Below are 54,553 nucleotides of genomic sequence, written 5' to 3'. Positions count from 1 at the left end.
CGCGCTTTCCGGCGATTCGCGAGCCGAAGAAGCAGGACATCTGCTACGCCACGCAGAATCGCCAGGACGCCGTCAAGTTCATGGCGCCGCAGTGCGATGTCGTGATCGTGGTGGGGAGCCCGAACAGCTCCAATTCGAACCGGCTGCGCGAAGTGGCCGAGAAGCGCGGCATTCCCGCCTATATGGTGGATGCCCCCGAGCAGATCGACCCCCAGTGGCTCGTCGGCAAACGCCGGATCGGTCTGACGGCTGGAGCGTCGGCTCCCGAGGCGCTCGCGCAGGAAATCATTCGCCGTCTGCACGAACTTGGTGCGCGCAACGTGCGTGCACTCGAAGGCATCGAGGAGAACATTGCGTTCCCCTTGCCGCGTGGACTCGGCCAGCCGGCCTGAAGCTTCCCGCTCCCTGCAAAAACGCGCCCATCCGGCGCGTTTTTTTATGCCCGCGACGGACGCAGGGCGTCATTAATAAGGGTCATATTGCCAGAAAAGCGAGGTTAACCTCACATTGGCCGGGTGTTCTTATTAGTGTTTTCGCTAGAGTGGGGCATCGAATTGCGTGGTATGACCCCAGATGTATGAGGTAATTGACACGCTTTCGACACGCATGCACCGCGTCGGGGCAGCATTTTTATGCTCTCCCTTAAATACCGTTCATTTGAACCAATGCCCGCCTGACAAGGCATTGCGGCCATTATTCGCAACACATGATGCGAAACCCGCGGATTTTTGGTGCAACTGGTGCACGAAAATGCGGCGCAACCTACGGTGCAACCCGATACAGGCTGTTATCTAAAAATATGGTTGCAATGCAGGAAAACCCTGCCGGTTCAACAATATTGCCCGTCGCATAATTGGCGTTACAATGCGCGCGTTCTGAAGGCTGGACATCGTTGAGAAGGCCATCAGGCAAGCATTTCGGAAGGCGCAGGAGACCTGATTAATGCAATTCAAGTCTGCTTTTTCCGCGTCATCGATTAATGCGGTTGCGCTACGCAACACGTGGCACAGCCGCAATGTCGAGACGGGTATGAGCGCAACATCGATCATTCCTGGCATGCAGATTGCTTTTGCATGCTCCGGCGTTGTCATGCCGGTTCGCCGCCTGGATGCGATGGATCTCGCAGGTGAGATCCTGAAGCGCGTGGGCGGCCGGGGAGAGGGAGTCATGACGTTTGACGCATTCGCGTTTGCGGGCCGCGAGGCTCGCCGTGAATACGCCAACGTGAATATGACGCGTAGTTGATTGAACCCGACGGCACCGAACCATCCGACGGTGCCGTTTTTGCATCCGCTTTTGGCGAGCCTGCCGCTGCAACACAGCGGCAACGCGAACCAGGGCGGCCAACCGTTACCGGTTTTTACTTCAATACCCGAAAGTGTCGTTGTGGTTCCGTAAAACATCGCCCACCGGCCGATGACGAGCGCGAATCCGGTTGCACGGGCTAAGGAGCATTAAATGGATATTTTCATCCAGCAGATCCTGAATGGGCTGGTGCTTGGCAGCATTTACGCCATCATCGCTCTGGGCTACACCATGGTGTACGGGATTCTGGGCATCATTAACTTCGCGCACGGCGACGTGCTCATGGTGGGCGCCATGGTCGCGCTCTCCGCGATCAATGTGCTCCACAATCACTTCCCGGGCCTCGGGAACATCCCCACGCTGTGCATCGCCCTGGCCGTCGCCGCGGTCGTGTGTGCGGGCGTCGGGTACACGATCGAAAAGGTCGCGTACCGGCCGCTGCGCCGGGCGCCGCGCCTCGCACCGCTGATCACCGCGATCGGTGTGTCGATCCTGCTGCAGACGCTCGCCATGATCATCTGGGGCCGTAACCCGCTCGCGTTCCCCCAGCTCATCTCGACCGACCCGATCAACGTCATCAAGCCGACTGAAACCGGCGTGGGCGCCGTGATCTCGATGACGGAAATCGTCATCATCGTGGTCGCGTTCCTCGTGATGGCGGGTCTGTTGCTCCTCGTGCACAAGACCAAGCTCGGCCGCGCCATGCGCGCGATCGCCGAGAACCCGAACAATGCCTCGCTGATGGGCGTGAACCCGAACTTCGTGATCTCGGCCACGTTCATGATCGGCTCGGCGCTCGCGGCCCTCGCCGGCGTGATGATCGCCTCGGAATACGGCAACGCGCACTTCTACATGGGTTTTATCCCCGGCATGAAGGCCTTCACGGCGGCTGTGCTGGGCGGTATCGGCAACCTCGGCGGCGCGATGGTCGGCGGCGTGGTGCTCGGTCTGATCGAGCAGCTCGGCGCAGGCTACATCGGCAACCTGACCGGCGGGGTGTTCGGCAGTAACTATCAGGATGTCTTCGCATTCATCGTGCTGATCGTCGTGCTCGTGTTCCGTCCGTCGGGGCTGCTGGGCGAACGTGTCGCGGACCGCGCATAAGAGGGAGTAGCACAACATGACTTCAATTCAACCGATCGAGCCGTCGACGACGCTCATCCCCGAAAAGAACACGACGAAGACCCTCGCGGTGGGTATCGTGACGGCCATCGTCGTGGCCGCGCTGCCCTTCGTGGTCGGCGCCACGGGTGGCAACTACTGGGTGCGCGTGCTCGACTTCGCGATGCTGTACGTGATGCTCGCGCTGGGCCTGAACGTGGTGGTGGGCTTCGCCGGCCTGCTGGACCTGGGCTATATCGCGTTCTACGCGGTGGGCGCCTACACGGCCGCGCTGCTGACTTCACCGCACCTCGCGAATCAGTTCGCCTGGATCGCGAACATGTTCCCGGGCGGGATGCATACGCCGTACTGGATCGTGATTCCGTGCGCGATGGCGCTCGCCGCGCTCTTCGGCGTGCTGCTCGGCGCGCCGACACTGCGTCTGCGTGGCGACTACCTCGCCATCGTGACCCTGGGCTTCGGGGAAATCGTTCGTATCTTCATGAACAACCTCGACCGTCCGGTGAACATCACCAACGGGCCGCAGGGTATCACTGGCGTCGCGCCGCTGCAGGTCATGGGCTTCAACCTCGCGCAGCCGCATGAGATCCTCGGCTTCACCTTCACGTCGGTGTACATGTACTACTACGTGTTCGTGATCTGTGCGCTGCTCGTGATCTGGGTGTGTACGCGTCTGCAGCACTCGCGTATCGGCCGTGCATGGGCCGCGATCCGCGAAGACGAAATCGCCGCCAAGGCCATGGGCATCAACACCCGTAACGTCAAGCTGCTCGCGTTCGCGATGGGCGCGTCGTTCGGCGGTCTTTCGGGCGCGATGTTCGGTGCGTTCCAGGGCTTCGTGTCGCCGGAATCGTTCACGTTCTGGGAATCGGTCGTCGTGCTCGCCTGCGTGGTGCTGGGCGGCATGGGCCACATCCCAGGCGTGATTCTCGGCGCCGTGCTGCTCGCCATTTTCCCCGAGTTCCTGCGCTCGACCATGGGCCCGCTCCAGCACATGCTGTTCGGCCACGAAATCGTCGATACGGAAGTCATCCGCCAGTTGCTCTACGGCCTCGCCATGGTCGTCATCATGCTGTATCGCTCGGAAGGCCTGTGGCCCGCGGCGAAGCACGAGGACAAGATCGCCAAGATCGCCAAGCGCGCCAGCAAGAAGCCGATTCGCGCATAACGGGGAGAACAGACTATGAGCAACAAATCCATCCGCCTGTCCGTGAAGGGCGTGAACAAGCGCTTCGGCGGCCTGCAGGCGCTGTCCGACGTCGGCCTGCAGATCGAGGAAGGCACGATCTACGGCCTGATCGGTCCGAACGGCGCCGGCAAGACCACGTTCTTCAACGTGATCACCGGTCTCTACACGCCTGATTCGGGCGAGTTCAAGCTCGACGGCACGGCTTATACGCCGACCGCCGTCTATCAGGTGGCGCAGGCCGGCATCGCGCGTACGTTCCAGAACATTCGCCTGTTCGGCGGCATGACCGCGCTCGAAAACGTGATGGTCGGCCGCCACGTGCGGACGAAGCACGGGCTGCTCGGCGCGGTGTTCCAGACGCCGTCGGAGCGTCAGGAAGAGCGCGAGATCAAGGAACGCGCGATCGAACTGCTCGAATACGTGGGCATCGCGCAGTACGCCGACTACACGTCGCGCAATCTCTCGTACGGCCACCAGCGCCGTCTGGAAATCGCGCGCGCGCTCGCGACCGATCCGAAGCTGCTCGCGCTCGACGAGCCGGCGGCCGGCATGAACGCGACCGAGAAGGTCGAACTCACGCGCCTGCTCGACAAGATCCGCGCCGATGGCAAGACCATCCTGCTGATCGAGCACGACGTGAAACTGGTGATGGGCCTGTGCAACCGGATGACAGTGCTCGACTATGGCAAGGTGATCTCCGAAGGGCTGCCGCAAGACGTGCAGAAGGACCCGAAGGTGATCGAGGCATATCTGGGTGCGGGGGTTCACTGATGTCGACATCGGTTCTGAAAATCAAGGGTCTGCAGGTCAACTACGGCGGGATCCAGGCGGTCAAGGGCGTGGACATGGAAGTTCGCCAGGGCGAACTCGTCACGCTGATCGGCGCGAACGGCGCGGGCAAGACCACGACCATGAAGGCGATCACGGGCCTGAAGCCGTACTCGGCGGGCGACATCGAGTACATGGGCCAGTCGATCAAGGGCGTGCCGGCGTACGAGCTGCTCAAGCGCGGCCTCGCGATGGTGCCGGAAGGCCGCGGCATCTTCGCGCGCATGTCGATTCTCGAAAACATGCAGATGGGCGCGTACCTGCGCAGCGACAACGACGGCATCCAGAAGGACGTCGATCGTATGTTCGGCTTCTTCCCGCGCCTGAAGGAACGCGCCACGCAGCTCGCGGGCACGCTCTCGGGCGGCGAGCAGCAGATGCTGGCCATGGCGCGCGCGATCATCAGCAAGCCGAAGCTTCTGTTGCTCGATGAGCCGTCGATGGGTCTCTCGCCGATCATGGTCGAGAAGATCTTCGAGGTGGTGCGCACGATCTCGTCGGAAGGCATCACGGTGCTGCTCGTCGAGCAGAACGCGCGCCTCGCGCTGCAGGCGGCGAACCGCGGTTACGTGATGGACTCGGGCCTCGTGACGATGGAAGGCGAAGCCAAGCAGATGCTCGACGATCCGAAGGTGCGCGCCGCGTACCTGGGCGAGTAAGCTGCACGGCGTTGCGGTCCTCGCGGCCACATAAAACAAAAGCCGCATGGGTGGGTCACCCATGCGGCTTTTTTCATGCCATCGACGAATCAGGCTCAGGCGAGCGCTTCGGACTCCTGCACGGCAAGCCGCTTGCCGAGACTCACTACGGCGTCGGCGCGATAGCCGAGCCGCTCGTAGAACGCGAGCACCTCGGCCTTGTCGGTGAGCACCTGAAGGTTGAGTTTCAGGCAGCCCATCGCGGCGAGCGCATCTTCCGCGTGACGCACGAGCCGCGTGCCGAGACCGTGACGCCGCGCTTCGGGCGCGACGGCGACCGAATAGAGCCAGCCGCGATGCCCGTCGTAACCGGCCATCGCCGTGCCGACGAGTGCGCCGTCAACGTCGCCGTCGCTGCGAATCGCGACGAAGAAAAGCTCCGGCTGCGTGCCGAGCTTGTTCGCGATCGACAGCCGCGGATTGCGGTGCGGCCGGCTCGTGTCGTTGTACTCGGGAAACGCCTGCAGCCAAAGCGCGATCACCGCTTCCGTATCGGCTTCGCTGAACACGCGGATCGTGATGGACATCGCCCGTGCTCCGTCCGATTACAGCGAGTCGAGAATCGTGCGCAGCATCGCCATCATCTGGTCGATTTCCTGCGTCGTCACGTTCAGCGCCGGCATGAAGCGCAGCAGGTTCGGACGCGCGGCGTTGAGCAGCAGGCCATCGGGTTGCATGAGGCGCGCCTTCTCGACAATCTCCGGGCCGATGTCCTTGCCGAGCAGCAGCGCGCGCAGCAAGCCTTCGCCGCGCTCGCCCTGGAAGCCGCGTTCGGCCGAAAGTTCGAGCAGCTTTTCACGCAGATATTCGCCGCGCGCGCGCACGCCTTCGAGGAAGCCGGGCGCAACCAGTTGCGAGATCACCGAATAGCCCACGGCCGTCATCAGCGGGTTGCCGTTGTACGTGCCGCCCTGGTCGCCCGCTTCGAACACGGCGATTTCCTTCTTCGAGAGCAGCGCCGCGAGCGGCACGCCGCCGCCGATGCCCTTGCCGAGCGTCATGATGTCCGGCTCGATGCCCGAAAGTTCGTAGGCGAAGAGGGTGCCGGCACGACCGCAGCCGCTTTGCACTTCGTCGACGATCAGCAGGATGCCGTGCTTTTTCGTGAGCGCGCGCAGTTGCTGCATGAATTCGCGCGTGGCGGGAATGACGCCGCCTTCGCCCTGGATCGGCTCGAGCATCACGGCGACGGTCTTCGCGTTGATGAGCTTTTCAACCGAGGCGATATCGTTCAGGTCCGCCTTCGGGAAGCCCGGCACTTGCGGCGCGTAGATCGTGTCCCAGCCCGGCTTGCCGCTCGCCGACATCGTCGCGATCGTGCGGCCGTGGAAGCTGTGGTCGAACGTGATGATCTCGTAGGCGCCGTCGCGATGCTTCTTGCCCCACTTGCGCGCAAGCTTGATCGCGCCTTCGTTGGCTTCGGCGCCGCTGTTGGCGAAGAACACCTTGTCGAAGCAGCTGTGCTCGGTGAGCAGGCCCGCGAGCTTCGCCATCGGCTCGTTGTAGAAGGCTGGCGACGGGTTGATGAGCAGGCGCGACTGCTTTTCCAGCGCCTCGATCATGCCTTCGTTGCAGTGCCCGAGGCTGTTGACGGCCCAGCCCTGGATGAAGTCCAGGTATCGCTTGCCTTCGTTGTCGTAGAGCCACGACCCCTTGCCATGCGTGAAAACGATTTCGGGCCGGTTGGTGATGTACATCAGCGACTCGATCGGGTACTCGGAATAATTCATGGCAACGGGCTCCGCGTTGGGGCTGCTAAAGGGTTGAGAACGGGGTTGCAAACGGGGTTGCAAACGATACGGCGGAAAAACAAAAAGCCACGGACTGGCCGTGGCTTTCGTGATTCGAACTTGCTGTGCGTTGCGAAGTGCAACGCGCGTCCGCGAGTAGCCAGGCCCTAAAGATGGGGCGAGCGGCGACGTCGGAGGGCGGACAGGATGCAGTTCATGGGCGCAAGAATACGACAAGCCGAACGGCGATGTAAACCGTCAATGTGCCGATTTTGTCCAATCGGCCGAAGAATTTTTCGTGACGGCCAGCTTTGCCGGTCGATACGGGTCATTGCATTGTGCACGCAACGACCCGCCCCAACAACGCTCAGACGGCGTTCGCGAGGTCTGCGGCGCTCGTGAACGAGTCCGCGTAGAACTCGTCTTCGGGCAGACCGTGATGTTGCGTAAAGTCGCGCTGCGCCGACTCGACCATCACCGGTGCGCCGCACGCATAGACCTGATAGCCCGAAAGGTCCGGCAGATCCTCGATCACGGCGCGGTGCACGAAGCCCGTGCGGCCGGTCCAGTTGTCGTCGGCGGCGGGCTCGGAGAGCACCGGCACGAAGCGGAAGTTCGGGATGTCCTTCGCCCATTGACCGGCGAGATCCATCAGGTACAGGTCCTTCTTCTGGCGCGCGCCCCAGTAGAGCGTCATCGGGCGGTTCAGGTTCTTGTGGACCGCGTGCTCGACAATCGCCTTGAGCGGCGCGAAGCCGGTGCCCGAAGCGAGCAGCACGATGGGCTTGTCGGACTCCTCGCGCAGGAAGAAGGTGCCGAGCGGTGCTTCGAAGCGCAGGATGTCGCGCTCCTTCATCTGCGAGAAAACGTGGTCGGTGAACTTGCCGCCGGGCATGTGGCGGATGTGCAGCTCGATCGGGCCTTCCTCGTGCGGCGCGCTCGCCATGGAGTAGCTGCGGCGCGTGCCGTCCTTGAGGATGAATTCGAGGTACTGGCCGGCGAGATACTGCAGACGCTCGTTGGCGGGCAGCTGCAGCTTGAGGACGACTACGTCGTCGGCCTTGCGTTCGATGGCGGCGATGCGGGTAGGCAGCTTGCGCACCTGCACGTCGCCCACGCCCGCCACTTCGCGGATATCGATTTCGAGGTCGGTTTGCGCCGTCGCACAGCAGAAGAGGGCCATGCCGCGCGTCCTTTCGTCATTGGACAGCGCCGAAGCCGCGTGAGCGCGCTGCTCCACTTCGCCGTGGCAGACCGTGCCCTTGCACGAGCCGCACGCGCCGTTCTTGCAGCCATACGGCAGGCCGATGCCCTGGCGCAGGGCCGCGTTGAGAATGGGTTCGTCGGGCTCGACCTGGAATTGCCGGCCGCTTTGCTTGAGCGTTACGTTGAAAGCCATATTCAGGGAAGCGTAAGTCTGTATCCGAGGGTTGATTCCGGGTGCGGGCCAGTTCCGGACTTTTCCGGCTAGTGTCCGCGTTTGCTTGCCGGCCTTCGCCGCGAGGCCCGGGCCGCTAAAATGGTTCCACCATGATTGCCACACGAACCTTGCGCCGTGCGCGCATCCTGATTGTCGGTTGCGGCGACGTCGGCCTGCGCTGCGTCACCCAGTTGCGCGAGCGGCCAGACCGCGCGCGCGTTTTTGCGCTCACGCGCCGATCCGAGCGCGCAGACGCGGTACGGGCCGCGGGCGCAACGCCGGTGCGCGGCGACCTCGATTTCCGCACGAGCCTCACGCGGATCGCGGGCCTGGCTGGCACCGTCCTGCACCTGGCGCCGCCGCAAAAAACCGGCGACGACGACCTGCGCACGCGCCGCCTGCTCGCAGCACTCGCGGCGCGCCGCCGTGCGAGGGCGCGGCCTGTGCTGGCGGGTGTGGCGCCGCGCGCATTGCGGCCCCCATTACGTGCTCTCGTGGGCCGCATGCGCCGCAGCGCTTTCGACCCTGCCACAGGCGCGGGAGCATCCGTTATTGTACCCGAGCGCATCCGGCGGTTTTCTCGTCCCCGGCGCCAGCGCCTCGAACGCACGAAGCTCGTATACGCAAGCACGACGGGCGTGTACGGCGATTGCGGTGGCGCGCGCATCGACGAAACTCGCACGGTGCAGCCAGCTAACGCCCGCGCCAAACGCCGGGTATCGGCCGAACGGCAACTGCGGCGCGCAACGGCGCGCGGCGGTGCGCTGAGCGCCACGATCGCGCGCATTCCCGGCATTTACGCAGCGAACCGCCTCCCGCTCGCACGCCTCGCGAAGCGCACGCCGGCGCTCGTCGCGAGCGACGACGTCTATACGAGCCACATCCACGCGGACGATCTTGCGGCGATTCTCCTGCGCCTCGCGACACATGGCCGCCCGGGGCGCACGATCCACGCGACGGACGACAGCGAACTGAAGATGGGCGAGTATTTCGACCGCGTAGCCGATGCCTTCGGCCTTGCGCGCGCACCACGCGTGAGTCGCGCGCAGGCCGAGCGCGAACTCGAGCCCGTCTTGCTGTCGTTCATGCGCGAGTCGCGCCGGCTCGCCAATACGCGTCTGAAGCGCGAACTGGGCGTGCGTTTGCGTTATCCGGATGTCGATGCTTTCTTGCGCACGCTGCCGCCGCACCCGTGACTTCGGGCGGGCGGCGCGGCGCAAAGCGTGCCGTTCACGTGATGGCCGGCAGCGCTTCGAGCAGGAGGAAGCACATTAGCGCTCCGATGAGCGCCCCGATGAGGTTCGGATGGTACTGATGTCGCATATGCATCGACGCGAGCAGGCCCCCAATCAGAACCGCCCCAAGCGCCATGAAGGCCATCAACACGAGTGAGATTTCGAATGAGCCGTTGATGATCATGATGCCCCTCCTTGCAACTTGTAATCGTTCTACAAACGAGTATAGGGCGGAAGCTCGGCAAGGACATGCTGCGGCGCGGCGATAACGGTGCCAGTGTGCAAGCATCGGTGCGTCAGCACACTGAGCGGCGGGCGTTCGCGCCGCCCGGTGGTGGTTTACCCCTTGTTGCGCAACGCGTCGAGCGCGTCGTCGTCGAGCCATTGCCAGGCGCCGGGAGCCAGTCCGGCGGGCAGGGAAAAGCCGCCGATGCGCTCGCGGTGCAACGCCTCGACGCGGTTGCCGGCCGCCGCCACCATCCGTTTGACCTGGTGATATTTGCCTTCGAGCACGGTTAGCTCCAGCTCGTGGTCCGCCCGTGCGCTGGCCGCGACGGCGGCGCTCGGCTGGCGCTCGCCGTGCAGCAGCACGCCTTCGCGCAGGGCGTGCAGCTGGGTTTCGTCGAGCGGGTGGCGTGTCGTCGCCACGTAGAGCTTCGGCACCTTGCGCTTGGGTGACGTGAAGGCGTGCACGAACTGGCCATCGTCGGAAAGCAGCAGGAGGCCGGTCGTATCTTGATCGAGGCGGCCGACGCATTGCACGTTGCGCTCGGCGAACTGTGGCGGCAGCAGATGAAACACGCTCAGGTGATGCTGCGGATCGCGCGAGCACTCATAGCCCGCGGGCTTGTTGAGCGCGATGTACGCGCGCTCGTGAAACGGCCACGGCGTGCCGTCCACGCTGAAGACGAGGCCCGCCGTGTCGAACGTGGCGAGCGGGTTGGTGCACGGCTCGCCCGCGACGGCGACCCGCGCGTCGGCGATGAGCGTGCGGCATTGGCGGCGTGAGCCGAAACCTTGGGTGAAGAGAATGCTTTCGAGATTCATGACGGACGGCGAACAGCGTAGAGCGGGGTATTTTATCCGTCGCGACGTGCAGCGCGCCCCCGCGCGATCCAGGCACGCCCTGCCAATTTGCCGCGCACGGCTTGACCACGTATTTCGGGCGGATGGCGTAACGTAGCGCGAGGTATTGGCAGGCCCGGCCCGGTTGCCGGGCCTGGACGCCTACGTATTTGACCCCCCAAGTATCTTCTCGTGCAGCGCCCGGCCTTGGTGCGCGCGCTGCGCGTTACGGCTCACGTGGAGAACACCATGGCGAAGACGATAGCGGATCATCTGGCAAAAACGCTCGAGGCGGTTGGCGTCGAGCGCATCTGGGGCGTGACGGGCGACAGCCTGAACGGGTTGTCGGCGAGTCTGCGCAAGCTAGGCACGATCCGCTGGATGCATACGCGGCACGAAGAAGTCGCTGCTTTCGCGGCGGGCGCCGAGGCCGCGGCAACCGGCCGGCTCGCCGTGTGCGCGGGCAGTTGCGGGCCCGGCAACCTGCATCTCATCAACGGTCTTTATGACTGCCATCGCAACCGTTCGCCGGTGCTCGCGATTGCGGCGCACATTCCGTCGACGGAAATCGGCCTCGGCTATTTCCAGGAAACGCACCCGACCGAACTCTTCCGCGAGTGCAGCCATTACGTGGAACTCGTGACGAACGCATCGCAGTTCCCGCGCGTGCTCGACACCGCGCTGCGCACGGCGATCGACCAGAAGGGCGTCGCCGTGATCGTGCTGCCCGGCGACGTGGCGCTTCTGGATGCGTCCGACGAGGAGCCGGCTTGGGCCCAGGCGGCGCGTCCGGCGACCTTGCCTTCGTCGGCGGATATCGACCGGCTCGCCGAATTGCTCAATCGCTCCGAAGCGGTGACGCTGCTATGCGGAAGCGGCTGCAAGGGATCACACGACGAAGTGGTGGCCTTCGCAGACGCGCTCGGCGCACCGACGGTGCATGCGCTGCGCGGCAAGCAGTATGTCGAATGGGATAACCCATACGATGTGGGGATGACCGGGCTGATCGGCTTCAGCTCGGGCTACCACGCGATGATGTCGTGCGACACGCTCGTTATGCTCGGCACCGACTTCCCGTATCGCAACTTCTATCCGCAGCACGCGAACATCGTGCAGATCGACCGCGACGCGGCCGCGCTCGGCAAGCGCGCGCCGCTCACACTCGGACTCGTCGGCGACGTGCGCGAAACGCTGCGCGCGCTCACGCCGAAGCTCACGCGCAAGACCGACCGTCGCTTTATCGATCGCGCGCGCGAGCACTACGCGAGCGCGCGCAAGGGGCTCGACGAACTCGCGCGCCCGGCTGCCGCGGGCAAGCCGCTGCATCCGCAGTACGTGGTGTCGCGGCTCGATGCGCTCGCCGAGGACGATGCGATCTTCGCGGTCGACGTGGGCACGCCCACGCTCTGGGCCGCGCGCTACCTGACGATGAACGGCCGGCGCCGTCTGCATGGCTCGTTCAATCACGGCTCGATGGCGAACGCCATGCCGCAGGCGCTCGGCGCGCAGGCGGCGCACGCCGGACGCCAGGTGGTCTCGCTCTCCGGCGACGGCGGTCTTTCGATGCTGCTCGGCGACATTCTCACGGCGCGCCAGCTCGATTTGCCGATCAAGATCGTTATCCTGAATAATGGCTCGCTCGGTTTCGTCGCCATGGAGATGAAGGCTGGCGGCTACGTGGAGACGGGCACCGATCTGGTCGCGACCAACTTTGCGGATATTGCGAAAGGCGCGGGGCTCTTCAGTGTGCGCGTGGAGACGTCCGAAGCGCTCGATGAGGCGTTGCGCGCGGCCTTCTCGCACGCAGGACCGGCGCTCGTCGACGTGGTGACGACGAAGCATGAACTGGCCATGCCGCCGAAGCTGCAGTGGGCGCAGGCGAAGGGGTTCAGTCTCTACATGCTGCGCGCGGTGCTGAGCGGGCGCGGAGACGAGGTGGTGGAGCTGGCGCAGACGAATTTGCGCTGAGGCTCGTGCGGCAGACCTGCGTCAGTCAGTGATCGAGACGCAGGTGCTGTCCTCGGGGTGGGTGATAAATTCATCGACCCGGCCAGCGCGCACGTCGAGCAGCAACCGGTCCAGCACTTCGAGCCTGGCGGATCGGTCGTTGCCCGATTTGATCAGCGTCGCTGCGGTGCGTCCAGAGACGGACTCGTGGGCCTCGATGAGGATGCGTATGGCTTCCTCTCGTGTCATGAAAATGCGGTCCATCGTGCTCTCCCGGCGTGCTATCTCAATAACACCGATAACGATAGCAGCGGGGTGCGGCGAGACACGCGGCATCTGCGAGACGCTTGATCTTCGTCCAATAACAGGCGTGTCGTATTCGAGCGGGCAAGAAAAAACCCGCGAAGCCGTGAGCTTTCGCGGGTTTCTGGATTCCGGCGGCAAGTGCTGAAACCTGCCGGAAAGTATTCTGGTGCCTCGGGCCGGAATCGAACCGGCACTCCTTTCGGAACCGGATTTTGAGTCCGGCGCGTCTACCAATTTCACCACCGAGGCGTGTGCTTGCGTGCTGCGAGCAACCGAGCGCACACGTGCATGCGCTCGAAGTAGCCTTAGATTATGACGCAAATTGTCCGCCCGGGCAACTACACGGCGGCCGCAAGCCCTCAAATCGTCCGCGAGAACCGTTCGGGCTGTTGTGCGCCAAGATAGCGGTCGAACACCATCGCAATATTGCGCACGAGCATGCGCCCAGCGGGCAGTACCTCGAGCCGGTTGGCGCTGCGCGCGACGAGACCGTCGCGCTCGAACTCGCGCAGCCGTTCGAGCTCGGTCGCAAAGGTCGCCGGAAACCGTACACCGTAGGCAGCCTCGAACTCGTCGTAACGCAGTTCGAGATTGCACATGAGTTCCGTAATGATGTCGCGGCGCAGACGGTCGTCGGCAGTGAGGCGCACGCCTTTCGCGGTCGCGAGCTTGCCCGCGTCGATGGCCGCGCCGTAGCCGATCAGGTCCTTCGCGTTCTGCGCGTAGACGTCGCCAACCTTGCCGATCGCCGAAGCGCCAAAGCCGATCAGGTCGCAGTCGGCGCGCGTGCTGTAACCCTGGAAATTGCGATGCAGCGTGCGTTGCGCCTGGGCGCGCGCGAGCTCGTCGGTGGGCAGCGCAAAATGATCCATGCCGATGTAGACGTAGCCTGCCTCGGTGAGCTGCTCGATCACGAGCCTCAACAACGCCATGCGCTCGGCGGGCGAGGGCAAGGTGGCTTCATCCATCTGACGCTGCATCTTGAACAAATGCGGCATGTGCGCGTAGCCGAACACCGAGATGCGATCGGGCGCGAGCAGCAGCATCGTCTCGAGCGTGCGGCCGAATGTTTTGACGTTCTGGTGCGGCAGGCCGTAGATCAGATCGACGCTGATCGATTCGAACCCGTTCGCGCGCGCGGCGTTCATGACGTCGACCGTCAGCTCGAGCGGCTGGATGCGGTTGACCGCCTTCTGCACAACCGGATCGAAGTCCTGAACACCGAGGCTCAGCCGGTTGAAGCCGAGCGAACGCAGATGCGCTACGGTCTGCGCCGTGGCTTCGCGTGGGTCGATCTCGATCGAGTATTCGCCCGCGTCGTCGGGCTGCAGTGCGAAGTGCTCGCGCGTGGCGGCCATGAGCGCGCTCATTTCGTCCAGCGAGAGGAAGGTGGGCGTGCCGCCGCCCCAATGCAGCTGCGAAACCGGGCGCTTCGTGTCGAAGAGGGCGGCCAGCAGCTCCAGCTCGCGGATCATCTGCGCGAGATACGGTTTCGCGCGGCCGCGGTTCTTCGTGATGACCTTGTTGCAACCGCAATAGAAGCAGACGGTGTCGCAAAACGGGACGTGGAAGTACAGCGAGAGGTCGGTATCGCTTGCGCCCGGATCGGCAGCCGCACGGCGGTAGTCGGCGGGATCGAAGTCGTCGCGGAACTGCAGGGCGGTGGGGTAGGACGTGTAGCGCGGGCCGTTGGCGCCGTATTTGGCAAGCAGGTCGGGGCGAAAGAGCAGGTCTGCGTCGCTCATGCAAAGCTCACTTGGAAGGGCGGCGCACGGGTGGGCAGCGTCCGGCGCCGCGGAACGCCGCGCACAGGTGGCCTGTCCTTTGTCCTACAGCGCCAGATTGACAAAGTGTACGAGCGGGTAGGAAGAAGCGATTGTGTAAAAAGGTCGCATGCGGGCGATGGCACAATGCGTCTGGTCCGTCGCGGCATGGTGTCGTAGTCTCCAGCGCCTCGGAAACAATTTGTCAGAGTTCCAGGAAGCCGAAGTGAGTACCGTTTTTTCCGCTGATGTCTCAGTGCATGCATGCCGCCCCGGTTGCGGCGCGTGCTGCATCGCGCCGTCCATTACGAGCCCGATTCCAGGCATGCCCGCAGGCAAGCCGGCCGGCGTGCGCTGCGTTCAACTCGGCGACGACCTGCGCTGCATGATCTTCGGCTCGCCATTGCGCCCGGCATGCTGCTCGGGCCTGCAGCCGCAGCCCGAGATGTGCGGAGCATCGCGCGAGGAGGCCATCGTCTGGCTCACGCGTCTCGAGGCGCAAACCCAACCGCAATCGCAGACGCCGGCCACGCGCTGAACCGGCGCAAACTGCGGCGGCCAGCCGTGATGCGCCAGAATGACGGCGCATCAAACCCGGCCAAACAAGGAGATTTCGCATGGTCCACACCGCAACGCGCGTTTCCCGGCGCGCCTTCCTGTTCACAGCCTGCGCTGCGGCGGGAACGGCGATGTCGCTCGGCGCGTGTGCGACGGGGATTTTCCCGTTCATTCCCGATCACTACACGTTTTCGCAACAGCAGGTGCAGGACGCGGTGCAGCGCAAGTTTCCTTATCACCGCTCGATGCAGCAGATTTTCGATGTCTCGCTCACGAACCCCGTGGTCACGCTGCAGCCCGATCGCAACCGCGTGGCCGTACGGCTCGATGCGCACCTCGAAAGCCCGTTGATGCAGCAGCCCGTGAGCGGCGCGTTCACGGTGTCGAGCGAACTCGCCTACGACAGCGCGAGCCGCGCCGTGGTGCTGCGCTCGCCTTCGGTCGATGGCGTCGACATGACAGGCAACGCCGCCGCCTACGCGTCGCAGGTGAGCGCGGTCGCCGCGCTCGTCGCCACGCAGTTGCTCAACAACTATCCGGTCTACACGTTCAAGCCAGACCAGCTCCAGTTTGCCGGCGTCAACTACGAACCCGGTACAATCACCATCCTTACAAACGGCATACGCGTGCAGATCGTCGAGAAGTAAGCAGACGGAACACGGGCACACGCGGCCGTCGTCGGTCGCGTGGCGCGGCGTGCGCCGTCCCGACGCTCAAAAAGAGGGATAAAAGGGATGGACTGGATTTTGACCTGCAAGGCGTTGATTCTTGGCATCGTCGAGGGGCTGACGGAATTTCTGCCCGTTTCGAGTACCGGGCATCTTATTGTCGTCGGCAGCTTGCTCAACTTCGAAGGCGACTATGCGAAGACCTTCTACGTGGTGATCCAGTTCGGCGCGATCCTCGCCGTGTGCTGGGAGTTCCGGCGCAAGATCGGCGAGGTTGTCGTAGGGCTGCCTTCGCGGCCCGATGCGCGGCGCTTCACGCTCAACGTGATCGTCGCCACCATTCCGGCAGTCGTGCTCGGTCTGATGTTCGAGAAGGCGATCAAGTCGGTTCTCTTTGCGCCGGTGCCGGTCGCGTTCGCGCTCGTGGGCGGCGGCCTTGTCATCCTGTGGGTCGAAAATCGCCTGCGCGGTCCGAAGGGACTGCCGGTCGCGGCGCAACACAGCGCGCGCGTGAACTCGATTGACGAGATCACGCCGCTCGACGCGTTCAAGGTGGGTTGCGCGCAATGTTTCGCGCTGATTCCGGGCATGTCGCGCTCGGGCTCGACCATCATCGGCGCGATGCTGTTCGGCCTCGAGCGGCGCGTTGCGACCGAGTTCTCGTTCTTCCTTGCGATTCCCGTGATCTTCGGCGCAACCGTGTATGAGCTATACAAGAGCTGGCACGAGCTTTCCGCGGACTGGCTCGGGCTCTTCGGCGTTGGCTTCGTCGCCGCATTCGTGAGTGCGTTCGCATGTGTGCGCTGGCTGCTGCGCTTCGTCGCGTCGCACGACTTCACCGCTTTCGCCTGGTACCGCATCGCTTTCGGTCTTGTGATCCTGCTGTTCGGCTATGGCGGCGGCCTCGGCTGGGACGACTAAAAACACAACGGGCGCCGCGTGATATCGCGGCGCCCGTCGTTTTACTGCAGGGTTCCTGGTTTCAGTCCGCGCGGCGGCGGAACACGAGATCCCACACGCCGTGGCCGAGCCGCAGACCGCGGCGTTCGAACTTCGTCACCGGTCGGTAGTCGGGGCGCGGCGCGTAGTCGGCGGCCGTGTTCTCGAGAGCGGGTTCCGCGCTGAGTACTTCGAGCATCTGCTCGGCGTAGTTCTGCCAGTCGGTTGCGCAATGCAGGTACGCACCCGGCTTCATGCGCGAGACGAGGTGCGCGACGAACTTCGGCTGAATCAGGCGGCGCTTGTGGTGGCGCGCCTTGTGCCACGGATCGGGGAAGAAGATGTGCACGCCGTCGAGGCTCGCCGGCGCGATCATGTGCTCGAGCACTTCCACGGCGTCGTGCTGGATGATGCGGATGTTCTCCAGATTCTGCTCGCCGATCAGCTTCAGCAACGCTCCCACGCCAGGTTCATGGACTTCGACGCCGAGGAAGTCGTCCTCCGGGCGCAATGCGGCGATTTCCGCCGTGCTCGCGCCCATCCCGAAGCCGATCTCCAGGATGCGCGGCGCGTGCCGCTCGAACACGGCGTCCCAGTCGGCGGCTTCCGGCGCGTAGGGCACGACGAAGCGCGGGCCGAGTTCGTCCATCGCACGACGCTGGCCGGTCGAGACGCGGCCGGCGCGAGTCACGAAGCTGCGGATGCGGCGGTGGTGCAGCGCGTCGCCGGCGGGCGACCCGGATTGCTCGTTCGTGTCGGAGGCGGCGTCTTGTGCGTCTGACGGTGTGCTGTCGGCACGGGCGGCGTCGTTGGGTTCGTGATTCATCTTCGCGGGTGGGTGTGAGAGCGGCGGATCTCGCGGCTGTCGATAATCGGGGCAGGCTTGGTGCTGGCCATTTCGCGGGCTATTCAGGGCAGCATATTGCCCGGCGCGAGGCGCTACGGTGTGGCCTGATGCCTTGTGGGCCGCTTTTGCGTTCGCCGGAACCGGCGGCGGCCATCGGCCCGGCGGGGCGGGCGCGGCGCACTTGAAGCGCAGCGGCTCCAAAGCCGTCGCGCATTATATCAGCGCGCTCGCACGGGTCCGGCGGCTGGCGGGCGGCGGCGGGGTGGCTGCTCCTCGCAGCGGCACCTCAAGCGGCCGAAACGACGACCCGCATGCGCGTGGGTTCGTTCAGCTCGAACGCATTCACACGCCCGGCGCGCACGTCGAACAGGAGGCGCATGAGGTCGGCGGCGGTGGCGCGCAGGCGCTCGGCTTCGGCTAATGGGCGTTCGTCGGCGTCGGCGAGAAGGGATTGGCGCGAGCGCACGATCAGGGCGATCGCGCTCGGCCGGGACATGAAAAATTGATCCATCGGAGGGCTGATGCGCCATAGGGCGCGCAGCGAGTCGTTATGCGGCAGTCGAGCGAAATGCGTGGCGGCTGACCTGCTCGCGGCGCGTGCGGGAGGACCCGAGGAGCGCCAAAGTGCATAGTGCAACGGAGGAATTCAGGTCGTGCCCGGCATGTGCCGGTCGGGCGGGCAAGGCGTCCCGGGAGGGGCGCAGTTCGAAAGCCCTGGCCTCGAAGAGAGGTCGGCAAGCCGACGTGGAGCGGGCGATGGGAATCGAACCCACGTCATCAGCTTGGGAAGCTGAGGTAATGGCCATTATACGACGCCCGCAGAGCGCGCCATTTTACGCGGTTTTGGCCGCTTTGCGCAACGCTGCGGTCAAACGACGCGGCGCGCTGGGCGCGCCGCCGGTGCACTGGCGTGTGCGTGGATACGTCCCCGGACGCCGCTCAGATACCAAACAGCGTGAGCGAAACAGCTGCGCGCGTGACCACCATCAGCAGCACCTGCACGATCACGAAGAGCAGAATCGGCGAGAGGTCGAGGCCGCCCAGGTTCGGCAGGATACGGCGCAGCGGGTTGAGGAACGGCGCCGTCAGCTGGAACAGCACCGGCATCGCCGCCGAGCGCGGATTGAGCCACGAGAGCAGCGCCATCAGGATCGTCAGCCAGATCAGCAGGTTCAGCGCCCACTTCACCAGCGTGAGCACGGCAACGATGAGAAGCGTCGGCAACAGAGCTAGCGGGTCCACGCCCGCGATCCAGACCATGAGCAGCACGTAGGCAATGGCCGAGATCAGCGCGGCGACCACGCTTGCCCAGTCGATGCCGCGCACGCCGGGGATCACGTGCCGCAGCGGCAGCACCAGCCAGTTGGTGACCTGCTGGATCGCGTGGGTCACGGGGTTGTACGGCGGCACACGCACGTACTGGAGCCAGGCGCGCAGCAGCAGGGCGGCGCCGAACAGCGTGAAGACCGTATTGAGCAGAAAGCGGGCGATATCGCCGAACATCGGTGTTGTTTCCTTCTTGTGTTGGGTGGCGGCGCACCTGGCGTGTGGCGGCCGATGAAAGGTCCAGTCGAAGTCCGCTCGTCCCAGCAGGCCGAGCGGAGCACGTCAGACGGACACCTTGACCTCGCTGATCAGAATGGTGCCATTTCCGCCGTCGGTGTAGTTGGGAATGTCGTCGAGGAGGGTGTCGGCATTCGGCTGAAATGCCGCGTAGAACGCGTCCATCGTCTCGAACAGAAAGTGTCCAGCCGCGACGTACGGCGGCGGCGTGCCCGGCGGCCCCGCATTGATGCCGATGTCGACCGACCAGCCCTTGAGCGATTCGCCAAAGAGCTTCGCCGCGAGCGGCATGTGGTGCGTGCAGTAGTACCCGGTGTCGAAACGCCCGTTCTCGCGATACGGATAGAGGATGCTGACCTTGATCATTGTGCGTTCTCGTCGGTGAGTCCCAAAGGCGCGCGTTGCGTGCGGTTGCGATGCGCGCGCCGTCGCCACATTACCACGGCTCACGCCTCGCCAGTATGGGCGAACGATGCAGCCGCACGGGTTTGGCACGCAGCTGCCGGTGCGGTTTCCGGCGTGCGCGCCGCACAGAATGGCTGCACTCGCAGCAGGCTTTTCTGCGAACAGATACAGTGTTTCCGACAGACCACGTCAGACAAGGGCCTTACGACCCGAGTGTTGCGCCGCAGCCGCGCGGTGCGAGAAATGTTCGCTTTCGTACCGAGCACGTGCCGACCGAGCGACTACAAATGACACTGACGGGCGCGACGTCACTACTGGTCGCTTCACGCGGCACGGTTTCTGCTGATGGCTGGCGGGCGCGCCTGTGCGCAGCACCCGAGCCCAGCACGGGGAAGCCGCAACGAACAGTGCGCGGCGCGTATACGGCGCCCGTGAGGCTATCTCGCAACACTGCCATTGTTGTCGCGGAATCTAAGCACAATACTTTTTATCGTTTCGGTTTCGTTGTTGCAGTCGTGCAATTGGGTTTGTTCCTGTCGGTAGTCCGATTCGGGGAGTCCACCATGAGCATCTTCGCTTACCGAAAGCATCTGCGGTTTCTCACGCCATTTCAGCGTCGCCGCTGGTGGGATCAGAAGAAGCGCCTGACGCCGCGCGTTCGCATCAGCGGCGCCTATGTGCCGCCGAACGTCACGCGCGAGTTCACCTACGTGAAGGTCGGATAGCGGAGAGTGTGTTGCAGTGCGGCGGCGATGTGCGCGCCGCCGGCAAGTCGGACGAGATGCCCGGTTCCAGGACCGGGCATCGTCGTTTACAGTCTCGCCGCGCGCAGGCGGCTGCAGTTCGAAGGTCGGCAGCCCAACCAATTTGTAATCAAACATTACCGGGAGACTCGCCTCCCGACGCCCTCTCGCAGGTAACAATGACAGCGCCCTCGTTTTTGTAACGAATGGCGTCGTGATCGGGCGCATGTGCGGCGATTTTTCGCGGCAGCCGCGCCCACTGGGCTTGACGCGCGATTAAGCGCCCCCCAAGTAGCATTGCAATTCGAAACAAATGGCTACCAATGCCGGCCGCCGTTTTCGATACATTGAATGCGTGGGCAGTGCCCGTAATATGCGCGTCGCCGCTGGCGGCCGCCAGGAGAAGAGAAGTGAAAAAGACCGTATCGTTCATCGTTGCCGCCGCGCTGGGTGTGGGGTTCGTCAGCGCGGCCCAGGCGCACGTCTCGGTGGGTATCGGCATTGGCATTCCGGTGGCCCCGGTTTATCCCGTCTATGCTGCGCCGGTCTACGCACCGCCGCCCCCGCCCGTGGTCTATGCGCCGCCGCCGGTGGTGTACGCTCCGCCGCCTGCTGTCGTCGTGGGCGGCTACTACGGCCGTCCGTACTGGCATCACGGCTACTACCGCGGCGGCGGCTATTACGGCCATGGGTACTACGGCCACGGCGGCTACTACCGTCGTTGAGCGTGACGGGCGGGGCACGCCGCCCGGCCGCAAGTTTGACGAACAGCGCAACGCCGGCTCACGCCGCGTTGCGCTGTTTGTTTTTTGGCGTTCGCGTTCGCCGCCTGCACGGCGCGCGTGACGCGGATTACGTCGCGCCCGCGCCCTGCAGGATCAGGTCGCGATAGCCGTGCACGATCACGCTGTACGAGAAGTACGCGAACAGCAGCGCCGAAAGCACGTGACAGGCGCGCAGCAGGCCGGTGCCGGCCCGTTTGCGGCCGTGACTGGCCAGTCCGCAAAGGAACAAGGTCCAGCCGAGCCCGCCCGCAAAAAAGCCCAGCAGAAAGAGTGAGGCAGCGCCGGCGCTCGTCGCCCCCGACTTGGCGATAAGGGCGCCGCCGACAGCGGCAAACCAGAGAATGGCGCTCGGCGACGACAGTGCGAGCAGCACGCCGCGCCCGAAGCTGCGCCATGGGTTGGGCAGCGGCGCGGCGTTGTCGGGTTCGCCTTCCACGGGCGGCGCCGACGCCGGATTGAGCGCCTCGCGCGCCATCTTCCACGTGAGCATGAGCAGCAGGGCGGCGCCGCCGATCCACACGATCCAGCGCACGGCCGAAAACTGCAGCAGCGCGGCCATGCCCGCAAGCGCGAGCGCGGCATAGATGAGGTCGCCGAGACACGAGCCGAGCCCCAGCCAGAAGCCCGAACGGAAGCCGTGCGTGAGCGTGAGCGAGATGATGGCGACGTTGACGAGACCGATGTCGAGGCAAAGCGAAAGCGACAGAAAAAAGCCGTCGGAAAGCAGGGAAACGTGAGACATGAAAACGATTTCTTGTTGGTATGGGACTGCGTGCCGCACCCGCCCGCATCGGAGGCAAGCGGGCGTCGCGGCTCAAACGTGCTTCAAACGCCGATGCACAGATACTTCAGCTCGACATATTCGTCGATGCCGTACTTCGACCCCTCGCGCCCGAGGCCCGACTGCTTCACGCCGCCAAACGGCGCGACCTCGTTCGAAATAAGTCCGGTGTTGATCCCGACCATGCCGTACTCGAGCGCTTCTGCCACGCGCCAGACGCGGCCGATGTCGCGGCTATAGAAGTAGGAGGCGAGGCCGAATTCGGTGTCGTTGGCGAGGCCGATGACTTCGGCTTCGTCGCTGAAGCGGAAGACCGCCGCAACCGGGCCGAAGGTTTCCTCGCGCGCGATCAGCATGTCGCGCGTGACGTCGGCAAGCACGGTGGGCTCGACATAGCGCCCCGAGCTGACCTTGCCGCCCGCCACGAGCCTCGCGCCCTGGGCGGTTGCGTCGCTGATGTGCTGCACGACCTTGGCGACGGCCGCGTCGTCGATCAGCGGCCCCTGGTTCACGCCATTCTCGAAGCCGTTGCCCACCGTGATCTTGCGTGAGGCGGCGGCGAGCTTCTCGACGAAGGCGTCGTACACCTTGTCGTGCACATAGAAGCGGTTCGTGCAGACACAGGTCTGGCCCGCGTTGCGGTACTTCGAGATCATTGCGCCTTCCACGGCGGCGTCGAGATCGGCGTCGTCGAACACGATGAAGGGGGCGTGGCCGCCCAGCTCGAGGGCGATTTTCTTGACCGTCGGCGCGCACTGTTCCATGAGGATGCGGCCCACCGGCGTCGATCCGGTGAACGAGAGATGGCGCACGATATCGCTTTCGCACAGCGCTTTGCCGATCTCGATGGAGTTCGCCGAGTCGGCGGTGACCACGTTGAACACGCCCTTGGGCACCCCCGCGCGCTGCGCCAGTTCGGCGAGCGCGAGTGCGCAAAGCGGCGTCTGCTCAGCGGGCTTCACGACGATCGTGCAGCCCGCGGCGACGGCTGGCGCGACCTTGCGCGTGATCATCGCGATCGGGAAATTCCACGGGGTGATCGAGGCGCACACGCCGATCGGCTGCTTGAGCACGACGAGCTTGCGGTCGCTGGCGGGGCTCGCGAGCACGTCGCCGTTCACGCGCTTGGCCTCTTCGGCAAACCACTCCAGGAACGACGCGCCGTAGATCACTTCGCCGCGCGCTTCGGCGAGCGGCTTGCCTTGCTCGGCGGTCATGATCGCGGCGAGGTCGTCGGCGTGCTCGATCACGAGGTCGAACCAGCGCCGCAGCACGGCCGCACGCTCCTTGCCGGTCTTCGCGCGCCATGCCGGCAGTGCGGCATTCGCGGCCGCGATGGCGCGATGCGCCTCATCGGCGCCAAAGTCGGGCAGGCTCGCAATTTCGCTGTTGTCGGCGGGGTCGAGCACGGCGAACGTGGCCGCTCCGCCACTCCACTCGCCGTCGATGTACGCGCGGGTCTTGAAGAGGGCGGGATCGTTCAGTTGCGTCAGGCGCTCCGATGCGGACAAGCTCATCTTCGAGTCTCCTCAGGTTCACTGGCGCCGCGGCTCATGCCATGCACGAGGCGCGACGCGGTAAGCGCGGCGTCGCGAAAAAGGCGTCGCGGATCAATCGGCCGGCGTGGCGCTCGAGGCTTCACGCCTGGCAATCAACGCCCGGTAACGCCGGGTCGCGAGGCGCGGCGCGCTAGCTGCGGCCAAGGCCGAGCTCGTCGTAGAGACGGTCGACGCGCGTCTTCACGGCCGCATCCATCTCGATGGCGCGGCCCCATTCCCGGTCCGTTTCTCCGGGCCACTTGTTGGTGGCGTCCAGCCCCATCTTCGAGCCGAGACCGGCCACTGGAGAAGCGAAGTCGAGATAGTCGATCGGCGTGTTCTCGACGAGGACCGTGTCGCGCGCCGGATCGATGCGCGTGGTGATCGCCCAGATCACTTCCTTCCAGTCGCGGATGTCCACGTCATCGTCGACTACGACGATGAACTTTGTATACATGAACTGGCGCAGGAAGCTCCATACCCCGAACATCACGCGCTTGGCGTGCCCGGGGTAGCTCTTCTTTATCTGCACGATCGCCATGCGGTAGCTGCACCCCTCAGGCGGCAGATAGAAGTCGGTGATCTCGGGAAACTGCTTCTGCAAGAGCGGCACGAACACTTCGTTGAGCGCCACGCCGAGCACGGCGGGCTCGTCGGGCGGCTTGCCCGTGTACGTCGAATGGTAGATCGCATCGCGGCGCATGGTGATGCGCTCGACCGTGAAGACGGGGAACCACTCCTGTTCGTTGTAGTAGCCCGTGTGGTCGCCGTAAGGGCCTTCGAGCGCGTGCTCGTACGAGGCGCTCGCGCCTTTGGCGGGGCGCGGCGGCGCGCCAGCCGGTGCGGGGCCGGGCTCGCCCGCCTGCGGGTAGATGAAGCCCTCGAGCACGATCTCGGCGCGCGCGGGCACCTGGAGCGTGTCGACGCCGGGCGTCAGGCACTTCGCAAGCTCGGTGCGGGCGCCACGCAACAGGCCCGCGAACTGGTACTCGGACAGCGTGTCGGGCACCGGCGTGACGGCGCCGAGGATCGTGGCGGGGTCGGCGCCGAGCACGACCGCCACCGGATACGGCTTGCCAGGGTTCTTCAGCGCGAACTCGCGGAAGTCGAGCGCGCCGCCGCGATGCGCGAGCCAGCGCATGATGAGCTTGTTGCGGCCAACGAGCTGCTGGCGGTAGATGCCGAGATTCTGGCGCGTCTTGTTGGGACCGCGCGTGACAGTCAGGCCCCACGTGACGAGCGGGCCAGCGTCGCCGGGCCAGCAGGTCTGGATCGGCAGCTTCGCGAGATCGACGTCGTCGCCTTCCCAGACAATCTCCTGGCAGGGCGGTGCGCTCACGGTCTTCGGCGCCATGTCCCAGACAGCCTTGGCGAGCGTGAGGAGCTTGCCAGCGTCCTTCAGTCCGCGCGGCGGCTCGGGCTCCTTGAGCGCCGAGAGCAGGCGTCCCACGTCGCGCAGCGACTCCAGCGCGGCGCCGTCGCCGCCGCTCTCCGGCGCGTCGATGCCCATGCCGAGTGCGACGCGCCGGGGTGTGCCGAACAGATTGCCGAGCACCGGGAACGCGTGCGTCGAACGGTTCTCAAAGAGTAGGGCCGGGCCGCCGGCGCGCAGGACGCGGTCGCACAGCTCGGTCATTTCCAGCACCGGAGAGACAGCTTGCGGAACGCGGCGCAATTCGCCGAGCGTCTCCAGGCGACCAACGAAGTCGCGCAGGTCTTTGTATTTCATTGGGGGCCAGTCTTGGACAACTCAGTGGGCAACTCGCTGGGCAACCCGGCAGGCGCGGCTCGCGCAGCCAGTACAGGGGCTGGATCGGACAGCTGCACGGCGGTTGCAGGATTGCTGCGGTTCACGGCCGGCGCTTGAAGCCGGGCGAAACGCGGCGTAACGATTGTCGATTTTACCTGTGTTGGTTGGCGCACGCTGATAGCCAATCCGCATAACAAGCCGCAGACCCCCTTGGCGCGCGGTTTCCGACCGATTGAACGGTGTTCATCATTACAATTAGTTATAGATTTGACAATCTATAGTATTGACGATCTATAACAGGCTGCTAGAATCCGTCCACACTGGTTGCAGGGTTTGAAATTTTTAACCACCTTCCCGGCCCTTCAGACGCAACGCGTCGCCGTTTTGCCGAACCCCTGCACGGCTTGCATACGGTCTAGATTGGTTGTTCTTGTCAGCGCCCCTTTGCGCTGGCTTTTCGCGTGAGAACTCCCGGCGCGCGCACATTGCGTGCCTGGTTGTCCAGGAGGAGTTCCACTCACGGCGACTTGCCGTTTTCCCGACACCGCTGCCGCACCAGCCAGGGCGCGCGGTGTCTTGATCCTGTGATTGGCCGTCTGCCTTGTGCCGACTCCTTTGCCGGATCATGCAACATGGGGAGATCTGTAGATGAATACCTGGTTATCGTGGTGGCGCGCCGACGAGCGTGTAGCTCTGGGTCTGCGTGCGCTGCTGCGTCGTGGCACGCGTCTTAGCCATCACCTGTTCAGCATTGTTGGCGGCTGTGCCGTTCTGTTCGCGCTTGCCGTCTGGCTGCTGCCCACGTGGCGCGGCACGCTGGCCGCTCGCGTGATGCCCTTCGTTTCCGCGGCGGTGCAGGCCGGTCCGGCGCGCCTGTTGCAAGGCAACCCGCTGCCCTCGTTCGCGCCCCGCGGCGCCGCGATCAACGACGACAACGCCGACGGCGCGATGCTGCCCACGGCGCTTGCGCCCGCCAACGGTGCCGCCGGCCCTGTTGGCGCTACGGGCGTTGCGCCCGCGGGCTCCAACGGCCCGGTCGCGAAGGTTGCGACCGCCGTGTCGAACGGCGGCATCGCCACACTCGACGCCGTGGCGCTCAACGGCCTCGATCCGCGTGCTCTGCCGAGCAATGTCGGTTCGCTCGCGCGCATGATTCCGCCCCAGCGCATCACGCCCGACGCACGCGACGACCGCGTACTCGTCTCGGCGCGCGAACAGGCGCTCGTCGCTACCTATCTGGCGCGCCGCTACCGCGTAGCGCAGGAACCGGTTGGCGAACTCGTAAAGGCGGCGTTCGACACCGGCCGTGAAGTGGGGCTTGATCCGCTGCTGCTGCTCGCCGTGATGGCGATCGAATCGGGCTTTAACCCCTACGCCGAAAGCGGTGTGGGTGCGCAGGGCCTCATGCAGGTCATGTCGAAGGTGCACTCGGACAAGTTCCAGTATTTCGGCGGCCAAAGGGCGGCGCTCGATCCGCTCGCGAACATCAAGGTCGGTGCGCTGGTGCTCAAGGATTGCATCGCGCGCGGCGGTTCGCTGCCGGGCGGCCTGCGCCTCTACGTTGGTTCGAGTTCACCCGACGACGGCGGCTACGGCGCCAAGGTAATGGCCGAGCGCGGGCGTCTGCGCGACGTCGCACGCGGCCGCAACGTGCCGATCAACGCGCCGCAGGCGCCCGTCACCAGCACGGCCAGCACGCCTGCGCCGCAGAAGGTGGCGAGCATCAACGGCGAGAAGCGCGTGCACGTGACGCTCGACAACGCCCACGCGATGGTCGAGAAGTCGTCGGCGAACAGCGGTTCCGAGCAGGACGACGCCAGCACGAGCACGACGGCTCAGAAACACGGTTCGTCGGAACTGGGTGCCTGAGTACCGGGCTGAAAGATCAGACGTAACAAAAAAGGCACCCTCGGGTGCCTTTTTCTTTTTCTGTTTGCCGACCCGCGCGGATCAGCGGCCGAAGAACGTATGCAGCCGGCCGACCGCTTCTTCCAGACGTTCGTACGCCGTGGCATACGAGAGCCGTACATATTGGCGCGGCGCGGCGACGCCAAAGTCCATGCCGGGCACCATCACCGTGCCCGCGTCATGCAGCATCGCGCGGGTGAGCGCGTCGCTGTCGCCGGCAGCGAGGTGCGTGACATTCGAGCAGTCTGCGTAGACGTAGAATGCGCCGTCGGGTACCACGGGCACCGTGAAGCCGAGCGACTCGAGCGCCGGTACGATGAAGTCTCGGCGGCGCTTGAATTCCAGCCGGCGCGCTTCGTAGATCTTGAGCGTGTCCGCCTCGAAGCAGGCAAGCGCGGCATGCTGTGCGAGCGCCGACGCGCAGATGAACAGGTTCTGCGCAAGCTTCTCGAATGCGCCCACCAGCGAGGGCGGCACCACGAGCCAGCCCAGGCGCCAGCCGGTCATGTTGAAGTACTTCGAGAAGCTGTTGACGGTCACCACGTCGTCGCCGAATGAAAGCGCGGAGACGGGCGGCGCGTCGTACGAAAGCCCCTGATAGATCTCGTCGACGATCGTGAAGCCGCCGCGCGCGCGTACGGTTTGCACGATGCGCTTGAGTTCGTCGGGTTCGATCGACGTGCCGGTGGGGTTCGACGGCGAGGCGAGCAGCACGCCGCGCGTGCGCGGCGACCACAGGCGCTCGACATCGGCGGCGGTGAGCTGGTAGCGCGCCTCGGGACCGCTTGGCACCAGCACCGGCTTGCCTTCCGCGGCGGCCACGAAATGCCGGTTGCACGGATAGCAGGGGTCGGGCATCAGCACTTCGTCGTCGCGGTCGACGAGCGCCGTGCATGCGAGCAGGAGCGCCGCCGAGGCGCCCGCCGTCACGACGATGCGCGCGGGGTCGACCGTAAGGCCGTAGGCGTGCTGGTAGTGCGCGGCGATCGCCTCGCGCAGCGCGTGGATACCGAGTGCGCTCGTGTATTGGGTGACGCCGCGGCGCAATGCGGCTGCGGCGGCCTCGACGACGGGCTCGGGCGCCGTGAAGTCCGGCTCGCCGATGCCCATGTGGATGATGTCGCGTCCGGCGCGCTCGAGCTTCGCGGCTTCCTTCGCCAGTTCCATGACGTAGAAAGGCTGGATCTCGTCGACGCGCGCGGCTAGCCGCAGCAGCGGTTCGGCAACGATGTTCATGCGGGTCTTTCCAGTACTGACAGATCACGCGGCGCGCGGGGCAGGGCGCTCAGGCGCACCGCTTGCCCCGGCGGCTCGCGTTCTTACGACTTGCGGGCGTTTTGTGCTTCGGTGGCGCGCAGTTGCGCCGCGAGCTTGTCGAGCACGCCGTTCACGTACTTGTAGCCGTCCGAGCCGCCAAAGGTCTTCGTGAGCTCGACCGCCTCGTTGATCACGACGCGATACGGAATGTCGACGTGATGCTTGAACTCGTAGGTCGCGACGAGCAGCACGGCGCGTTCGACGGGCGAAAGCTGCTCGATCGGACGGTCGAGGCACGGCGTGATGGAGGCGGACAGTTCGTCCGACTCGCGGATGACGCCGTGCAGGATCGCGTCCAGATGCTCGTGATCGGCCTTGTCGTACCCCTGCGAACCGCGCAGTTGCGCGTCGATCTCGCCGGCGGGCACACCCGACAGCAGCCACTGATACAACCCCTGCGTGGCCAGTTCGCGGGAGCGGCGGCGCGCGCTCTTCATTGCTGTTCCTCTTCGTCTTCCTCGTCTTCTTCTTCGTCGTCGCCGCCGTCAAGCTGCTCCAACGCCACCGTCAGGTTCGCCATTTCAACGGCGACACGCGCGGCGTCACGACCCTTTTCGGTCATGCGGGCCACGGCCTGCTCGTCGTTTTCGGTGGTGAGCACGGCGTTCGCGATAGGTACGTTGAAGTCGAGCGAGACGCGCGAGATGCCCGAGCCGCTTTCGTTCGAGACGAGTTCGAAGTGGTACGTCTCGCCGCGCACGACCGCGCCGAGCGCGATGAGGGCGTCGAACTGGCCGCTTTCGGCGAGCTTTTGCAGCGCGAGCGGGATTTCGAGTGCGCCCGGCACGGTGACGAGCAGCACGTCTTCGCCCGTCACGCCGAGGCGCTCGAGCTCTTCGATGCAGGCGTCGGCAAGGCCGTTGCAGACGGGTTCGTTAAAGCGCGACTGGACGATGCCGATGCGCAGTCCGTCGCCGTCGAGGTTCGGTTGGTATTGTCCGATTTCCATGTGGTGTCCGTAAGTTCGGTTGAGCGTGGTGACGCGTGAAATGAGCGCGATGCGACTTCAGGCGCGCGACGAGGCAGGGTCAGCGGCTTCCGGCGGGCAGGGCGCTTCTGCATTGCCGCCGGGCATCGGCACGAAGCCGGTGACTTCGAGGCCGTAGCCCGACATGCTGCCGAGGCGGCGCGGCTTCGAGAGCACCTGCATGCGGCCCACGCCGAGTTCGCGAAGGATCTGCGCGCCGATGCCGTAGGTCTTGAAGTCCACGGGCCGGCGCGCGAGCGCCTCCGCGCGCTCTTTCTGGTCGAACGCCTTGAAGACGTCGATCAGGTGTTCCTTGGGTTCGCCGCAGTTGAGCATGACGATCACGCCCACGTCGCGCGAGGCGATCTCGCGCATGGCGGCGTCGAGCGTCCAGGAGTGCGTGGACGAGCCCGTTTCGAGCAGGTCCAGCACCGAGAGCGGCTCGTGCACGCGCACGGGCGTATCGATGCCGGGCTTGGGCGTGCCGCGCACGAGCGCAATGTGCGGCGTGCGCGTGGGGTGATCGACGTACATGATCGCGCGGAACGGGCCGTGCGCCGTTTGCATGGTGCGTTCGGCCACGCGCTCGACGATCGATTCGGTGCGGCTGCGATAGTGGATCAGGTCGGCGATGGTGCCGACCTTCAGGCCGTGCTCCTGTGCGAACTCCATGAGGTCGGGCAGGCGCGCCATCGTGCCGTCGTCCTTGATGACCTCGCAGATCACGGAGGCAGGCGTCAGGCCCGCGAGCGCCGTGAAGTCGCAGCCCGCTTCGGTGTGGCCCGCGCGCACGAGCACGCCGCCCGGCTGCGCCATGATCGGGAACACGTGGCCGGGCTGCACGATGTGCTCGGCGCGCGCGTCGTGCGCAACGGCGGCCTGGATCGTGCGGGCGCGGTCGGCGGCGGAAATGCCGGTCGTGACGCCTTCCGCGGCTTCGATGCTGACCGTGAACGCCGTGCCGTACTGCGTGCCGTTGCGGTAGGTCATGAGCGGCAGGTTGAGCAGCTTGCAGCGCTCCTGGGTGAGCGTGAGGCAGATCAGCCCGCGGCCGTACTTCGCCATGAAGTTGATGGCTTCAGGCGTGACGAACTCCGCAGCGATGACGAGGTCGCCCTCGTTTTCCCGGTCTTCTTCGTCGACGAGGATGACCATCTTGCCGGCTTTGAGCTCGGCGATGATCTCAGGGGTGGAGGCGAGCGTCATGTTGGGATTCTGGCTGCGATTCTGGCTGGAAAGGCCACATTTTACGCCACGCGGGCGGGCGCGTCGCCCAGAACGCGGGACAGCGCCACGCCTTTTGCCTGGTGGCCCTGTGTTCCGGCGTGTCTGCGCGGCGGCGGGCGGGCTTCCGTGTTGGCCGAACGGCCGACTGGTGCGCGAATCGCACTTATTTCATATTGGTAACGCTTGACGTTATTAACGAGGGGCGTTACTATTCATGCCGATTACTTCCTTTGCCTGCCGCGACACCGCGGCGCTTTTCGCCGGGCGACGCGTCGCCCGCTTCGTTGCCATTGAAACGGTCGCGATGCGCAAGCTGCAGCAGATCCACGCGGCCGCCACGCTCGCGTTCCTGAGGGCGCCGCCGGGTAACCGGCTGGAGAGTCTCTCCGCGGAGCTGGAAGGCTGGTACAGCATCCGCATCAACGGGCAGTGGCGCATCTGCTTTCATTTCGCGGGCGGCGAGGCATCGGATGTACGCATCGTGGACTATCACTGAGGAGCAAAACCATGGCACGTGAAGTACCGCTTGCCACACCGGGCGAGATTCTGAACGAAGAGTGGCTCAAGCCGATGGGCATCAGCCAGTACGCGCTGGCCAAGGCGATCGGCGTGCCGCCGCGCCGCATCAACGAGATCGTGCTCGGCAAGCGCGCCATCACGGCGGACACCGCAGTGCGCCTTGCGGTGTATTTCGGCACCGACGCGCGCAGCTGGATGGAATTGCAGGCGCACTACGACACGGAAATCGCGAGCGAAGCGCTGGCCGAGGTGCTCGCGCGCATCACGCCGCACGCGCGCGCCGTTCCCGCCTGAGCTGGTTTGCGGCGGGAGGGCGGCGGCGTCAGCGCAGGATCACGTCGTCGGCGAGCCCTTTTGTCAGTTCCAGCGCCTGGCGCTCGAACAGGCGCCGGTACAGGCCGTTCTCGCGGCGCACGAGCGCGTCGTGCGTGCCTTCCTCCGCTACGCGTCCGCGCTCGAGCACCAGCAGCCGGTCGAGCGCGCGCACGGTCGAAAGCCGGTGTGCGACAACCACGGTCGTGCGGCCCTCCATGAGTCGCTCCATGGCTTGCTGGATCAGCACTTCGCTTTCGCTGTCGAGACTCGAGGTCGCTTCGTCGAAGATCAGGATCGGTGCATTTGCGAGAAACGCGCGCGCGATCGCCACGCGCTGGCGCTCGCCGCCCGAGAGCTTCACGCCGCGTTCGCCCACGAGCGTGTCGTAGCCATGCGGCAGCGCCACGATGAAGTCGTGGGCGCTAGCAAGCTTCGCCGCGCGCTCGATTTCGGCGTGCGTGGCGCCTGGCCGGGCGTAAGCGATGTTCTCGGCAAGCGAGCGGTGGAACAGCACCGGCTCCTGCTGCACGATGGCGATCTGCGAGCGCAGCGACGCCTGCTGTACGCGCGCGATGTCCTGGCCGTCGATCGTGATGCGCCCTCCGGAAACGTCGTAAAGGCGCTGGATCAGCTTGATGAGCGTGGTCTTGCCGGAGCCCGAATGACCGACGAGGCCCACACGCTCGCCCGGTGCGATGCGTAGCGTGAGGTTCTCGTAAAGCGCCCTCGCGTCCGCGTTCGCGCCATAGCGGAACGTCATGTTCTCGAAGCGGATATCACCTTGATCTACGACGATCGGCGGCGCATCGGGCAGGTCTTCGATGCCGAGCGGCGCCGCGTCGAGCGAGACGAGCTCTTCCATGTCGTTGACCGAGCGCTGCAGGTTGCGCACGTGCATACCCACATCGCGCAGATAACCCTTGAGCAGGAAGAACAGCGTGAGCGCGAACGTAATGTCGCCCACGCTCGCGAGACCGCGTGCCCAAAGCAGCAGCGCTGCGCCGAGGATGGCCGCCTGCATGCCAACGAGCAGCGCGCCCTGCACGCCGCCATTGAGCGTGCCGCGCCGCCACGTGCGCCGCGTGCGGCTGCTCCACTTCGATACGACGCGCGCGAGCCGCGCTTCCTCGCGCGTTTCCGCGCCGAAGGCTTTCACGACGGCGTTGCACGAAATGGCGTCGGCGAGTGCGCCGCCCATCTTCGTGTCCCACTGGTTCGCGAGCCGAGCCGAGGGCGCAACGTAAAAGAGCGACAGCGAGACCGTGATCGCCAGATACGCCGCGGAGCCAAGGCCGACCACGAGGCCCATCACATGCCACTGCACCGCGAGCAGGATGGTCGAGCCGACCAGCATGACGAGCGACGGGAAGAGGGCAACGAGCAGCGTGTCGTTGAGCAGGTCGAGCGCCCACATGCCGCGCGTGACCTTGCGCACCGTGGAACCCGCGAAGCTGTTCGCGTGCCAGTCCGTCGAGAAGCGCTGCACGCGGTGAAAGGCCTGCGTGGCGATCTCGCTCATCATGCGCAGCGTCAGCGTGATGATGTTGCGGTACGCGGCCTGCCGCATGATCGTGCCGGCGAGCCCGAGCGCCGTGAGCGCCCAGAACGCGACGACCGCCGCATGCCATGCGGCGGCGCTGCTCGCGGCGCCGTCGTGGGTGAGGGCGTCGACGAGCTGGCCTGCGTAGTGCGGCGTAAGCACGTCCGCGAGCGCGCCGAGCAGCGAGGCGAGCGCCACGGCCGTCACGCGCGCAGGCTGGCGCGCCCAGTGCCGGAAGGTGAAGCCGAGGACCTTGCGGAACGTTTGTCCGCCCGATTCGGGTTTGTTATTTAGCTCTGTCATGGACAGCATGCTCCGGACGTGGCGCCCGAAGACTCTCCTGAAGGAAGCGTGAAGCGTTAAGACGGAAAACGGGACCAGCGCGCCCTGGCATGCGTTGCCGGACGGCCTGACCACGAATTCTCGGAAATACACGGCGCGGCGTTTGAAAACAGGCCGCGCGGGACGCGCTATGGCTGCGCTGGAAGCGGGAAGGTTGCGTGGCGAGACGCGACTTGCAACATCACCCGGACCATCGGCATGGCGGCGCTCGTTTCAATCGTTGCCAACTGTGCCTCCTTGTTCGATTCGGGTGACGGGAACGCGGCACGCCGTGCGGCGAGCGCGTAGGGAAAGGCTAGATTCTATCAGCGCCCCGGCGCGCGTGCTTGCGCGCGTCCGGGGCATGCATTGCGCTGGCTCAGCCGTTTTCAGTCTTGTGCGGCCGAACCGGCTGCCTTGTCGGCCGAGAGCATGCGCTCCACATACCGCGCAATCAGATCGATCTCGAGATTCACCTTCGTGCCAGCCTGAAGATGCTTGAGCGTGGTCACATCCACAGTGTGGGGGATCAGGTTGATCGAGAATTCGCAGCCGTCGGCGCGATCGTCGACCGAGTTGACCGTGAGGCTCACGCCGTTCACGGTGATCGAGCCCTTGTAGGCAAGATAGCGGCCGATTTCCGCCGGCGCGAGAATGCGCAGCTCGTGCGACTCGCCCACGGGCGCAAAGCGCGTGACGGTGCCAAGACCGTCCACGTGACCCGAGACGATGTGGCCGCCCAGACGGTCGTTTGCGCGCAGCGCCTTTTCGAGGTTCACTTCGCCGGCTGCCGCGAGGCCCACCGTGCGGTTCAGGCTTTCGCGCGACACATCGACGTCGAAGCTCGTTGCCGACTTCTCGATCACGGTCATGCACGCGCCCTGGATCGCGATGCTGTCGCCGAGCTGCACGTCGTCGAGGCCGAGGTCGCCCGCGTTGACGGTCAGGCGCACACCGGCGTCGGCTTCGGTGCCGAGCGGTTTGATCGATTCGATGCGGCCCACTGCCGCGACGATTCCGGTAAACATCGTGCTGTTCCTTGTATTCAGTGCATCAGTGAGGGTCAGGCGTCTTGCGTCGTGACGACGCGCGCAAGAATGCGCAGGTCGTTGCCGAGACGATCGACGGAATGAAATGCGAGGCGCGTGCGCTCGTCGAGCGTTGCGGGCGCGGCGATGTCGATCATGCCGAGCGAGTTCGTGCCGAGCAGCGACGGCGCCACGTACACGAGCAACTCATCCACGCAGCCTTCGCGCAGGAGCGACCCGTTGAGCTTGTAGCCGGCTTCCACGTGCAGCTCGTTCACGCCGCGCGCGGCGAGTTCCGAGAGCATGGCCGGCAGATCGACCTTGCCTTGATCGTTGCCAAGCGCAACGATTTCGGCGCCGCGCACGCGCAGCGCTTCGGCGCGTTCTTCGTTGCTCGCATCGAGCGCCGCGCAGAACACGAGTGTCGGCGCGCCCACGAAAATTTGCGCGAGCGGCGAGACGTCGAGCCGGCTGTCGATCAGCACGCGCTTGGGCTGGCGTGGCGTGTCGACGGCGCGCACGGTCATGCGCGGATCGTCTTCCTTCACCGTGCCGATACCCGTGAGAATGGCCGAGGCACGCGCACGCCAGGCGTGGCCGTCGGCGCGCGCGGCTTCGCCCGTGATCCATTGGCTTTCGCCCGAGGGCAGGCCGGTGCGGCCGTCGAGCGATGCGGCCACCTTCATGCGTACCCATGGGCGCTTGCGCGTCATGCGCGAAACGAAGCCGATGTTCAGCTCGCGCGCCTCGTTGGCGAGCAGCCCGCAGCGCACGTCGATACCCGCGTCGCGCAGGATCGACAGGCCGCGGCCCGACACGAGCGGGTTCGGGTCTTCCATCGCAGCGATGACGCGCCCGACCTTCGCCTCGATCAACGCGTTCGCACAGGGCGGCGTGCGGCCGAAGTGGCTGCACGGCTCGAGCGTCACATAGGCGGTCGCGCCGCGCAGGTCGTGGCCGCGCGCGCGGGCGTCCTTCATCGCCTGGATTTCGGCGTGATCCTGTCCTGCCGGCTGCGTGAAGCCCTCGCCAATCACCACGCCGTCTTTCACCAGCACGCAGCCCACGCGCGGGTTCGGGTCGGTCGTGTACAGGCCGCGCTGCGCGAGCGCGAGTGCACGCTCCATGTGGACGAAATCGGATTGCGAAAACATCGTCAGGCTTTCTCTCGGGCGGCGGTCAGGTGGTGGGCCGGCGGGCGCGTGGCGCGCCGGCTGTCGATAGCGTGAGGCCTTACTGCGTCACGTTTTCAGCCGCGGCTTCCGCTTCAAACGCGCTGCGCGCCGCGGCGATCGTCTCGTCGAGGATCGCATCGTCGTGAGCGCTCGAGACGAAGCCGGCCTCGTAGGCCGACGGCGCGAAGTAGACGCCCGCGTCCAGCATGCGGTGGAAGAAGCGGTTGAAGCGCGCGATGTCGCTCTTCGTGACTTCGGCGAAGCTGCCTGGCACCTTGTCCGCGAAATAGAGGCCGAACATGCCGCCCACCGAATCCGCCACGAACGGCACCTTCGCTTCGCCCGCGGCTGCCGTAAGCCCCTTCGCGAGACGTTCGGTCTTCGCCGTGAGCTGCTCGTAGAAGCCGGGCGCCTGGATGAGCTGCAGCGTTTTCAGACCCGCCGCGACCGCGATCGGGTTGCCCGAGAGCGTGCCCGCCTGGTACACCGTGCCGTTGGGCGCGAGGTGATCCATGATCTCGCGACGGCCGCCGAACGCGGCCGCCGGCATACCGCCGCCGATCACCTTGCCGAGGCACACCAGATCCGCTTCGACGCCGTAGAGCGCCTGCGCGCCACGCAGGCCGACGCGGAAACCGCACATCACTTCGTCGAAAATCAGCACGCTGCCGTGCTTCGCCGTGAGGCTGCGCAGCGTGTGGATGAATTCGGGCGTGGCCTTCACGAGATTCATGTTGCCGGCGACCGGCTCGATGATCACGGCGGCGATCTCGTCGCCGAACGCCTTGAACGCTTCTTCGAGCGCCGCGACGTTGTTGTATTCGAGCACCGTGGTGTGCTTCGCGATGTCCACGGGTACGCCGGCCGAAGTCGGGTTGCCGAACGTGAGCAGGCCCGAGCCCGCCTTCACGAGCAGGCTGTCGGCGTGGCCGTGGTAGCAGCCTTCGAACTTCACGATGCGATCGCGCTTCGTGAAGCCGCGCGCAAGACGCAGCGCGCTCATGGTCGCCTCGGTGCCGCTCGACACCATGCGCACTTGCTCCATCGACGGGACGATCTTGCAGATTTCCTCGGCGATCTCGATCTCGGCCTCGGTGGGCGCGCCAAACGAGAAGCCGTTCGCGAGCACGCGCTGCACGGCTTCGAGCACTTCCGGATGGACGTGGCCGACGATCATCGGGCCCCACGAGCCGATGTAGTCGATATAGCGCTTGCCTTCGGCGTCCCAGAAGTACGGCCCCTGCGCGCGCTCGATGAAGCGCGGCGTGCCGCCGACCGAGCGGAACGCGCGCACGGGCGAGTTCACGCCGCCCGGAATGGTGCGCTGGGCGCGTTCGAAGAGGGCTTCGTTGCGGTTCTGCGTGCTGGACTGGGTGCTGGACATGAGTGCTGGACCTGCGAAAGTGGTGTGGCGCGCGACCCTGACGAATGGGGCCGGCGTACGGACCCATGCGGCGCCGCATGGGCGCGGGCGATGGGGCTGTTCTCTCGAAATTGTACCGGAGTCGCGCGGATCGGGCCGGAGCCCCGGGTTGGCTCGGGGCACCTCCGGGCGGCCGGATTCAGCGCGTTGGCTGCCTGCGTTTGCGCGCTGGCGGCACGAGGTGCGGCGCCGTGTCGCGCGCTTCGACTTTGGCGGCTGCGCGTTTGCGGGCGGGCCGAATTGCACCCGGTGCGGGTGCATCGTTCGCCGCCGATGCCGCGTGCGCGTCGTGCCACGCCTGCATGGCCGCGAGCGCCGGCACCGGCATCGGCCGCCGCCCGGTCAACTCCGCCCAGCGCTTTTCCAGCGCGCCTTCGGCAACCGGCTTGATGACCGTGCCCGAACTCTGTGCGTCCCAGGTTTGGACTGAAAACGGATGCGCGCGTAAATCGTCGCGTGCGATGACGACTTCCTCGCCCGCGTCGACGACCCAGTCGTAGACGAAGTCGATGCACAGCCTGTAGCCGCGCTTGTACGCGGCGTCCGGCACCTCGTAGGGCGCGCGCGTGACGTAGCCGGAACCGAAGAGCCCGCGCGGCTCGGCGGCCACGCGGTGCAGGAACACCCGGTCGCCCGGCAGGATGCCGCGCGCGAAGCCGCATCCCCAGGTGTCGGCGACGGCTTCTCCGGCGCGCACGCGGCGCGCGAAGTCGGGCAGTTCGGGCCAGGGCCACTTCTTGGGGCTCCAGATGAGCAGGAAGGCGGTCATGTCGGCGACGTGGCAAGTTGAGCGAAAGCGGGCAGCTTAGCGCAAAGCCGCGGCGAAGCCGCATGCGGGGCGGCGAAGGGCGGATAAGGGGTGTCAGGTACAATTCGACGGCACCGCGTTGCCGTTTTGTCCGCTTGCGCAGCGACGGATGAAGCGGCCCATGACATCGAGACCGCGCGAGCCGCGCGCGCTCCGCCGCCCTACACACCATGTCCCATTCCCCGCGCCGCCGGCCCGATGGCCGGCTGATCCTGTTGCTGGGCGCACTCGCCGCCTGTGGCCCGCTCGCCACCGACATGTATCTGCCAAGCCTGCCTGCCATCGCGCAGTCGTTCGGCGTGAGTGCTGCCGCCGCGGCCTCGACGCTCACGAGCTTCATGGCCGGCTTCTCGATCGGCATGCTGCTCTACGGCCCGGTTTCCGACGCCTATGGGCGCCGCCCCGTCCTGCTCGGCGGCATCGCGCTCTTCACGCTGGCGAGCATTGCCTGCTGGCTCTCGTTCTCGGTAGGCGAACTCGTGGTCGTGCGTTTTCTGCAGGCGCTCGGCGCGGGCGCGGCCTCGGTGCTGTCGCGGGCTATCGCGCGCGACGCCCACGAGCCTTCCGACGCCGCCAAAGTCCTCTCGATGGTCGCGATCGTCACGGCGATCGGGCCGCTGCTCGCGCCGCTCATCGGTGGACAGTTGCTTTTGATCGGCGGCTGGCGCGTGGTGTTCGTCGTGCTCACGCTCTTCGGCCTTGCGTGCGCCGTGGCGGCCTACCTGCGCGTGCCTGAAACCTGGCCGCCGGAAAAGCGCGAAAGCGCAGCCGTGCTGCGCTCGTTCGCAGCTTACGGACGCTTGCTGCGCGATCCGCTTGTCTGGGGGCACATGCTCTGCGGCGGCATGGCGTTCGCCTCGATGTTCACCTATATCTCCGCCACGCCGTTCGTCTATATCGAGTACTTCCACGTTTCGCCGCAGCACTACGGGTTCTTCTTCGGCGCGAACGTGTTCGGCATCATGCTCGGCAACTTCCTCAACACGCGTTTCATCGGGCGTCTCGGCACGCTGCGCATGGTGTCGATGGCGTCAGGCGTGAGCATCGTTGCGTCGCTGTTCGTCGCGCTCATGTGCGTAACCGGCTGGGGCGGCCTGTGGTCGATCGTGTTCGGCCTCTTCTTCGTGGTGAGCGTGGTGGGGCTGCTCGGCGCGAACTGCGCGACCGATCTCATGTATCGCTATCCGAAGAACGCGGGCGCGGCAGCGGCGGTATTCGGCGCGACGCAGCTTGCTCTCGGCGCGCTCGCAAGCGCCGTGGTGGGCTGGTTCCCGGGTATCTCGCCGTTCGGCATGGGCGTGACGATCGGTGTGTGCGGCTTGATGACGTGGGTGGGGCGCGCGCTCGTCGTGAAGTGGCACGGCACGCCGGCGCCGGATACGGTGCAAACGGCCGCGCCGTGAGGGCGAAGTCGCGCAAAACGAAAATGGGACGCCGAGGCGTCCCATTTTTTATCGCTTGATTAAGCGGACTTCAGTCGCGCGCGGTAGGCGAGGCGCCATGGCTCAGCCAGTCGAGCACGGCCGAGGCGTCGTCGTCGGCATGCTCGCGTGCCTTTTCGACGGCGTTGCCGAGATCCGCATCGGGCGAAGCGCGGCGAATCGCGACGCCCACCGCGAGGATGTCGATCATCAGCAAATGCAGAATGCGCGAGATCATCGAAAGCTGCGACTCGCGCATCTCGATGTGATCGGTTTCGAGCGCCACGGTCGCGCGCTTGGCGAGCGGCGTGTTGCTCGACGTGATGGCGATCACCTTCGCACCGGCCTGCATCGCGACGTCGAGCACGCGCAGCAGTTCCGGCGCGCGGCCCGATTTCGACACGGCCACGATCACGTCGCCCTTGCCGAGCAGCGCGGCGGAAGCGGCCTGCATGTACAGGTCGCCATAGGCGATGGTCGGGATACCGAAGCGGAAGAACTTGTAGTGCGCGTCCTGCGCGACGATGTGCGAGTTGCCGAGACCATAGAACTCGATGCGGCGCGCGCCGTTGAGCAGCGTGATCGCGTTCTCGACCTGCTCGAAGTTCAGGTGTTCGCGCAGTTGCAGGATGGCCGAGACGGTGTTGTCGAGCACCTTGGCGCCGAAGTCGGTCGCGGTGTCGCCCAGATGCACCTGGCTGTGGCTCACCGGAATCGTGCCGGTCAGGCCCGTGGCGAGCTTGAGCTTGAAGTCCGAGAGGCCCTGGCAGCCCAGCGAGCGGCAGAAGCGGATGACCGTGGGCTGGCTCACGTCGGCCTTGCGCGCAATATCGACGATCGGATCGTTGATGATCGAGCGCGGATGGTTGAGCGCGAGGTCGGCCACACGGCGCTCGGCGGGCGTGAGCGCGTCGCGCATCTGGCGAATGCGTTCGAACACGGCCGACGATCCGCCGCCCGCGCGATTCGAAAGCTGCTCCGCGAGAATGGCCGACACGCCGAGGAACGCCGGATACTCCGCCGTGATGACGTAGGTGGGCACGTTCGCGAGATAGGTGTCGAAGCGGCCTTTCGACTCGAAGCGCTGACGGAACGACGAGCGCGTGAACAGATCGCCCAGGCGCGGCACCACGCCGCCGCCGATATAGATGCCGCCGAGCGAACCGAGCGTCATCGCGATGTTGCCCGCGAAGCTGCCGAGAATGCCGCAGAAGCATTCGACGGTCTCGAGCGCGAGCGCTTCGCCTTCGTGTGCGCGCTTCACGACTTCGGCCGGGTTGAGGTCCGCGGACACCTTCTTCTTGTCGCGTGCGGCGAGCGCGCGATAGATGAGCTCGACGCCGGGCCCCGCGCATACGCGCTCGAACGACACATGCGGCCACTTCTTGCGTGCGAACTGCAGCACGATGTCTTCGCGCTCGTCCTGCGGCGAAAAGCTGGCGTGGCCGCCTTCGCTGCCGAGCGCGATCCAGCGGTCGTCGGCGGGAATGAGACCCGAGACGCCCAGACCCGTGCCCGGACCGAGCAGGCCGATCACGCTGTTCTGGCGGCGCTGGCCGCCGCCCACCTGCACGCGCTGCGAGTCGGTCAAGCCGGGCAGCGCCATGGCGAGCGCGGTGAAATCGTTGACGACCAGCAGCGTGTCGAAGCCGAGCGCGCGGCGCGTGGCTTCGATCGAGAAGGTCCAGTCGTGATTGGTCATGCGCACCTGGTCGCCGTCGACCGGATTCGCAATGGCGATGGCCGCATGATTCACGCGGCCGATCTTGTTGTCCTTCAGGTATTGCTGGATCACTTCCGCAACGCCCGGATACTGCGCGCACGGATACACGCGCACCTGGCCGATCTCGCCAGGACCCGTTTCCAGCGCGAAGCGCGCGTTGGTTCCGCCGATGTCGGCGAGCAGCCTCGGACCGTCGGCGTGCTGGCCTGCGCCAGGGGCGTTTTTATTAGGCGCACCAGTAGACATCGAGTCTCACTCCCTTGTCGTTCGCCAGCTTCGAGATGGCGTTGTTTTGTTCGGCCGCGGCGGCCTGTTGCAGCACTTCGAGCTTGCGCTGTCCCGCGATCAGCAGGAACAGCCGGTCGACCTGGCGCAGCGCCTGCATCGACCACGAAACGCGCGCGTGCGGCGCGGCCTGCGGATGCACGGCCACGAATGGGCGCGCCGTGGTGATCGCCTCGTGCCATTCGGGGGCGTCGGCGAAAATCGAGGCCGTGTGGCCATCCTCGCCCATGCCGAGCACGGCGACGTTCGGAAGCTTGCGGGCCGGGTCGGCGTTGAGCGCGGCGACGTGCGCGTCGAGATCCTGCGCCACATCGACGAGCGGCAGGAAGCGCGCGTTGGCCGCTTCGTGCGTGAGCAGCGTCTCGCGCGCGAGGCGCGCGTTGCTCGCGGAGTCGGTGTCGCTCACCCAGCGGTCGTCGACGAGCGTGACGTCGATGTGTGCCCAGTCGAAGCGGTGCGTCGACAGGGTCTCGAGGAAGGGGCGCGGGCTCGTGCCGCCGGAGACGGCAAGCGTTGCACGGCGCACGGCAGTACCGGGCGCCGCTTGCTGAGCGGCGAGCGACGCATGTAGCGCGTCGCCCACGGCTCGCGCCAGCGCGTCGGATTGGACGCGCGGGTCGTCGAATACGTGAAGCTCGATCACTTCTCCTCCATGCTGCTTTTTTGTAGGTCTACAGGGTCGTTCATCTGTCCGGTCCGACTTCGCGCTCGCGGTGCGCGAAGCCATGCAATGCCATCAGTTCTCTTCTTCGAGCCAGCAGGTGCCGTGCTGCGCGAGCATCGCGCTTGCCGCCGCCGGCCCCCACGTGCCGGCCGCGTACGGCTTGGGCGCACGCGGCGAAGCCGCCCACTCGTTCAGGATCGGCTCGACCCACGTCCACGCCGCTTCCTGCTCGTCGCGGCGCACAAAGAGGGCGAGGCGGCCGTTGATCACGTCGAGCAGCAGGCGCTGGTAAGCCTCCATCTGCCCTTCGCGGAAGAACTGGTCGAACGCGAGATCCAGATGCACGCTCGCGAGATTCATGCCTTCGCCGGGCTGCTTCGCGAGGCAGTAGAGGCGGATGTTCTCGTTCGGCTGCAGGCGGATCACGAGGCGGTTCGCACCGGGACGCAGCGCCGGCGCGCCGAGCGCCGAATGCGGCACCGGGCGGAAGTTCACGACGATCTCGGCCACGCGGTCGGCAAGACGCTTGCCGGTGCGCAGGAAGAAGGGCACGCCCGCCCAGCGCCAGTTCTCGATCTCCACCTTCAGCGCCACGAAGGTCTCGGTGTGGCTTTCGGGCTTCACGCCATGCTCGGTCGCATAGCCCGGCACCGCCTGGCCGCGGATCACGCCCGCGTGATATTGCCCACGCACCGCAACCTTGCTGATGTCGAGCGGGTTGATCGGCTTGAGTGCACGCAGCACGCGCAGCTTCTCGTCACGCACCGAATCCGAATCCATCGAATGCGGCGGTTCCATGGCGACGATCGAGAGCAGCTGCAACAGGTGATTTTGCACCATGTCGCGCAGCGCGCCAGTGTTGTCATAAAAATCGCCGCGCGCTTCCACGCCCAGTTCTTCGGCAATCGTGATCTGGATGCTCTCGACCCACTCGCGGCGCCACAGCGGCTCGAAGAGCGCGTTGCCGAAGCGCAGCGCGAGCAGGTTCTGCACCGGTTCCTTGCCGAGGTAATGGTCGATCCGGTAGATCTGGCCTTCGGCGAAGATCTCGCCCACGGCGTCGTTGATCGCATTGGACGACTTGAGGTCGTAGCCGAGCGGCTTTTCCAGCACGATGCGCGAGTTCTCGTTCAGACCGACGGCGGCGAGCGCGCGGCAGATCGGCACGAAGAGGGACGGGCCCGTAGCCAGATAGAACACACGAATGCCGGGCAACGACGCAATGCCGTCGCGCAAGTGAGTGAAGTCTTCGGCGCGCGAGAGGTCGAGCTTCACGTAGACGATGCGCTCGAGGAAGCTCGCCCACGCGTTGTTGTCGAAGCCGCCGTTCTTCGTCACATGCGGCTTGACGTGCTCGTCGACCCACTGGATGTACGCCGCGCGATCCTCTTCGTGGCGCGCGACGCCCACGATCTTGCCCGACTCCGCGAGCATGCCTGAACGGTGCGCTTCATACAGGGCCGGGAGAATCTTGCGCATCGACAGGTCGCCGGTGGCGCCGAAGAGCACGAACGTGAAACCTGAATCGATCTGGTTTTGCATGAGTCTCAGTCAGAGTCCTGGGGGGCCGCTGCAGGGTACATCGGGAGCCCATCGATGTGGGCGATCGGGCGGCCGTAGTCCGATAAAATTTTTTTTGACACTGAATTGTAGTTTAACTACAATCCAAATCAAGAGGTAACGTTCATTCGATGAAAAAAGCGTGAAACGCAGCCAGCAAGGCGGTTTGCGCGGTTTCGCGAGCGGACGGAATGCCCCCTCATGTTAACGGAGAACCACGCGGGACTCAGCCGGCTTGCCAGTGAGTCGTGCGCCCGGTTCACCAGCGTGCGGAGGCTTCAAGGCCGTGTGACGCAAGCGGCGCCTCGGCCGGCCAGGTGGCCGGTGAAAATCAAAAGAGGAGACAGTCAAGTTGCATTCAGATCCACTCATCTCTTGAGCGTCCTGCGGCCGGTAACCGGCACGCGGCCCGCGCGCATCTAACGAAAAGCACGCGCGCGCGGCACTCCGGCGCCCGTCCGTCCAGTGTTTTGCCTGTTTTGCCTGTTTGACCAACCACCGCACCCTGGCGATCAGGGGCCAATCGTTTTTTGTTCAGGTGTCTGGAGGAGATAAGCAATGAAATTCCGCGCGATCATGGGCGCCCTGTGCGCAGCAGGTCTGTTGGGCGGCGTCGCCACGGCGCAAGCAGCCGAGTCTCTCGAAGTGCTGCACTGGTGGACCTCGGGCGGCGAGTCGAAGGCCGTTGGCGTGCTCAAGGACGACATGACGAAGCAGGGTTATGTGTGGAAGGACTTCGCGGTCGCCGGTGGCGCGGGCGCGGCGGCCATGACCGCACTGAAGACCCAGGTGATCTCGGGCAATGCGCCTTCGGCAGCCCAGATCAAGGGTCCGCTGATCCAGGAATGGGCCGAGCAAGGCGTGCTGGTGCCGATCGACCCCGTCGCAGGCGACTGGAAGGCCAACCTCCCGCCGCAGATCGACAAGATCATGCACGCAGACGGCCACTACGTCGGCGCACCGTTCTCGGTGCACCGCGTGAACTGGGTCTGGATCAACAAGGCCGCGCTCGACAAGGTGGGCGGCAAGGCGCCGACCACGTGGCCGGAATTCTTCGCGCTGGCTGACAAATTCAAGGCCGCGGGCATCCAGCCGGTCGCAGCCGGCGGTCAGCCGTGGCAAGACCTGACGCTGTGGGAAGACGTGGTCCTCTCGCAGGGCGCGGACTTCTACAAGAAGGCGCTCGTCGACCTCGACCAGAAGACCCTCACGTCGCAGCAGATGGTCGGCGTGTTCGACACGGTCCGCAAGATCGAGTCGTACATGGATAACGCCCGCACGGGCCGCGACTGGAACCTCGCCACGGCCATGGTCATCAACGGCAAGGCCGGCATGCAGTTCATGGGCGACTGGGCAAAGGGCGAGTTCGCGAGCGCGAACAAGCAGCCGGGTACGGACTACGTTTGCGCAGCAGTGCCGGGCACCGCAAAGGCCTACACTTTTAACGTCGACTCGTTCGTGTTCTTCCAGCAGAAGGGCCAGAAGGCGGCAACGGCGGGTCAGCTCGCGCTCGCCAAGACGATCATGAGCCCGGAATTCCAGGAGCAGTTCAGCCTGTACAAGGGTTCGATCCCGGTGCGCCTGGGCGTGGACATGAGCAAGTTCGACGACTGCGCCAAGAAGTCGTATGCGGATGAGCAAACCGCGATCAAGGCCGGCGGCTATGTGCCGTCGCTCGCGCACGGTATGGCTCAGCCGGACGCGACGGCCGGTGCGATCACCGACGTCGTGACGAAGTTCATGAACTCGAACCAGGATTCGAAGAGCGCGGTGGAAGCGCTCGCGAAGGCTGCGAAGACGAAGTGAGCGAAGTGAGCGTAGAAGGTTAGTGCTGTAAGACGGGGTGCGCCACACGTGGCGCACCCCGGGCATGACGGTTCACCCTCTGAACCCCATCATCGTGCGGAAGATGTTTTCGCACCGTACCAGGAGTTGCGCAGTGACTGCTTCTCTTAGCGGCAACGGCAAGGCTGCTACGCCTGCTACCCGCCGCGCGTCGCCGATGGCGGCGCTCGCAGACCGCTGGATCCCGAAGCTGGTGCTTTCGCCCAGCATTCTGATCAGCCTTGTATTCGTCTACGGCTTTATCCTCATCACCGGCTACCTGTCGCTGTCGACTTCGCGACTGATGCCGCGCTATGACTTCGCGGGTCTCGACCGCTATCGCGAGCTGTTCTCCAACGACGTCTGGTGGACGTCGGCGCAGAACCTCGGATGGTTCGGCATCCCGTTCATCGCGATTTGCGTGGCACTCGGGCTGTTCCTCGCGATCCTGCTCGACCAGCAGATCCGTCAGGAAGGCGCGTTGCGCGCGGTGTTCCTCTATCCGATGGCGCTGTCGTACATCGTGACGGGCACGGCATGGCAATGGATTTTCAATCCGGACCTCGGCATTCAACAGGTGATGCACAGCATCGGCTGGACGAGCTTCCAGCTCGACTGGCTCAACAACCCGGACCGCGCCATCTTCTGTATCGTGGTCGCCGCCGTGTGGCAATCCACGGGCTTTTGCATGGCGTTGTTCCTCGCCGGCCTGCGCGGTGTCGATAGCGAAATCTTCAAGGCGGCCCAGGTGGACGGCGCGACGCTGCCCACGATCTACCGCAAGATCGTGATCCCCAGCATGCGTCCGGTGTTTTTCTCCGTGCTGCTGATCCTGTGCCACATCACGATCAAGACGTTCGACCTGGTTGTCGCGCTCACCGCGGGCGGCCCGGGTACGTCGTCGTCGCTGCCGGCCATCTTCATGTACACGTTTTCGTTCAACCGCGGGCAGCTCGGCGTCGGCGCAGCTTCGTCGATGATGATGCTCGCCACTGTCGTGGCCGTGCTCGTGCCGCTCATGTATCTGGAATCGAGGAGCACGCGCAATGCAGCCTAAGATGACTGTGAGCCGCGTGGTCGTGTACGCGGCGCTGATCCTGTTCGCGCTGTACTTCCTGTTCCCGCTCTACGTGATGCTGTCGACGTCGTTCAAGTCGCTCGACCAGATTCACACGGGCACCATGCTCTCGCTGCCTACGAGCCCGACCTTCGCGCCGTGGATCAAGGCGTGGAGCGAAGCGTGTACCGGCGTGCGCTGTGACGGCATGCAGCCGTTCTTCATGAACTCGGTGAAGATGGTGATTCCGGCTGTGCTGATCTCGTCGATCATCGGCGCGTTCAACGGCTACGTGCTCACGCACTGGCGCTTTCGCGGCGCGGACGCGCTCTTCACGATGCTGCTGGTGGGCTGCTTCATTCCGTTCCAGGCCATCCTGCTGCCGATGGCGCGTCTCGAAGGCTTCCTCGGCCTGTCGAACACGATTGGCGGTCTGGTGCTGGTGCACGTCGTGTACGGTATCGCGTTCACCACGATGTTCTTCCGCAACTTCTACGTGAGCGTGCCCGCTGAACTCGTGAAGGCCGCGCGCATCGACGGCGCCGGTTTCTTCATGATCTTCACGCGCATCATGATGCCGATCTCGCTGCCCATTTTCATGGTGTGCCTGATCTGGCAATTCACGCAGATCTGGAATGACTTCCTGTTCGGTATCGTGTTCTCGGGTGTCGATTCGATGCCGATCACGGTGGCGCTGAACAATCTCGTGAACACGTCCACGGGCGTGAAGGAATACAACGTCGACATGGCCGGCGCGATCATCGCCGCGCTGCCCACGCTGCTCGTCTACGTCATCGCCGGCCGCTACTTTGTGCGCGGTCTCACGGCGGGCGCGGTGAAGGGCTAAGAAGCTCTATTCGATTAAAAGGATTCATAGCATGGCAAGCCTTTCCATTCGCGACGTCTACAAGACCTACCCGAACGGGGTCCCCGTCCTCAAGGGCGTGAACATCGACATCGAAGACGGCCAGTTCCTGATTCTGGTCGGCGGCTCGGGTTGCGGTAAGTCGACGCTGCTCAACATGATCGCGGGTCTCGAAACCGTGACCAAGGGCGAGATCTGCATGGACGGCAAGGTGGTGAACAACCTCTCGCCGAAAGATCGCGATATCGCAATGGTGTTCCAGTCGTACGCGCTCTATCCGTCGATGACGGTGCGCGAGAACATCTCGTTTGGCCTGAACATCCGCAAGGTGCCGAAGTCGGAACAGGCACAGATCGTCGACCGCGTGTCGAGCATGCTGCAGATCCAGCATCTGCTCGACCGCAAGCCGGGCCAGCTTTCGGGCGGCCAGCGCCAGCGCGTGGCGATGGGCCGCGCGCTCGCACGCGACCCGATCATGTTCCTGTTCGACGAACCGCTCTCGAACCTCGACGCCAAGCTGCGTATCGAGATGCGCTCGGAAATCAAGCTGCTGCATCAGCGCGTGGGCAAGACGATTGTCTATGTGACGCACGACCAGATCGAAGCGATGACGCTCGGCGACCGTATCGCGGTCATGAAGGACGGCATCGTGCAGCAGTTCGGCGCGCCGCAGGACATTTACGACTCGCCGTCGAACCTGTTCGTCGCGGGTTTCATCGGCGCACCGCCGATGAACTTCATCGAAGGCAAGCTGGTGGAGCAGGGCTCGGGCGTCGGCATCGAACTCGACACGGGCGTGGCGCGCAACGTGCTGAACCTGCCGCTGTTCGACGCGAACAAGCTGCGCAGCTACATCGGCCAGGAAGTGGTGCTGGGCCTGCGCCCTGAGCGCATCACCGACGCGCGCAGCTCGCACGACGGCCATGGCCACGAACTGCAGCGCCATTCGGTGAAGGTCGACGTGATCGAGCCGACCGGTCCGGACACGCTCGTGTTCGCGCAGGTCAACGGCAAGCGTATCGTGAGCCGCGTGCACCCGGGCTCGAACCCGCAGCCGCTCAACAGCATGGAGCTGCTGTTCGACGTTTCGAAGGCCGTGCTGTTCGACCCGAAGACGGAAGCGCGCATCGCCTGATCTTCGTTCGCCAGATAGTGCTGGCGCGATAAAAAACCCCGTTGCTGCTCACGCAGCCAACGGGGTTTTTTCATGTCGACACGCCGATAACGGGTTCGGTCAGGGCGCGTGATGATGATGCTGTCCGTGCCCGACCGGATGCGGCTGCAACAGCACGAGCACCGCACCCGCGCCGCCGTCGTGCGGCCGCGCCTGGCAGAACGCGATCACTTCTTCCTTCTGCACGAGCCACGCGCGCACCTTGCCCTTGAGCACCGGCTCCTTGCCGACCGACCCGAGGCCCTTGCCGTGGATCACGCGCACGCAGCGCAGCCCGCGCTTGCCTGCTTCGCGGATGAAGTTCTGCAGCGCCTCGCGCGCCTCTTCGCGGCGCATGCCGTGCAGGTCGAGCTGCGCCTGCACGATCCACGTGCCGCGCCGCAGCTTCTTGACGACTTCTTCGGTCACGCCGGGGCGGTGGTAGTACAGCGAGTCGTCGGTGTCGAGCAGCGCTTCCGGGTCGAATTCGTCGGAGATCGCTTCGTGCAGCACGGCCTGCTCGTCCAGGCGCGTTTGCAGCGGCAGCGGCACGGGGGCTTCGCGGCGCGGCTGCGCGCGAGCCGGCTGCTTGAGCGGCGCGATCTGGCCGATCTCGCGGCGAAAGAGGTCGCTGTCGGCGGCGGCTTCGACGCGCGCCGCCTGCGCGGCCACGCGTTCGCGCTCGCGCTGACGGGTTTGCACCTTAAGCGCGTCGCGCAGGCTGCCGAGGCCGGCGAAGCCGGAAGCCGCCTTGCCGGGCACGCCGTCGTCCGCTGCGGGGGCAGGCGTGGGCGCCGGCGTAGGGCGTACGGAGGCGGGGCGCTTGGGCTCGCCCGGATGGGGCACGTTCTTGGGCATGGCGAAAGACGCTGGGTAAATCGGCTGGGTGAATCGTTGGCTGCGCGCGAACCGTCGCAAAAGCAAAGGGCCGCCGGCTGGCTGGCCGCGGCCCTCGTTGCTGCTGCGCCGCCGGGCTTCAGACCGCTATTTTAGCGGCGTGGCGCCCCGCGCGTTTGCGTACCGCCCGATCGAAGTGTCGGGCGGCACACCGTTCGCTGATTAGCGTTCGGCTTCGGCGCTCATCACATGCGCCTGGCCCAGCTCGTTCACGGTCTCGAGGTAGCGCTGCGCGTCGAGTGCGGCCATACAGCCCGTACCCGCGCTCGTGATCGCCTGGCGGTAGACGTGATCCTGCACGTCGCCGGCCGCGAACACGCCCGGCACGCTCGTGCCGGTGGCGTTGCCGTTCAGGCCGCCGTTCGTGATGATGTAGCCGTTCTTCATCTCGAGCTGGCCTTCGAAGATGTCCGTGTTCGGCTTGTGGCCGATCGCGACGAACAGACCCTGCAGATCGAGATCGGTCGATTCGCCCGTCTTCACGTTCTTGATGCGCAGGCCGTTCACGCCGCCTTCGTTGCCCTTCACTTCGTCGAGCACGTGATCCCACTTGATGTCGACCACGCCTTCCTTTTCCTTTTCCAGCAGGCGGTCGATCAGGATCGGCTCGGCGCGGAACTTGTCGCGGCGGTGAATGACCGTGACCTTCTTCGCAATGCCGGAGAGGTACAGCGCTTCTTCAACGGCCGTGTTGCCGCCGCCGATCACGGCGACGTGCTGGTTGCGGTAGAAGAAGCCGTCGCAGGTCGCGCAGGCCGAGACGCCGCGGCCCATGTACAGCTCTTCGCTCGGCAGGCCGAGGTATTGCGCCGACGCGCCGGTCGCGATGATGAGCGAGTCGCAGGTGTACTCGGCCGAGTCGCCGATCAGGCGGATGGGCTTTTCATTGAGCTTGGCCGTGTGGATGTGATCGAACACGATTTCCGTGTTGAAACGCTCGGCGTGCTCGAGAAAACGCTGCATCAGCTCGGGGCCTTGCACGCCGTTCGGGTCTGCGGGCCAGTTTTCGACGTCGGTCGTCGTCATGAGCTGGCCGCCTTGGGCGAGGCCGGTGACGAGCAGCGGCGAAAGGTTCGCGCGCGCCGCATAGACGGCTGCCGTGTAGCCGGCGGGGCCGGACCCGAGAATCAGAACTTTGGCGTGTTTGGTTGCAGACATGATCGAATTCCGTAGAAAGACGCTGCGTGGCGCGATATATCGGGCGGCCGGCTCAGGTGCGGCCGGCCTGGGCGCGCCCGGCGTTGTGGCGGGGCTCACGCATGTAGTTGGGCATCAGCCCGCAATTATAAAGGCGGGGGAAGACGGCCGCTCGATGAAGCTTACTGATCGCAGCGATAGCCTGGGTGCTGTCGCGGCGCGCGCAGGGCGGCGGATCGCCGCATCTGGCGCAGCCTGGCGCCGCCCCCACACCGTTGTCAGTTACCGTCATTTACAGCGTGGGGCCGCCGGGGCCGAAACAACGCGTTTACAATAGGCCGGATCGGACGACGGCGGCCGCGCCCGTCTGCCCGGGGTTTCGGGCACACGGAAGCACTGGCGGACCGCAAACGCATCAAGAATCAGCCCAGGATTCAATGGCCAAAGCTCCTTATTCCGCGCAGGCGCAGGCATTGCCTCACCGCATGTCGCGCCTTTTCACCGAAATTCGCTGGATCCTGCAGGTCGCGCTAGGCGTGTTCCTGCTGATGGCGCTTATCAGCTACAGCCGCCACGACCCGAGCTGGACGCACGCGGCCCAGGTCGACCACATCTCGAACTGGGCGGGACGCGTCGGCGCGCGCGTCTCGGACATCCTGCTGCTGCTGTTCGGCCTGTCCGCCTACTGGTGGATCGTGCTGCTCGCGCGCCTCATCTCGGCGAACTATCAGCGCATCACGCGCAACGAGGCGATTGCCGACGATGACGACGACAAGCCGCGCGACATCAGCTGGGTCGCCGAAGCCTTGTCGTTCGTGCTCGTCATGCTGTCGAGCTGCGGCATCGAGGCGCTGCGCATGTGGTCGCTCAAGGTGCAATTGCCTCAGGCGCCCGGCGGCGTGGTGGGCGGGGCGGTGGCGCGCGGCGTTTCGCACGCACTCGGCTTCACGGGTGGCACGCTCGCGCTGTTGCTCGCGCTCGCGATCGGCCTTTCGCTCTATTTCCGCTTTTCGTGGCTTTCGGTTGCCGAAAAAGTCGGCGAATCCATCATCAACGCCGTGACCATGGCCAGACTGCGCCGCGAGGCGGGCCGCGACCGCAAGCTCGGCGAAGCGGCGGCCGTGAAGCGCGAAGGCAAGGTCGAGCGCGGCCGCGTGAAGATCGAGGAGCACGAGCCGGTCACGATCGTGCCGCCGGTGGTCACGCCGCAGCGCTCCGAGCGCGTGGAAAAAGAGCGCCAGGTGCCGCTCTTCAAGGACCTGCCGGGCGACTCCACGCTGCCGGCGATCTCGCTGCTCGACCCGGCTGCGGCCACCCAGGAAACCATCTCCGACGACACGCTCGAATTCACCTCGCGCCTGATCGAGAAGAAGCTCAAGGACTTTGGCGTGGACGTGGCCGTGGTGGCCGCGTATCCGGGCCCGGTCGTCACGCGCTACGAGATCGAACCGGCCACGGGCGTGAAGGGCAGCCAGATCGTGAACCTCGCGAAGGACCTTGCGCGTTCGCTCTCGCTCGTCTCGATCCGCGTGGTGGAAACGATTCCGGGCAAGAATTTCATGGCGCTGGAGTTGCCGAACCAGCGCCGCCAGACCGTGCGCCTTTCCGAGATTCTCGGCTCGGCGGTCTATGCCGACGCGCCTTCGGCGCTCACCATGGGCCTTGGCAAGGATATCGGCGGCAAGCCGGTTTGCGCCGATCTCGCGAAGATGCCCCACTTGCTCGTGGCCGGCACGACCGGCTCGGGCAAGTCGGTGGGGATCAACGCGATGATCCTCTCGCTGCTGTATAAGGCGAGCGCCGAGCAGGTCCGCATGATCCTCATCGACCCGAAGATGCTCGAAATGAGCGTCTATGAGGGCATTCCGCATCTGCTCTGCCCGGTCGTGACCGACATGCGCCAGGCCGGCAACGCGCTGAACTGGACCGTGGCCGAGATGGAGCGCCGCTACAAGCTCATGAGCAAGCTTGGCGTGCGCAATCTCGCGGGCTACAACAACAAGATCGAAGAGGCGAACAAGCGCGAGGAGAAGATCCCGAACCCGTTCAGCCTCACGCCGGACGATCCGGAGCCGTGCCAGAAGCTGCCGCATATCGTCGTCGTGATCGACGAACTCGCCGACCTCATGATGGTGGTCGGCAAGAAGGTCGAAGAGCTGATCGCGCGTATCGCGCAAAAGGCGCGTGCGGCGGGCATTCACCTGATTCTCGCGACGCAGCGCCCGTCGGTGGACGTGATTACGGGTCTCATCAAGGCCAACGTGCCCACGCGCATGGCGTTCCAGGTGTCGTCGAAGATCGACTCGCGCACGATTCTCGACCAGATGGGCGCCGAGTCGCTGCTCGGCATGGGCGACATGCTCTACCTGCCGCCGGGCTCGGGCATGCCCGTGCGCGTGCATGGCGCGTTCGTCTCCGACGACGAGGTGCACCGCGTCGTCGAGAAGCTCAAGGAGCAGGGCGAGCCGAACTATATCGAGGGCATCCTCGAAGGCGCGGTGGGAGGCGAGGGCGACGAGGGTACGGCTGCGGGAACCAGCGGCACCGGCGACGAGTCCGATCCGCTGTACGATCAGGCCGTCGAAGTGGTCATCAAGAATCGCCGCGCGTCGATCTCGCTCGTGCAGCGGCACTTGCGCATCGGCTACAACCGCGCGGCGCGGCTGCTCGAACAGATGGAGCAATCCGGGCTCGTTTCGGCGATGTCGTCGAGCGGCAACCGCGAGATCCTCGTGCCCAACCGCGGCGACGCCGACTAGGCCACGCCGCGCCTGGCCGCCGCTTTGCCAACCTTTCCGGCATTTCCGGCGGCCAAAGACACACCTCTTGGAGAACGATAGATGCAGTATCCGGCTGGACTTCCGACCCGCTTTGCGCGCACCGCGCGCCGCATGCTGTTCCTTGCGCTTGGCGCGTCGGTCCTGATGGTCTCGCAGGCGTATGCGAGCGGCACCGATCAACTGAAGCAGTTCGTCTCGCAGGTCCACTCCGCGCGCGGCAGCTTCGTGCAGCGCGAACTGAAGGCGCCTTCGGGTGCGAAGAACGCCAGCGACGCCATTGCCACGGCCACGCTGAACGCCAAGACGTCGAGCGGCACATTCGTGTTCGCGCGGCCCGGCAAGTTCATCTGGTCGTACGAGAAGCCGTATCAGCAGCTGCTGCAGTCGGACGGCGACAACCTCTACGTCTACGACAAGGACCTGAACCAGGTGACCGAGCGCAAGCTCGGCGGCGCGCTCGGCGCGAGCCCGGCGGCGATCCTGTTCGGCAGCAACGATCTCGACAAGAACTTCACGCTCTCGGATGCGGGCGTGAAGAACGGCATCGACTGGCTGGAGCTGATTCCGAAGTCGAAGGACACGCAGTTCAAGAGTGTGGGCATCGGCTTTCGCGACGGCAACCTCGAAGCCATGGAACTGCACGATGTGTTCGGCAACGTGACGCTGCTCACGTTCTCCAACATCGAAAAGAACCCGTCGCTGCCGGCTTCGACCTTCAAGTTCGTGCGGCCGCAAGGCGCCGATCTGATCACGGGCGGCTCGAACTAACGCGCCTCACGCCATGTGAAAACGGGCGGCTCGTTGCGGGCCGCCCGTTTTACTTTGTGTGCGCCAGGTAATCAGGCGGCGAACCGGATCACCCCGTCCGCGCCGGTCGAGCGCGTGACCTTGCCCGCGAGCCACAGCAAGTTCAGGTGCGCGAGCGCTTCGCCCATGGCGAAGGTCATCTGGTGGATGTCGAGCTCGCGCTTGAACATCATCGGCACGATGTCGGCGGCGCTTTGCGGCGCTCGCTCGCAGGCTTCCATCACTTCGGCAAGGCGGGCGTCATGGTGCGCGCGCAGCTGCGCGATACGTGTGCGCACGCCCCTGAACGGCTTGCCGTGCGAGGGCAGCACGAGCGTGTTTTCGGGCAGCGTTTCGTAGCGGCCGAGCGATTCGAGGTACAGGCCGAGCGGATTGCCTTCCGGCTCCATGTCGAACACGGAGACATTGGTCGAGATGCGCGGCAGCACCATGTCGCCGGAGATCAGCACGCCGGTTTCCTCGCAAAAAAGGGCGCAGTGCTCGGGCGAATGGCCGTAGCCCGTGATGACGCGCCAGCCGCGCCCGCCGATCGCCACCGTATCGGCTTCGCGCAGGCGGCGATACTGCGTGGGCAGCGCGGGAACGAGGCTGCCGTAATAGCCGCGGCGGTTGCGCAGCTTGTCGAGCGACGCTTCGTCCGTGAGGCC

Annotated in this window: 53 protein-coding genes and 2 tRNA genes (2 of these 55 cut by a window edge); 23 read left to right on the top strand and 32 right to left on the bottom strand. The window is 65.2% G+C overall.

Going from position 1 to position 54,553, the window contains the following annotated elements; translation table 11 throughout:
* From ispH to U5A65_RS20350, 6 genes are all read left to right on the top strand, one after another.
* A protein-coding gene (gene ispH / locus U5A65_RS20375; protein WP_321913957.1) for a 4-hydroxy-3-methylbut-2-enyl diphosphate reductase crosses the window boundary here: on the top strand, positions 1-392 show its end. The gene continues 580 nt to the left of window position 1, outside the view; only the last 392 of its 972 coding nucleotides appear in the window; its start codon lies beyond the left edge, outside the window; it ends in the stop codon at positions 390-392.
* A gap of 550 nt (positions 393-942) precedes the next feature.
* Entirely contained in the window at positions 943-1,245 is a 303-nt protein-coding gene (locus tag U5A65_RS20370) for a hypothetical protein (RefSeq protein WP_321947125.1), read from the top strand.
* A gap of 213 nt (positions 1,246-1,458) precedes the next feature.
* A complete protein-coding gene (locus tag U5A65_RS20365) occupies positions 1,459-2,409 on the top strand; it encodes a branched-chain amino acid ABC transporter permease (RefSeq protein ID WP_158758450.1) in 951 nt (316 codons plus the stop codon).
* Positions 2,410-2,425: 16 nt separating this feature from the next.
* Positions 2,426-3,595 carry an ABC transporter permease subunit gene (locus tag U5A65_RS20360; protein WP_321913955.1) on the top strand — a complete coding sequence of 390 codons (1,170 nt, stop codon included), beginning with the start codon at positions 2,426-2,428 and terminating at the stop codon, positions 3,593-3,595.
* Between the two features lie 15 nt (positions 3,596-3,610).
* Complete coding sequence (locus tag U5A65_RS20355; RefSeq protein WP_321913954.1) at positions 3,611-4,387, top strand: ABC transporter ATP-binding protein; 777 nt, start codon at positions 3,611-3,613, stop codon at positions 4,385-4,387.
* The gene (locus U5A65_RS20350) at positions 4,387-5,103 is read left to right on the top strand and encodes an ABC transporter ATP-binding protein (RefSeq protein WP_158758447.1); all 717 of its coding nucleotides are present in this window, start codon (positions 4,387-4,389) and stop codon (positions 5,101-5,103) included. The genes U5A65_RS20355 and U5A65_RS20350 overlap by 1 nt, the downstream gene beginning before the upstream one ends.
* 95 nt (positions 5,104-5,198) lie before the next feature.
* On the opposite strand, the gene U5A65_RS20345 is transcribed toward U5A65_RS20350, so the two are convergent.
* The 3 genes from U5A65_RS20345 to U5A65_RS20335 all read right to left on the bottom strand — a co-directional run bounded on the left by U5A65_RS20345 (position 5,199) and on the right by U5A65_RS20335 (position 8,271).
* Positions 5,199-5,669 (bottom strand): GNAT family acetyltransferase, encoded by a 471-nt coding sequence (locus U5A65_RS20345; RefSeq protein WP_321913953.1) that lies wholly within the window; start codon positions 5,667-5,669, stop codon positions 5,199-5,201.
* An 18-nt stretch (positions 5,670-5,687) separates the two neighbouring features.
* A complete protein-coding gene (locus U5A65_RS20340) occupies positions 5,688-6,872 on the bottom strand; it encodes an acetylornithine transaminase (protein ID WP_321913952.1) in 1,185 nt (394 codons plus the stop codon).
* A gap of 367 nt (positions 6,873-7,239) precedes the next feature.
* Positions 7,240-8,271, bottom strand: coding sequence for a CDP-6-deoxy-delta-3,4-glucoseen reductase (locus tag U5A65_RS20335; protein ID WP_321913951.1), 1,032 nt, complete (start codon positions 8,269-8,271; stop codon positions 7,240-7,242).
* 131 nt (positions 8,272-8,402) lie between these two features.
* Here U5A65_RS20335 and U5A65_RS20330 point away from each other — a divergent pair, with 131 nt between their 5' ends.
* On the top strand, positions 8,403-9,488 hold the full coding sequence (locus U5A65_RS20330) for an NAD-dependent epimerase/dehydratase family protein (RefSeq protein ID WP_321913950.1): 1,086 nt from the start codon (positions 8,403-8,405) through the stop codon (positions 9,486-9,488).
* A 34-nt stretch (positions 9,489-9,522) separates the two neighbouring features.
* Here the strand turns inward: U5A65_RS20330 and U5A65_RS20325 are convergent, their stop codons facing one another.
* Together U5A65_RS20325 and U5A65_RS20320 are read right to left on the bottom strand one after the other, a co-directional pair.
* Complete coding sequence (locus U5A65_RS20325) at positions 9,523-9,711, bottom strand: hypothetical protein (RefSeq protein WP_321913949.1); 189 nt, start codon at positions 9,709-9,711, stop codon at positions 9,523-9,525.
* A 155-nt stretch (positions 9,712-9,866) separates the two neighbouring features.
* Positions 9,867-10,574, bottom strand: a complete 708-nt coding sequence (locus U5A65_RS20320; RefSeq protein ID WP_321947123.1) for a 16S rRNA pseudouridine(516) synthase — start codon at positions 10,572-10,574, stop codon at positions 9,867-9,869.
* A gap of 267 nt (positions 10,575-10,841) precedes the next feature.
* On the opposite strand from U5A65_RS20320, the gene poxB reads away from it, so the two are divergent.
* The gene (gene poxB / locus U5A65_RS20315) at positions 10,842-12,560 is read left to right on the top strand and encodes a ubiquinone-dependent pyruvate dehydrogenase (RefSeq protein ID WP_321947122.1); all 1,719 of its coding nucleotides are present in this window, start codon (positions 10,842-10,844) and stop codon (positions 12,558-12,560) included.
* 21 nt (positions 12,561-12,581) lie between these two features.
* On the opposite strand, the gene U5A65_RS20310 is transcribed toward poxB, so the two are convergent.
* The 3 genes from U5A65_RS20310 to hemN all read right to left on the bottom strand — a co-directional run bounded on the left by U5A65_RS20310 (position 12,582) and on the right by hemN (position 14,590).
* Complete coding sequence (locus U5A65_RS20310; protein WP_321913946.1) at positions 12,582-12,803, bottom strand: hypothetical protein; 222 nt, start codon at positions 12,801-12,803, stop codon at positions 12,582-12,584.
* 206 nt (positions 12,804-13,009) lie between these two features.
* Positions 13,010-13,094 (bottom strand) — tRNA-Leu (locus U5A65_RS20305).
* Between the two features lie 110 nt (positions 13,095-13,204).
* The gene (gene hemN, locus U5A65_RS20300) at positions 13,205-14,590 is read right to left on the bottom strand and encodes an oxygen-independent coproporphyrinogen III oxidase (protein ID WP_321947120.1); all 1,386 of its coding nucleotides are present in this window, start codon (positions 14,588-14,590) and stop codon (positions 13,205-13,207) included.
* Positions 14,591-14,834: 244 nt separating this feature from the next.
* Here hemN and U5A65_RS20295 point away from each other — a divergent pair, with 244 nt between their 5' ends.
* The 3 genes from U5A65_RS20295 (at position 14,835) to U5A65_RS20285 (ending at position 16,755) form a co-directional block, all read left to right on the top strand.
* Positions 14,835-15,146, top strand: a complete 312-nt coding sequence (locus U5A65_RS20295; protein ID WP_321935111.1) for a YkgJ family cysteine cluster protein — start codon at positions 14,835-14,837, stop codon at positions 15,144-15,146.
* Between the two features lie 79 nt (positions 15,147-15,225).
* Positions 15,226-15,813 (top strand): DUF1439 domain-containing protein, encoded by a 588-nt coding sequence (locus tag U5A65_RS20290; RefSeq protein WP_415765252.1) that lies wholly within the window; start codon positions 15,226-15,228, stop codon positions 15,811-15,813.
* Between the two features lie 87 nt (positions 15,814-15,900).
* Positions 15,901-16,755 carry an undecaprenyl-diphosphate phosphatase gene (locus U5A65_RS20285; protein ID WP_321913943.1) on the top strand — a complete coding sequence of 285 codons (855 nt, stop codon included), beginning with the start codon at positions 15,901-15,903 and terminating at the stop codon, positions 16,753-16,755.
* A 61-nt stretch (positions 16,756-16,816) separates the two neighbouring features.
* Here the strand turns inward: U5A65_RS20285 and trmB are convergent, their stop codons facing one another.
* The 5 genes from trmB to U5A65_RS20260 form a co-directional block, all read right to left on the bottom strand.
* Entirely contained in the window at positions 16,817-17,599 is a 783-nt protein-coding gene (gene trmB / locus U5A65_RS20280) for a tRNA (guanosine(46)-N7)-methyltransferase TrmB (RefSeq protein ID WP_321947118.1), read from the bottom strand.
* 307 nt (positions 17,600-17,906) lie between these two features.
* Entirely contained in the window at positions 17,907-18,116 is a 210-nt protein-coding gene (locus tag U5A65_RS20275) for a hypothetical protein (RefSeq protein ID WP_321913941.1), read from the bottom strand.
* A gap of 249 nt (positions 18,117-18,365) precedes the next feature.
* A tRNA-Gly gene (locus U5A65_RS20270) sits at positions 18,366-18,440 on the bottom strand.
* Between the two features lie 119 nt (positions 18,441-18,559).
* Positions 18,560-19,123, bottom strand: a complete 564-nt coding sequence (locus tag U5A65_RS20265; protein WP_321913940.1) for a YggT family protein — start codon at positions 19,121-19,123, stop codon at positions 18,560-18,562.
* Positions 19,124-19,228: 105 nt separating this feature from the next.
* A complete protein-coding gene (locus U5A65_RS20260) occupies positions 19,229-19,549 on the bottom strand; it encodes an EthD family reductase (protein ID WP_321913939.1) in 321 nt (106 codons plus the stop codon).
* 326 nt (positions 19,550-19,875) lie between these two features.
* On the opposite strand from U5A65_RS20260, the gene U5A65_RS20255 reads away from it, so the two are divergent.
* On the top strand, positions 19,876-20,313 hold the full coding sequence (locus U5A65_RS20255) for a hypothetical protein (protein WP_321913994.1): 438 nt from the start codon (positions 19,876-19,878) through the stop codon (positions 20,311-20,313).
* Between the two features lie 148 nt (positions 20,314-20,461).
* On the opposite strand, the gene U5A65_RS20250 is transcribed toward U5A65_RS20255, so the two are convergent.
* Positions 20,462-20,764, bottom strand: a complete 303-nt coding sequence (locus U5A65_RS20250; protein ID WP_321913938.1) for a hypothetical protein — start codon at positions 20,762-20,764, stop codon at positions 20,462-20,464.
* Between U5A65_RS20250 and U5A65_RS20245 the strand changes: the two genes are divergently transcribed.
* Complete coding sequence (locus U5A65_RS20245; RefSeq protein WP_321913937.1) at positions 20,742-21,056, top strand: hypothetical protein; 315 nt, start codon at positions 20,742-20,744, stop codon at positions 21,054-21,056. The genes U5A65_RS20250 and U5A65_RS20245 overlap by 23 nt on opposite strands.
* Before the next feature lie 127 nt (positions 21,057-21,183).
* Here U5A65_RS20245 and U5A65_RS20240 read toward each other — a convergent pair whose 3' ends face one another.
* The 3 genes from U5A65_RS20240 to U5A65_RS20230 form a co-directional block, all read right to left on the bottom strand.
* Positions 21,184-21,858: a LysE family translocator gene (locus U5A65_RS20240; RefSeq protein WP_321913936.1), complete on the bottom strand. Its 675-nt coding sequence runs from the start codon at positions 21,856-21,858 to the stop codon at positions 21,184-21,186.
* An 83-nt stretch (positions 21,859-21,941) separates the two neighbouring features.
* A complete protein-coding gene (locus U5A65_RS20235; protein ID WP_321947116.1) occupies positions 21,942-23,414 on the bottom strand; it encodes an NAD-dependent succinate-semialdehyde dehydrogenase in 1,473 nt (490 codons plus the stop codon).
* A gap of 172 nt (positions 23,415-23,586) precedes the next feature.
* Positions 23,587-25,164: a UbiD family decarboxylase gene (locus U5A65_RS20230; RefSeq protein ID WP_321913933.1), complete on the bottom strand. Its 1,578-nt coding sequence runs from the start codon at positions 25,162-25,164 to the stop codon at positions 23,587-23,589.
* Between the two features lie 669 nt (positions 25,165-25,833).
* On the opposite strand from U5A65_RS20230, the gene U5A65_RS20225 reads away from it, so the two are divergent.
* A complete protein-coding gene (locus U5A65_RS20225) occupies positions 25,834-27,054 on the top strand; it encodes a lytic transglycosylase domain-containing protein (RefSeq protein WP_321913932.1) in 1,221 nt (406 codons plus the stop codon).
* An 81-nt stretch (positions 27,055-27,135) separates the two neighbouring features.
* Here U5A65_RS20225 and U5A65_RS20220 read toward each other — a convergent pair whose 3' ends face one another.
* From U5A65_RS20220 to ribBA, 4 genes are all read right to left on the bottom strand, one after another.
* Positions 27,136-28,329, bottom strand: coding sequence for a pyridoxal phosphate-dependent aminotransferase (locus U5A65_RS20220; protein ID WP_321947114.1), 1,194 nt, complete (start codon positions 28,327-28,329; stop codon positions 27,136-27,138).
* A gap of 83 nt (positions 28,330-28,412) precedes the next feature.
* Entirely contained in the window at positions 28,413-28,847 is a 435-nt protein-coding gene (nusB, locus tag U5A65_RS20215; RefSeq protein WP_028205233.1) for a transcription antitermination factor NusB, read from the bottom strand.
* Entirely contained in the window at positions 28,844-29,359 is a 516-nt protein-coding gene (gene ribH / locus U5A65_RS20210) for a 6,7-dimethyl-8-ribityllumazine synthase (protein ID WP_321913930.1), read from the bottom strand. Before ribH ends, nusB begins: the two co-directional genes overlap by 4 nt.
* A 57-nt stretch (positions 29,360-29,416) precedes the next feature.
* A complete protein-coding gene (gene ribBA / locus U5A65_RS20205) occupies positions 29,417-30,583 on the bottom strand; it encodes a bifunctional 3,4-dihydroxy-2-butanone-4-phosphate synthase/GTP cyclohydrolase II (protein WP_321913929.1) in 1,167 nt (388 codons plus the stop codon).
* Between the two features lie 235 nt (positions 30,584-30,818).
* On the opposite strand from ribBA, the gene U5A65_RS20200 reads away from it, so the two are divergent.
* Positions 30,819-31,100, top strand: coding sequence for a type II toxin-antitoxin system RelE/ParE family toxin (locus U5A65_RS20200; protein ID WP_321947112.1), 282 nt, complete (start codon positions 30,819-30,821; stop codon positions 31,098-31,100).
* An 11-nt stretch (positions 31,101-31,111) separates the two neighbouring features.
* Positions 31,112-31,417 (top strand): HigA family addiction module antitoxin, encoded by a 306-nt coding sequence (locus U5A65_RS20195; protein ID WP_321913927.1) that lies wholly within the window; start codon positions 31,112-31,114, stop codon positions 31,415-31,417.
* Between the two features lie 28 nt (positions 31,418-31,445).
* On the opposite strand, the gene U5A65_RS20190 is transcribed toward U5A65_RS20195, so the two are convergent.
* From U5A65_RS20190 to U5A65_RS20170, 5 genes are all read right to left on the bottom strand, one after another.
* Entirely contained in the window at positions 31,446-33,281 is a 1,836-nt protein-coding gene (locus tag U5A65_RS20190; RefSeq protein WP_321947110.1) for an ABC transporter ATP-binding protein, read from the bottom strand.
* 407 nt (positions 33,282-33,688) lie between these two features.
* A complete protein-coding gene (locus tag U5A65_RS20185; protein WP_321947108.1) occupies positions 33,689-34,327 on the bottom strand; it encodes a riboflavin synthase in 639 nt (212 codons plus the stop codon).
* Between the two features lie 35 nt (positions 34,328-34,362).
* A complete protein-coding gene (ribD, locus tag U5A65_RS20180) occupies positions 34,363-35,481 on the bottom strand; it encodes a bifunctional diaminohydroxyphosphoribosylaminopyrimidine deaminase/5-amino-6-(5-phosphoribosylamino)uracil reductase RibD (RefSeq protein WP_321913924.1) in 1,119 nt (372 codons plus the stop codon).
* A 79-nt stretch (positions 35,482-35,560) separates the two neighbouring features.
* Complete coding sequence (gene hemL / locus U5A65_RS20175) at positions 35,561-36,886, bottom strand: glutamate-1-semialdehyde 2,1-aminomutase (RefSeq protein ID WP_321947106.1); 1,326 nt, start codon at positions 36,884-36,886, stop codon at positions 35,561-35,563.
* Between the two features lie 178 nt (positions 36,887-37,064).
* A complete protein-coding gene (locus U5A65_RS20170; RefSeq protein WP_321947105.1) occupies positions 37,065-37,694 on the bottom strand; it encodes a hypothetical protein in 630 nt (209 codons plus the stop codon).
* A gap of 209 nt (positions 37,695-37,903) precedes the next feature.
* Here U5A65_RS20170 and U5A65_RS20165 point away from each other — a divergent pair, with 209 nt between their 5' ends.
* Positions 37,904-39,136 (top strand): Bcr/CflA family multidrug efflux MFS transporter, encoded by a 1,233-nt coding sequence (locus tag U5A65_RS20165; RefSeq protein ID WP_321947103.1) that lies wholly within the window; start codon positions 37,904-37,906, stop codon positions 39,134-39,136.
* A 70-nt stretch (positions 39,137-39,206) separates the two neighbouring features.
* On the opposite strand, the gene U5A65_RS20160 is transcribed toward U5A65_RS20165, so the two are convergent.
* The 3 genes from U5A65_RS20160 to zwf form a co-directional block, all read right to left on the bottom strand.
* The gene (locus U5A65_RS20160; RefSeq protein ID WP_321947101.1) at positions 39,207-41,123 is read right to left on the bottom strand and encodes a bifunctional transcriptional regulator/glucokinase; all 1,917 of its coding nucleotides are present in this window, start codon (positions 41,121-41,123) and stop codon (positions 39,207-39,209) included.
* The gene (gene pgl / locus U5A65_RS20155; RefSeq protein ID WP_321913919.1) at positions 41,104-41,805 is read right to left on the bottom strand and encodes a 6-phosphogluconolactonase; all 702 of its coding nucleotides are present in this window, start codon (positions 41,803-41,805) and stop codon (positions 41,104-41,106) included. Before pgl ends, U5A65_RS20160 begins: the two co-directional genes overlap by 20 nt.
* 93 nt (positions 41,806-41,898) lie before the next feature.
* Positions 41,899-43,368: a glucose-6-phosphate dehydrogenase gene (gene zwf / locus U5A65_RS20150; RefSeq protein ID WP_321947099.1), complete on the bottom strand. Its 1,470-nt coding sequence runs from the start codon at positions 43,366-43,368 to the stop codon at positions 41,899-41,901.
* Positions 43,369-43,944: 576 nt separating this feature from the next.
* On the opposite strand from zwf, the gene U5A65_RS20145 reads away from it, so the two are divergent.
* From U5A65_RS20145 to U5A65_RS20130, 4 genes are all read left to right on the top strand, one after another.
* Positions 43,945-45,192: an ABC transporter substrate-binding protein gene (locus U5A65_RS20145; protein ID WP_321947097.1), complete on the top strand. Its 1,248-nt coding sequence runs from the start codon at positions 43,945-43,947 to the stop codon at positions 45,190-45,192.
* Positions 45,193-45,325: 133 nt separating this feature from the next.
* Positions 45,326-46,267: a sugar ABC transporter permease gene (locus tag U5A65_RS20140; protein ID WP_321913916.1), complete on the top strand. Its 942-nt coding sequence runs from the start codon at positions 45,326-45,328 to the stop codon at positions 46,265-46,267.
* Positions 46,257-47,114, top strand: a complete 858-nt coding sequence (locus U5A65_RS20135) for a carbohydrate ABC transporter permease (protein ID WP_321913915.1) — start codon at positions 46,257-46,259, stop codon at positions 47,112-47,114. Before U5A65_RS20140 ends, U5A65_RS20135 begins: the two co-directional genes overlap by 11 nt.
* A gap of 31 nt (positions 47,115-47,145) precedes the next feature.
* On the top strand, positions 47,146-48,267 hold the full coding sequence (locus tag U5A65_RS20130; RefSeq protein WP_321913914.1) for a sn-glycerol-3-phosphate ABC transporter ATP-binding protein UgpC: 1,122 nt from the start codon (positions 47,146-47,148) through the stop codon (positions 48,265-48,267).
* Between the two features lie 99 nt (positions 48,268-48,366).
* On the opposite strand, the gene U5A65_RS20125 is transcribed toward U5A65_RS20130, so the two are convergent.
* Together U5A65_RS20125 and trxB are read right to left on the bottom strand one after the other, a co-directional pair.
* Positions 48,367-49,143: a Smr/MutS family protein gene (locus tag U5A65_RS20125; RefSeq protein WP_321913913.1), complete on the bottom strand. Its 777-nt coding sequence runs from the start codon at positions 49,141-49,143 to the stop codon at positions 48,367-48,369.
* A gap of 201 nt (positions 49,144-49,344) precedes the next feature.
* The gene (trxB, locus tag U5A65_RS20120) at positions 49,345-50,340 is read right to left on the bottom strand and encodes a thioredoxin-disulfide reductase (RefSeq protein ID WP_321935123.1); all 996 of its coding nucleotides are present in this window, start codon (positions 50,338-50,340) and stop codon (positions 49,345-49,347) included.
* Between the two features lie 416 nt (positions 50,341-50,756).
* Here trxB and U5A65_RS20115 point away from each other — a divergent pair, with 416 nt between their 5' ends.
* Both U5A65_RS20115 and lolA read left to right on the top strand, forming a co-directional pair.
* Entirely contained in the window at positions 50,757-53,078 is a 2,322-nt protein-coding gene (locus tag U5A65_RS20115) for a DNA translocase FtsK (RefSeq protein ID WP_321913911.1), read from the top strand.
* Positions 53,079-53,159: 81 nt separating this feature from the next.
* Positions 53,160-53,867: an outer membrane lipoprotein chaperone LolA gene (lolA, locus tag U5A65_RS20110; RefSeq protein ID WP_321913910.1), complete on the top strand. Its 708-nt coding sequence runs from the start codon at positions 53,160-53,162 to the stop codon at positions 53,865-53,867.
* 71 nt (positions 53,868-53,938) lie between these two features.
* Here the strand turns inward: lolA and U5A65_RS20105 are convergent, their stop codons facing one another.
* Positions 53,939-54,553: the 3' portion of an MBL fold metallo-hydrolase gene (locus tag U5A65_RS20105; RefSeq protein ID WP_321913909.1), read on the bottom strand. Its footprint extends 456 nt past the window's final position; only the last 615 of its 1,071 coding nucleotides appear in the window; its start codon lies beyond the right edge, outside the window — the gene reads right to left on this strand; the stop codon is at positions 53,939-53,941.

Source organism: Paraburkholderia sp. J10-1, assembly GCF_905220165.1.
GTDB lineage: Bacteria > Pseudomonadota > Gammaproteobacteria > Burkholderiales > Burkholderiaceae > Paraburkholderia.
This window is presented reverse-complemented; position numbering and strand designations above follow the sequence as displayed.

What these genes read in the sequence shown, in the direction of transcription:
- U5A65_RS20370 (WP_321947125.1), top strand. Translation starts at nt 943, where the DNA reads ATGCAATTCAAGTCTGCTTTTTCCGCGTCATCGATTAATGCGGTTGCG.
- U5A65_RS20365 (WP_158758450.1), top strand. Translation starts at nt 1,459, where the DNA reads ATGGATATTTTCATCCAGCAGATCCTGAATGGGCTGGTGCTTGGCAGC.
- U5A65_RS20360 (WP_321913955.1), top strand. Translation starts at nt 2,426, where the DNA reads ATGACTTCAATTCAACCGATCGAGCCGTCGACGACGCTCATCCCCGAA.
- U5A65_RS20355 (WP_321913954.1), top strand. Translation starts at nt 3,611, where the DNA reads ATGAGCAACAAATCCATCCGCCTGTCCGTGAAGGGCGTGAACAAGCGC.
- U5A65_RS20350 (WP_158758447.1), top strand. Translation starts at nt 4,387, where the DNA reads ATGTCGACATCGGTTCTGAAAATCAAGGGTCTGCAGGTCAACTACGGC.
- U5A65_RS20345 (WP_321913953.1), bottom strand. Translation starts at nt 5,669, where the DNA reads ATGTCCATCACGATCCGCGTGTTCAGCGAAGCCGATACGGAAGCGGTG.
- U5A65_RS20340 (WP_321913952.1), bottom strand. Translation starts at nt 6,872, where the DNA reads ATGAATTATTCCGAGTACCCGATCGAGTCGCTGATGTACATCACCAAC.
- U5A65_RS20335 (WP_321913951.1), bottom strand. Translation starts at nt 8,271, where the DNA reads ATGGCTTTCAACGTAACGCTCAAGCAAAGCGGCCGGCAATTCCAGGTC.
- U5A65_RS20330 (WP_321913950.1), top strand. Translation starts at nt 8,403, where the DNA reads ATGATTGCCACACGAACCTTGCGCCGTGCGCGCATCCTGATTGTCGGT.
- U5A65_RS20325 (WP_321913949.1), bottom strand. Translation starts at nt 9,711, where the DNA reads ATGATCATCAACGGCTCATTCGAAATCTCACTCGTGTTGATGGCCTTC.
- U5A65_RS20320 (WP_321947123.1), bottom strand. Translation starts at nt 10,574, where the DNA reads ATGAATCTCGAAAGCATTCTCTTCACCCAAGGTTTCGGCTCACGCCGC.
- poxB (WP_321947122.1), top strand. Translation starts at nt 10,842, where the DNA reads ATGGCGAAGACGATAGCGGATCATCTGGCAAAAACGCTCGAGGCGGTT.
- U5A65_RS20310 (WP_321913946.1), bottom strand. Translation starts at nt 12,803, where the DNA reads ATGGACCGCATTTTCATGACACGAGAGGAAGCCATACGCATCCTCATC.
- hemN (WP_321947120.1), bottom strand. Translation starts at nt 14,590, where the DNA reads ATGAGCGACGCAGACCTGCTCTTTCGCCCCGACCTGCTTGCCAAATAC.
- U5A65_RS20290 (WP_415765252.1), top strand. Translation starts at nt 15,226, where the DNA reads ATGGTCCACACCGCAACGCGCGTTTCCCGGCGCGCCTTCCTGTTCACA.
- U5A65_RS20285 (WP_321913943.1), top strand. Translation starts at nt 15,901, where the DNA reads ATGGACTGGATTTTGACCTGCAAGGCGTTGATTCTTGGCATCGTCGAG.
- trmB (WP_321947118.1), bottom strand. Translation starts at nt 17,599, where the DNA reads ATGAATCACGAACCCAACGACGCCGCCCGTGCCGACAGCACACCGTCA.
- U5A65_RS20275 (WP_321913941.1), bottom strand. Translation starts at nt 18,116, where the DNA reads ATGTCCCGGCCGAGCGCGATCGCCCTGATCGTGCGCTCGCGCCAATCC.
- U5A65_RS20265 (WP_321913940.1), bottom strand. Translation starts at nt 19,123, where the DNA reads ATGTTCGGCGATATCGCCCGCTTTCTGCTCAATACGGTCTTCACGCTG.
- U5A65_RS20260 (WP_321913939.1), bottom strand. Translation starts at nt 19,549, where the DNA reads ATGATCAAGGTCAGCATCCTCTATCCGTATCGCGAGAACGGGCGTTTC.
- U5A65_RS20255 (WP_321913994.1), top strand. Translation starts at nt 19,876, where the DNA reads ATGACACTGACGGGCGCGACGTCACTACTGGTCGCTTCACGCGGCACG.
- U5A65_RS20250 (WP_321913938.1), bottom strand. Translation starts at nt 20,764, where the DNA reads ATGAACGATACGGTCTTTTTCACTTCTCTTCTCCTGGCGGCCGCCAGC.
- U5A65_RS20240 (WP_321913936.1), bottom strand. Translation starts at nt 21,858, where the DNA reads ATGTCTCACGTTTCCCTGCTTTCCGACGGCTTTTTTCTGTCGCTTTCG.
- U5A65_RS20235 (WP_321947116.1), bottom strand. Translation starts at nt 23,414, where the DNA reads ATGAGCTTGTCCGCATCGGAGCGCCTGACGCAACTGAACGATCCCGCC.
- U5A65_RS20230 (WP_321913933.1), bottom strand. Translation starts at nt 25,164, where the DNA reads ATGAAATACAAAGACCTGCGCGACTTCGTTGGTCGCCTGGAGACGCTC.
- U5A65_RS20225 (WP_321913932.1), top strand. Translation starts at nt 25,834, where the DNA reads ATGAATACCTGGTTATCGTGGTGGCGCGCCGACGAGCGTGTAGCTCTG.
- U5A65_RS20220 (WP_321947114.1), bottom strand. Translation starts at nt 28,329, where the DNA reads ATGAACATCGTTGCCGAACCGCTGCTGCGGCTAGCCGCGCGCGTCGAC.
- nusB (WP_028205233.1), bottom strand. Translation starts at nt 28,847, where the DNA reads ATGAAGAGCGCGCGCCGCCGCTCCCGCGAACTGGCCACGCAGGGGTTG.
- ribH (WP_321913930.1), bottom strand. Translation starts at nt 29,359, where the DNA reads ATGGAAATCGGACAATACCAACCGAACCTCGACGGCGACGGACTGCGC.
- ribBA (WP_321913929.1), bottom strand. Translation starts at nt 30,583, where the DNA reads ATGACGCTCGCCTCCACCCCTGAGATCATCGCCGAGCTCAAAGCCGGC.
- U5A65_RS20200 (WP_321947112.1), top strand. Translation starts at nt 30,819, where the DNA reads ATGCCGATTACTTCCTTTGCCTGCCGCGACACCGCGGCGCTTTTCGCC.
- U5A65_RS20195 (WP_321913927.1), top strand. Translation starts at nt 31,112, where the DNA reads ATGGCACGTGAAGTACCGCTTGCCACACCGGGCGAGATTCTGAACGAA.
- U5A65_RS20190 (WP_321947110.1), bottom strand. Translation starts at nt 33,281, where the DNA reads ATGACAGAGCTAAATAACAAACCCGAATCGGGCGGACAAACGTTCCGC.
- U5A65_RS20185 (WP_321947108.1), bottom strand. Translation starts at nt 34,327, where the DNA reads ATGTTTACCGGAATCGTCGCGGCAGTGGGCCGCATCGAATCGATCAAA.
- ribD (WP_321913924.1), bottom strand. Translation starts at nt 35,481, where the DNA reads ATGTTTTCGCAATCCGATTTCGTCCACATGGAGCGTGCACTCGCGCTC.
- hemL (WP_321947106.1), bottom strand. Translation starts at nt 36,886, where the DNA reads ATGTCCAGCACCCAGTCCAGCACGCAGAACCGCAACGAAGCCCTCTTC.
- U5A65_RS20170 (WP_321947105.1), bottom strand. Translation starts at nt 37,694, where the DNA reads ATGACCGCCTTCCTGCTCATCTGGAGCCCCAAGAAGTGGCCCTGGCCC.
- U5A65_RS20165 (WP_321947103.1), top strand. Translation starts at nt 37,904, where the DNA reads ATGTCCCATTCCCCGCGCCGCCGGCCCGATGGCCGGCTGATCCTGTTG.
- U5A65_RS20160 (WP_321947101.1), bottom strand. Translation starts at nt 41,123, where the DNA reads ATGTCTACTGGTGCGCCTAATAAAAACGCCCCTGGCGCAGGCCAGCAC.
- zwf (WP_321947099.1), bottom strand. Translation starts at nt 43,368, where the DNA reads ATGCAAAACCAGATCGATTCAGGTTTCACGTTCGTGCTCTTCGGCGCC.
- U5A65_RS20145 (WP_321947097.1), top strand. Translation starts at nt 43,945, where the DNA reads ATGAAATTCCGCGCGATCATGGGCGCCCTGTGCGCAGCAGGTCTGTTG.
- U5A65_RS20135 (WP_321913915.1), top strand. Translation starts at nt 46,257, where the DNA reads ATGCAGCCTAAGATGACTGTGAGCCGCGTGGTCGTGTACGCGGCGCTG.
- U5A65_RS20130 (WP_321913914.1), top strand. Translation starts at nt 47,146, where the DNA reads ATGGCAAGCCTTTCCATTCGCGACGTCTACAAGACCTACCCGAACGGG.
- U5A65_RS20125 (WP_321913913.1), bottom strand. Translation starts at nt 49,143, where the DNA reads ATGCCCAAGAACGTGCCCCATCCGGGCGAGCCCAAGCGCCCCGCCTCC.
- trxB (WP_321935123.1), bottom strand. Translation starts at nt 50,340, where the DNA reads ATGTCTGCAACCAAACACGCCAAAGTTCTGATTCTCGGGTCCGGCCCC.
- U5A65_RS20115 (WP_321913911.1), top strand. Translation starts at nt 50,757, where the DNA reads ATGGCCAAAGCTCCTTATTCCGCGCAGGCGCAGGCATTGCCTCACCGC.
- lolA (WP_321913910.1), top strand. Translation starts at nt 53,160, where the DNA reads ATGCAGTATCCGGCTGGACTTCCGACCCGCTTTGCGCGCACCGCGCGC.